The 56710-nt window shown below is 49.9% G+C and carries 58 protein-coding genes (2 of these 58 only partly in view); 39 read left to right on the top strand and 19 right to left on the bottom strand.

Features of this window, described 5'->3' with window-relative positions; all coding sequences use genetic code 11:
- The 6 genes from trpB to M1Q06_RS02590 form a co-directional block, all read left to right on the top strand.
- Window positions 1-740, top strand: the 3' portion of a protein-coding gene (gene trpB, locus M1Q06_RS02565; RefSeq protein WP_434401407.1) for a tryptophan synthase subunit beta. Its footprint begins 1069 nt before the window's first position; the window shows 740 of its 1809 coding nt (coding positions 1070-1809); its start codon lies off the left edge, out of view; the stop codon is at window positions 738-740.
- Window positions 737-1507: a tryptophan synthase subunit alpha gene (gene trpA / locus M1Q06_RS02570; protein WP_121300922.1), complete on the top strand. Its 771-nt coding sequence runs from the start codon at window positions 737-739 to the stop codon at window positions 1505-1507. Before trpB ends, trpA begins: the two co-directional genes overlap by 4 nt.
- 20 nt (window positions 1508-1527) lie before the next feature.
- Window positions 1528-2121: a DNA-3-methyladenine glycosylase gene (locus tag M1Q06_RS02575; protein WP_121300923.1), complete on the top strand. Its 594-nt coding sequence runs from the start codon at window positions 1528-1530 to the stop codon at window positions 2119-2121.
- Window positions 2122-2191: 70 nt separating this feature from the next.
- A complete protein-coding gene (locus M1Q06_RS02580) occupies window positions 2192-2710 on the top strand; it encodes a type 1 glutamine amidotransferase domain-containing protein (protein ID WP_121300924.1) in 519 nt (172 codons plus the stop codon).
- Window positions 2711-2845: 135 nt separating this feature from the next.
- The gene (locus tag M1Q06_RS02585; RefSeq protein ID WP_121300925.1) at window positions 2846-3175 is read left to right on the top strand and encodes an ArsR/SmtB family transcription factor; all 330 of its coding nucleotides are present in this window, start codon (window positions 2846-2848) and stop codon (window positions 3173-3175) included.
- Window positions 3176-3190: 15 nt separating this feature from the next.
- Entirely contained in the window at window positions 3191-4486 is a 1296-nt protein-coding gene (locus M1Q06_RS02590; protein WP_121300926.1) for an arsenic transporter, read from the top strand.
- A gap of 61 nt (window positions 4487-4547) precedes the next feature.
- Here M1Q06_RS02590 and M1Q06_RS02595 read toward each other — a convergent pair whose 3' ends face one another.
- Window positions 4548-5348: a GNAT family N-acetyltransferase gene (locus tag M1Q06_RS02595; RefSeq protein WP_434401411.1), complete on the bottom strand. Its 801-nt coding sequence runs from the start codon at window positions 5346-5348 to the stop codon at window positions 4548-4550.
- Window positions 5349-5575: 227 nt separating this feature from the next.
- Between M1Q06_RS02595 and M1Q06_RS02600 the strand changes: the two genes are divergently transcribed.
- The 4 genes from M1Q06_RS02600 to M1Q06_RS02615 all read left to right on the top strand — a co-directional run bounded on the left by M1Q06_RS02600 (window position 5576) and on the right by M1Q06_RS02615 (window position 9904).
- On the top strand, window positions 5576-6502 hold the full coding sequence (locus M1Q06_RS02600) for a manganese-dependent inorganic pyrophosphatase (protein ID WP_434401413.1): 927 nt from the start codon (window positions 5576-5578) through the stop codon (window positions 6500-6502).
- A 103-nt stretch (window positions 6503-6605) separates the two neighbouring features.
- On the top strand, window positions 6606-7316 hold the full coding sequence (locus M1Q06_RS02605) for a DsbA family oxidoreductase (RefSeq protein WP_121300929.1): 711 nt from the start codon (window positions 6606-6608) through the stop codon (window positions 7314-7316).
- A gap of 95 nt (window positions 7317-7411) precedes the next feature.
- Window positions 7412-8044 (top strand): FMN-dependent NADH-azoreductase, encoded by a 633-nt coding sequence (locus tag M1Q06_RS02610; protein WP_121300930.1) that lies wholly within the window; start codon window positions 7412-7414, stop codon window positions 8042-8044.
- Window positions 8045-8350: 306 nt separating this feature from the next.
- Window positions 8351-9904: an FAD-dependent oxidoreductase gene (locus M1Q06_RS02615; protein ID WP_434401415.1), complete on the top strand. Its 1554-nt coding sequence runs from the start codon at window positions 8351-8353 to the stop codon at window positions 9902-9904.
- A 388-nt stretch (window positions 9905-10292) separates the two neighbouring features.
- Here the strand turns inward: M1Q06_RS02615 and M1Q06_RS02620 are convergent, their stop codons facing one another.
- On the bottom strand, window positions 10293-10817 hold the full coding sequence (locus M1Q06_RS02620) for a YceI family protein (protein ID WP_121300932.1): 525 nt from the start codon (window positions 10815-10817) through the stop codon (window positions 10293-10295).
- Window positions 10818-11019: 202 nt separating this feature from the next.
- Here M1Q06_RS02620 and murB point away from each other — a divergent pair, with 202 nt between their 5' ends.
- The 5 genes from murB to M1Q06_RS02645 all read left to right on the top strand — a co-directional run bounded on the left by murB (window position 11020) and on the right by M1Q06_RS02645 (window position 16674).
- Window positions 11020-11937, top strand: coding sequence for a UDP-N-acetylmuramate dehydrogenase (murB, locus tag M1Q06_RS02625; protein WP_121300933.1), 918 nt, complete (start codon window positions 11020-11022; stop codon window positions 11935-11937).
- A 101-nt stretch (window positions 11938-12038) separates the two neighbouring features.
- Entirely contained in the window at window positions 12039-13514 is a 1476-nt protein-coding gene (locus M1Q06_RS02630; protein WP_121300997.1) for a potassium/proton antiporter, read from the top strand.
- Between the two features lie 87 nt (window positions 13515-13601).
- A complete protein-coding gene (locus tag M1Q06_RS02635) occupies window positions 13602-15956 on the top strand; it encodes a penicillin acylase family protein (RefSeq protein ID WP_434401417.1) in 2355 nt (784 codons plus the stop codon).
- Between the two features lie 32 nt (window positions 15957-15988).
- Complete coding sequence (locus M1Q06_RS02640; protein WP_112233026.1) at window positions 15989-16342, top strand: fluoride efflux transporter FluC; 354 nt, start codon at window positions 15989-15991, stop codon at window positions 16340-16342.
- The gene (locus M1Q06_RS02645; RefSeq protein ID WP_112233027.1) at window positions 16339-16674 is read left to right on the top strand and encodes a fluoride efflux transporter FluC; all 336 of its coding nucleotides are present in this window, start codon (window positions 16339-16341) and stop codon (window positions 16672-16674) included. The genes M1Q06_RS02640 and M1Q06_RS02645 overlap by 4 nt, the downstream gene beginning before the upstream one ends.
- A 391-nt stretch (window positions 16675-17065) precedes the next feature.
- Here the strand turns inward: M1Q06_RS02645 and M1Q06_RS02650 are convergent, their stop codons facing one another.
- Window positions 17066-18052 carry a P1 family peptidase gene (locus tag M1Q06_RS02650; protein ID WP_434402794.1) on the bottom strand — a complete coding sequence of 329 codons (987 nt, stop codon included), beginning with the start codon at window positions 18050-18052 and terminating at the stop codon, window positions 17066-17068.
- A gap of 96 nt (window positions 18053-18148) precedes the next feature.
- Window positions 18149-18568, bottom strand: a complete 420-nt coding sequence (locus M1Q06_RS02655; RefSeq protein WP_434401420.1) for a universal stress protein — start codon at window positions 18566-18568, stop codon at window positions 18149-18151.
- Between the two features lie 167 nt (window positions 18569-18735).
- Between M1Q06_RS02655 and M1Q06_RS02660 the strand changes: the two genes are divergently transcribed.
- The 3 genes from M1Q06_RS02660 to M1Q06_RS02670 are packed head-to-tail and all read left to right on the top strand — an operon-like array spanning window position 18736 to window position 22294.
- Complete coding sequence (locus tag M1Q06_RS02660; RefSeq protein WP_101189478.1) at window positions 18736-19107, top strand: ArsR/SmtB family transcription factor; 372 nt, start codon at window positions 18736-18738, stop codon at window positions 19105-19107.
- On the top strand, window positions 19064-21154 hold the full coding sequence (locus M1Q06_RS02665) for a heavy metal translocating P-type ATPase (RefSeq protein ID WP_434402796.1): 2091 nt from the start codon (window positions 19064-19066) through the stop codon (window positions 21152-21154). Before M1Q06_RS02660 ends, M1Q06_RS02665 begins: the two co-directional genes overlap by 44 nt.
- A 21-nt stretch (window positions 21155-21175) precedes the next feature.
- Window positions 21176-22294, top strand: coding sequence for a GNAT family N-acetyltransferase (locus M1Q06_RS02670; protein ID WP_434401422.1), 1119 nt, complete (start codon window positions 21176-21178; stop codon window positions 22292-22294).
- A 60-nt stretch (window positions 22295-22354) separates the two neighbouring features.
- On the opposite strand, the gene M1Q06_RS02675 is transcribed toward M1Q06_RS02670, so the two are convergent.
- The gene (locus M1Q06_RS02675) at window positions 22355-22510 is read right to left on the bottom strand and encodes a lmo0937 family membrane protein (RefSeq protein ID WP_121300999.1); all 156 of its coding nucleotides are present in this window, start codon (window positions 22508-22510) and stop codon (window positions 22355-22357) included.
- Window positions 22511-22739: 229 nt separating this feature from the next.
- Between M1Q06_RS02675 and mntR the strand changes: the two genes are divergently transcribed.
- The 6 genes from mntR to M1Q06_RS02705 all read left to right on the top strand — a co-directional run bounded on the left by mntR (window position 22740) and on the right by M1Q06_RS02705 (window position 27522).
- Window positions 22740-23162: a transcriptional regulator MntR gene (gene mntR / locus M1Q06_RS02680; protein WP_274624894.1), complete on the top strand. Its 423-nt coding sequence runs from the start codon at window positions 22740-22742 to the stop codon at window positions 23160-23162.
- Between the two features lie 24 nt (window positions 23163-23186).
- Window positions 23187-24047, top strand: coding sequence for a CvfB family protein (locus tag M1Q06_RS02685; RefSeq protein ID WP_121300942.1), 861 nt, complete (start codon window positions 23187-23189; stop codon window positions 24045-24047).
- A 54-nt stretch (window positions 24048-24101) separates the two neighbouring features.
- Window positions 24102-24989 carry a DUF1002 domain-containing protein gene (locus tag M1Q06_RS02690; protein ID WP_274624893.1) on the top strand — a complete coding sequence of 296 codons (888 nt, stop codon included), beginning with the start codon at window positions 24102-24104 and terminating at the stop codon, window positions 24987-24989.
- A gap of 210 nt (window positions 24990-25199) precedes the next feature.
- Complete coding sequence (locus tag M1Q06_RS02695) at window positions 25200-26168, top strand: ring-cleaving dioxygenase (RefSeq protein ID WP_434401425.1); 969 nt, start codon at window positions 25200-25202, stop codon at window positions 26166-26168.
- A 77-nt stretch (window positions 26169-26245) separates the two neighbouring features.
- A complete protein-coding gene (locus M1Q06_RS02700; protein WP_121300945.1) occupies window positions 26246-26527 on the top strand; it encodes a GNAT family N-acetyltransferase in 282 nt (93 codons plus the stop codon).
- A 446-nt stretch (window positions 26528-26973) separates the two neighbouring features.
- The gene (locus M1Q06_RS02705) at window positions 26974-27522 is read left to right on the top strand and encodes a DUF4064 domain-containing protein (RefSeq protein ID WP_434401427.1); all 549 of its coding nucleotides are present in this window, start codon (window positions 26974-26976) and stop codon (window positions 27520-27522) included.
- A 71-nt stretch (window positions 27523-27593) separates the two neighbouring features.
- Here M1Q06_RS02705 and M1Q06_RS02710 read toward each other — a convergent pair whose 3' ends face one another.
- On the bottom strand, window positions 27594-28085 hold the full coding sequence (locus M1Q06_RS02710) for a GNAT family N-acetyltransferase (RefSeq protein ID WP_101189486.1): 492 nt from the start codon (window positions 28083-28085) through the stop codon (window positions 27594-27596).
- A 94-nt stretch (window positions 28086-28179) separates the two neighbouring features.
- Between M1Q06_RS02710 and M1Q06_RS02715 the strand changes: the two genes are divergently transcribed.
- Both M1Q06_RS02715 and M1Q06_RS02720 read left to right on the top strand, forming a co-directional pair.
- Complete coding sequence (locus tag M1Q06_RS02715; protein ID WP_434401430.1) at window positions 28180-28638, top strand: GNAT family N-acetyltransferase; 459 nt, start codon at window positions 28180-28182, stop codon at window positions 28636-28638.
- Between the two features lie 67 nt (window positions 28639-28705).
- Entirely contained in the window at window positions 28706-29110 is a 405-nt protein-coding gene (locus M1Q06_RS02720; RefSeq protein ID WP_121300947.1) for a hypothetical protein, read from the top strand.
- Between the two features lie 58 nt (window positions 29111-29168).
- Here the strand turns inward: M1Q06_RS02720 and M1Q06_RS02725 are convergent, their stop codons facing one another.
- Complete coding sequence (locus M1Q06_RS02725; RefSeq protein WP_121300948.1) at window positions 29169-30293, bottom strand: MFS transporter; 1125 nt, start codon at window positions 30291-30293, stop codon at window positions 29169-29171.
- Window positions 30294-30476: 183 nt separating this feature from the next.
- On the opposite strand from M1Q06_RS02725, the gene M1Q06_RS02730 reads away from it, so the two are divergent.
- The 4 genes from M1Q06_RS02730 to M1Q06_RS02745 all read left to right on the top strand — a co-directional run bounded on the left by M1Q06_RS02730 (window position 30477) and on the right by M1Q06_RS02745 (window position 33697).
- Window positions 30477-31370: a diacylglycerol/lipid kinase family protein gene (locus tag M1Q06_RS02730; RefSeq protein ID WP_121300949.1), complete on the top strand. Its 894-nt coding sequence runs from the start codon at window positions 30477-30479 to the stop codon at window positions 31368-31370.
- Window positions 31371-31676: 306 nt separating this feature from the next.
- Complete coding sequence (locus M1Q06_RS02735; RefSeq protein ID WP_434401432.1) at window positions 31677-32462, top strand: AraC family transcriptional regulator; 786 nt, start codon at window positions 31677-31679, stop codon at window positions 32460-32462.
- A 143-nt stretch (window positions 32463-32605) separates the two neighbouring features.
- A complete protein-coding gene (yidC, locus tag M1Q06_RS02740; RefSeq protein WP_058381803.1) occupies window positions 32606-33403 on the top strand; it encodes a membrane protein insertase YidC in 798 nt (265 codons plus the stop codon).
- Between the two features lie 48 nt (window positions 33404-33451).
- Window positions 33452-33697 carry a hypothetical protein gene (locus tag M1Q06_RS02745; protein WP_274624886.1) on the top strand — a complete coding sequence of 82 codons (246 nt, stop codon included), beginning with the start codon at window positions 33452-33454 and terminating at the stop codon, window positions 33695-33697.
- 217 nt (window positions 33698-33914) lie between these two features.
- Here the strand turns inward: M1Q06_RS02745 and M1Q06_RS02750 are convergent, their stop codons facing one another.
- Window positions 33915-35066, bottom strand: a complete 1152-nt coding sequence (locus M1Q06_RS02750) for a 3-phenylpropionate MFS transporter (protein WP_434401435.1) — start codon at window positions 35064-35066, stop codon at window positions 33915-33917.
- Window positions 35067-35190: 124 nt separating this feature from the next.
- Between M1Q06_RS02750 and M1Q06_RS02755 the strand changes: the two genes are divergently transcribed.
- On the top strand, window positions 35191-36060 hold the full coding sequence (locus M1Q06_RS02755) for a M15 family metallopeptidase (RefSeq protein WP_434401437.1): 870 nt from the start codon (window positions 35191-35193) through the stop codon (window positions 36058-36060).
- 762 nt (window positions 36061-36822) lie between these two features.
- On the opposite strand, the gene cls is transcribed toward M1Q06_RS02755, so the two are convergent.
- From cls to M1Q06_RS02780, 5 genes are all read right to left on the bottom strand, one after another.
- The gene (gene cls / locus M1Q06_RS02760) at window positions 36823-38280 is read right to left on the bottom strand and encodes a cardiolipin synthase (protein ID WP_434401439.1); all 1458 of its coding nucleotides are present in this window, start codon (window positions 38278-38280) and stop codon (window positions 36823-36825) included.
- A 180-nt stretch (window positions 38281-38460) separates the two neighbouring features.
- Window positions 38461-39291 carry a squalene/phytoene synthase family protein gene (locus tag M1Q06_RS02765; RefSeq protein ID WP_101189495.1) on the bottom strand — a complete coding sequence of 277 codons (831 nt, stop codon included), beginning with the start codon at window positions 39289-39291 and terminating at the stop codon, window positions 38461-38463.
- A 167-nt stretch (window positions 39292-39458) separates the two neighbouring features.
- Window positions 39459-40178 carry an HAD-IIB family hydrolase gene (locus M1Q06_RS02770; RefSeq protein ID WP_434401441.1) on the bottom strand — a complete coding sequence of 240 codons (720 nt, stop codon included), beginning with the start codon at window positions 40176-40178 and terminating at the stop codon, window positions 39459-39461.
- Window positions 40123-41385 carry a glycosyltransferase gene (locus M1Q06_RS02775; RefSeq protein ID WP_434401443.1) on the bottom strand — a complete coding sequence of 421 codons (1263 nt, stop codon included), beginning with the start codon at window positions 41383-41385 and terminating at the stop codon, window positions 40123-40125. The genes M1Q06_RS02770 and M1Q06_RS02775 overlap by 56 nt, the downstream gene beginning before the upstream one ends.
- A gap of 157 nt (window positions 41386-41542) precedes the next feature.
- A complete protein-coding gene (locus M1Q06_RS02780) occupies window positions 41543-42394 on the bottom strand; it encodes an MBL fold metallo-hydrolase (protein WP_434401445.1) in 852 nt (283 codons plus the stop codon).
- A 152-nt stretch (window positions 42395-42546) separates the two neighbouring features.
- Here M1Q06_RS02780 and M1Q06_RS02785 point away from each other — a divergent pair, with 152 nt between their 5' ends.
- Window positions 42547-43668, top strand: a complete 1122-nt coding sequence (locus M1Q06_RS02785; protein ID WP_434401447.1) for an NAD(P)/FAD-dependent oxidoreductase — start codon at window positions 42547-42549, stop codon at window positions 43666-43668.
- A gap of 222 nt (window positions 43669-43890) precedes the next feature.
- Here the strand turns inward: M1Q06_RS02785 and M1Q06_RS02790 are convergent, their stop codons facing one another.
- Entirely contained in the window at window positions 43891-45120 is a 1230-nt protein-coding gene (locus tag M1Q06_RS02790) for a helix-turn-helix domain-containing protein (protein WP_434401448.1), read from the bottom strand.
- A gap of 227 nt (window positions 45121-45347) precedes the next feature.
- On the opposite strand from M1Q06_RS02790, the gene M1Q06_RS02795 reads away from it, so the two are divergent.
- From M1Q06_RS02795 to M1Q06_RS02805, 3 genes are all read left to right on the top strand, one after another.
- On the top strand, window positions 45348-46637 hold the full coding sequence (locus M1Q06_RS02795; RefSeq protein WP_434401450.1) for an MFS transporter: 1290 nt from the start codon (window positions 45348-45350) through the stop codon (window positions 46635-46637).
- 128 nt (window positions 46638-46765) lie between these two features.
- Window positions 46766-47620: an SDR family oxidoreductase gene (locus M1Q06_RS02800; protein ID WP_121300960.1), complete on the top strand. Its 855-nt coding sequence runs from the start codon at window positions 46766-46768 to the stop codon at window positions 47618-47620.
- Between the two features lie 88 nt (window positions 47621-47708).
- Entirely contained in the window at window positions 47709-48026 is a 318-nt protein-coding gene (locus tag M1Q06_RS02805; RefSeq protein WP_434401452.1) for a DUF5658 family protein, read from the top strand.
- 36 nt (window positions 48027-48062) lie between these two features.
- Here M1Q06_RS02805 and M1Q06_RS02810 read toward each other — a convergent pair whose 3' ends face one another.
- The 4 genes from M1Q06_RS02810 to M1Q06_RS02825 form a co-directional block, all read right to left on the bottom strand.
- Complete coding sequence (locus M1Q06_RS02810; RefSeq protein ID WP_434401454.1) at window positions 48063-49250, bottom strand: MFS transporter; 1188 nt, start codon at window positions 49248-49250, stop codon at window positions 48063-48065.
- A 139-nt stretch (window positions 49251-49389) separates the two neighbouring features.
- On the bottom strand, window positions 49390-51777 hold the full coding sequence (locus M1Q06_RS02815) for a heavy metal translocating P-type ATPase (protein ID WP_101189504.1): 2388 nt from the start codon (window positions 51775-51777) through the stop codon (window positions 49390-49392).
- Window positions 51778-51843: 66 nt separating this feature from the next.
- Window positions 51844-52065, bottom strand: coding sequence for a copper chaperone CopZ (copZ, locus tag M1Q06_RS02820; RefSeq protein ID WP_434401456.1), 222 nt, complete (start codon window positions 52063-52065; stop codon window positions 51844-51846).
- A gap of 46 nt (window positions 52066-52111) precedes the next feature.
- Window positions 52112-52432: a metal-sensitive transcriptional regulator gene (locus M1Q06_RS02825; protein WP_058381787.1), complete on the bottom strand. Its 321-nt coding sequence runs from the start codon at window positions 52430-52432 to the stop codon at window positions 52112-52114.
- A 285-nt stretch (window positions 52433-52717) separates the two neighbouring features.
- Here M1Q06_RS02825 and M1Q06_RS02830 point away from each other — a divergent pair, with 285 nt between their 5' ends.
- Window positions 52718-52861 (top strand): Lmo0850 family protein, encoded by a 144-nt coding sequence (locus M1Q06_RS02830; protein WP_180958518.1) that lies wholly within the window; start codon window positions 52718-52720, stop codon window positions 52859-52861.
- Between the two features lie 41 nt (window positions 52862-52902).
- Here the strand turns inward: M1Q06_RS02830 and M1Q06_RS02835 are convergent, their stop codons facing one another.
- On the bottom strand, window positions 52903-54087 hold the full coding sequence (locus M1Q06_RS02835; RefSeq protein WP_101189506.1) for an FtsW/RodA/SpoVE family cell cycle protein: 1185 nt from the start codon (window positions 54085-54087) through the stop codon (window positions 52903-52905).
- A gap of 157 nt (window positions 54088-54244) precedes the next feature.
- Here M1Q06_RS02835 and M1Q06_RS02840 point away from each other — a divergent pair, with 157 nt between their 5' ends.
- The 3 genes from M1Q06_RS02840 to M1Q06_RS02850 form a co-directional block, all read left to right on the top strand.
- The gene (locus tag M1Q06_RS02840) at window positions 54245-55015 is read left to right on the top strand and encodes a hypothetical protein (protein ID WP_101189507.1); all 771 of its coding nucleotides are present in this window, start codon (window positions 54245-54247) and stop codon (window positions 55013-55015) included.
- 124 nt (window positions 55016-55139) lie between these two features.
- On the top strand, window positions 55140-56210 hold the full coding sequence (locus tag M1Q06_RS02845) for a D-alanine--D-alanine ligase (RefSeq protein WP_101189508.1): 1071 nt from the start codon (window positions 55140-55142) through the stop codon (window positions 56208-56210).
- A gap of 13 nt (window positions 56211-56223) precedes the next feature.
- Window positions 56224-56710, top strand: the start of a protein-coding gene (locus M1Q06_RS02850; RefSeq protein WP_404336371.1) for a UDP-N-acetylmuramoyl-tripeptide--D-alanyl-D-alanine ligase. Its footprint extends 872 nt past the window's final position; only the first 487 of its 1359 coding nucleotides appear in the window; its start codon is at window positions 56224-56226; its stop codon lies off the right edge, out of view.

Raw genomic sequence — 56710 nt, forward strand, 5'->3', positions numbered from 1 at the left:
TGAAATTATTGGGTGCGCGCGTCGAAAGTGTCACGAAAGGCAGCGGGACGCTTAAGGATGCGGTGAATGAAGCGCTGCGCTATTGGGTCACCAATGTTGAAGACACTCATTATTTGATCGGATCGGCACTTGGGCCGCATCCATTCCCAACGATGGTGCGCGATTTCCAAAGCGTCATCGGCAAGGAAACGAAGCGCCAGATCCTTGAGAAAGAAGGGCGTTTGCCGGATGCAATCGTCGCATGTGTCGGAGGCGGTTCCAACGCCATCGGCATGTTCCACCCGTTCGTAGGTGATGAAAAAGTGCGTTTGATCGGTGCTGAAGCAGCAGGAGAAGGTGTCGATACTGAACGCCATGCGGCCACTTTGACAAAAGGATCGGAAGGCGTGCTCCACGGGGCGATGATGAAAATTTTGCAAGACGATGCAGGGCAAGTGCAGGAAGCGCATTCGATTTCCGCAGGCCTCGATTACCCAGGCATCGGCCCGGAACATGCGCATCTAGCGGATAATGGGCGGGTGACGTATGAAGCGATCACAGACGACGAAGCGCTTGCATCGGTCATTGAAATGTCGCGCTTAGAAGGCATCATTCCGGCTTTGGAATCTGCCCATGCAATAGCGGAAGCGAAAAAACAAGCGCAGTCGATGACGGCGGATGAGTTGCTCGTCATTTGCGTGTCTGGCAGAGGCGATAAGGATATGGCGACATACGCCGAAAAATTGGAGGGGCTGTCATGAAACGATTAGCAGAACTGAAACAAGCAGGACATAAAGCCTTCGTCGCTTACATCATGGCAGGTGATGGTGGAATTGAAAAACTCGGTGAGCAGATCCAGTATCTGCAAGAACGCGGGGTGACGGCGATTGAAGTCGGCATTCCGTTTTCGGATCCGGTTGCTGATGGCCCGACGATTGAAGCGGCGGGGAACCGTGCGCTTGCTGAAGGCATCACACTGGAAAAAGTGCTCGATGAGATGCAGCGCTTTGACTTCGAAGTGAAAGTGCCGCTTGTCATCATGACGTATTTGAATCCGGTCATTCGCTTCGGAGCGGAACGTTTTACCCAGGAAGCGAAAAAGGCGGGGGCATCGGGCATCATCATTCCGGACTTGCCGTTTGAGCATCGCCAATTGATCGAACCGTTCGCGAAACAGCAGGAACTTGTGCTCATCCAGCTCGTCACCTTGACGACCATTGACAGCCGCCTGGAAGAAATCCTCAAGCAGGCGGAAGGATTTGTCTACGCAGTGACGGTGACCGGCATTACGGGAAGCCGTGATGAGTTGGCTGAAGAAGTCGGCGCCTTTACGCGCAAAGTGCGGGAATTGAGTCCTGTGCCGGTTTATGCAGGATTCGGCATCTCGAAAGAAAGCCACGTCGATATGCTGCGTGACGATGTCGATGGCTTTATTGTCGGCAGCGCAATTGTTCAAGCATTCCACGAAGACCGTATTGAAGATCTCGAACCCTTGATTGATGCAGTGACGGCCCCTCATTCGGTATAATAGCGTCAGGAGGGATCGTTATGTTCGAACCGCTGGATACGAATTTTTTTGAAGCGCCGACACTCGATTTGTCGCGCGATTTATTAGGGAAGATACTGGTCCATGAACTGCCGGATGGAATTGTCGCCGGCAGGATCGTCGAGACCGAAGCATATATGGGGGCGGAAGACCGGGCTGCGCATAGCTTCGGCAACCGCCGCACCAAACGTACAGAAGTGATGTTCGGTAGGCCTGGTCTTGTGTATACATACCAGATGCATACGCACACGCTGGTGAATGTTGTCAGCGGGCCGGAAGAAACGCCGCGCGCCATCCTCATCCGTGCCATCGAGCCGGTCGAAGGCGTCGAGTTCATGGCGGAACGCAGAGGGCAGCATATGCCGATGAAGCAGTGGACAAGCGGCCCAGGCAAACTGACGAAGGCGATGGGCATCACGATGGATTATAATGGCCACCATTTTACGGACCGCCCGCTTTATATTGCAGGGGGCGATGCAGTGCATGCGGTATCTACGGGACCGCGTGTCGGCATCGGGAATTCGCAGGAAGCGGTCCATTATCCGTACCGTTTCTGGGAATCGGAAAATCCATTTGTCTCGAAGTTCCGTCCGTAATTCGGATGTTTAAGCTTTCCAATTCGTGGAATACTGAGAGGGAGCACATAAACAGAAGGAGTGAAGGAAAGTGGCAAAAATTGCGACGTTAATTACAGATATGTTCGAAGATGTGGAGTATACAGAACCAGCAAAAGCGTTTAACGAAGCTGGCCATGAACTGATCAATATCGAAAAGGAAGCTGGCAAGAAAGTGACCGGTAAACAAGGCGAAGCCGTTGTCACAATCGATAAAGGCATTGACGACGTCAACCCGGACGAATTCGATGCATTGCTATTGCCTGGCGGATTTTCGCCGGACCAATTGCGCGGGGATGATCGTTTCGTGACCTTTACGAAAGCATTCATGGATGCCAAAAAACCGGTCTTTGCGATCTGTCACGGGCCACAGCTATTGATTACGGCGAAAGCATTGGAAGGCCGCAAAGCGACAGGATTCAAATCGATCCAAGTCGATATGGAATATGCTGGCGCAACTGTAGTGGACGAAGAAGTGGCTGTCTGCCAAGATCAATTGGTCACAAGCCGCCAGCCGGACGATATTCCGGCATTCAACCGCGAGTCACTGAAATTGCTCGAAAACAAATAAGGAACTATCCAAACCGCTCCCTTTACCGGGGAGCGGTTTTTTCGTGTCAGAAATTGTTCGGAAATCGAAATGCCCTCTTGCATACATAAGTGATTGCTTATATAATAAACCCATTGCCAAAAAGAGGTGACTGAAATGGACTATAAACAAATGGAACAGAGCTTGAAAGCGGCAAGCGACGAAACCCGCATGCTGATTTTGAAATACTTATCGAAAGAGGCATTGTGCATCTGTGAATTCACGGAGCTGCTCGATATGTCGCAACCGGCCATCAGCCAGCATATGCGTAAACTCAAGCAGGCGGGATGGATCTGTGAAGAAAAGCGCGGGCGCTGGACGATCTGGTCGCTCAATGAAAAACATGAGCTTTTCGAGGTGCTGTCATCGCTTCTGGCGATGCTGCCGGAACCCGAACGCACAGTGGAATCGCTCATTGCGGAAGGCAAGAAAGTGAATTGCAATTAAGGAGTTGGAATTGAAATGGATGTTTGGTTAGCGATTATTATTTTTCTGGTGACATTGCTGTTTGTCATCTGGCAGCCGCGCGGCCTGTCGATCGGCTGGTCGGCGATTGCTGGGGCAGTTGTCGCCTTGATATTCGGCGTCGTTGATTTCGGCGACGTGTGGGACGTTACAGGGATTGTATGGAATGCGACATTGACTTTCGTCGCCTTGATCATCATTTCCTTGATTTTGGATGAGATCGGATTTTTCGAATGGGCTGCATTACATATGGCGCGCTTTGCCAAAGGCAGCGGCTTGCGCATGTTTTTCCTCGTTACGCTTCTTGGTGCGGTCGTAGCGGCGCTTTTCGCCAATGATGGCGCGGCGCTAATTCTGACACCGATAGTTTTGGCGATGGTAAGGGCCTTGAAATTCCGCGATACGATGATTTTGCCATTTATCATGGCATCCGGCTTTATCGCCGATACGGCGTCATTGCCGTTTGTCATCAGTAACTTGGTCAATATCGTCTCGGCTGATTTCTTCGGCATCGGCTTTACGGAATACGCACTGCATATGGTGGTTCCGAACTTATTCAGCATACTGGCGAGCATGCTTGTGCTGTACTTATTTTTTAAAAAAGACATTCCGGGCCGTTTTGATCCTGGCGTGTTGAAAAAACCGGATACTGCAATCAAAGATATCCGCATTTTCCGCCTGTCTTGGGTCGTTCTCGCGATCTTACTGATCGGCTACTTCATGAGCGAATCGCTTGAGATCCCGGTTTCATTGATCGCCGGTTCAATCGCGATCATCTTCTTGGCGATTGCGCGCAACAGCAAGCACGTCGAAACGATGACGGTGCTAAAAGGCGCACCATGGGCGATCGTTTTCTTCTCAATCGGCATGTACGTCGTTGTCTACGGGTTACGCAATGTCGGCTTGACTTCGGTTCTCGCCCAGGCGATTGAATGGACAGCAGGGCACGGCCTGTATGCGGCGACGATCGGCATGGGCTTTATCGCAGCGATCCTATCGTCCGGCATGAACAATATGCCGACCGTCATGATTAATGCGCTTGCCATTGCCGAAACGAACACGAACGGCGTCATGCGCGATGCCTTGATTTATGCCAATGTCATCGGGTCCGACCTCGGTCCGAAAATCACGCCGATCGGTTCGCTTGCGACACTTTTATGGCTTCATGTATTGAAGACGAAAGGCGTCGAAATTAGCTGGGGCTATTATTTCAAAGTCGGAATCATCCTCACCGTCCCGACTTTGTTCATCACCTTGACCGGGCTGTATCTATGGTTAACGGTTTTGAATTGATCGACACAACGAAAAATGCCCGCCATTCACTTTTGAATGGCGGGCATTTTTAAATTTTGGCTTAGTCCAAAAACTTGGCCAAGTAGATTTCGTCCTGTTCCTTGCCGTCGATGATGAGCGAACGGCGGCGTGTGCCTTCCGCTTCGAACCCGGTTTTTTCATATAGTTTGCGGGCGCGTTCGTTGGCTCCAAGGACCGTCAATTCCAAGCGGCTGATGCCTTTTTGTTTGGCCCACTCTTCAGCTTTTTCGAGGAGTGATTTGGCGATGCCCTTGCCTTGGGCTTCTTTTAGGAGGCCGAGGACCAGTGAGGCGCGGTGTGATGCCCGCTTCGCTTCATTGCCGATGACCATTAAATAGCCGACGTGTTGGCCGTTCAAGATGGCGATGATGATGGTGGAATGGCCGCTTTGCTTCCATTCGATGATTTGCTTGCGGACGCGCTGCGTGGAGAGGGAACGCTCATCCTTGCCGTAAAGCATGAAGTCGGATTCGGCCTCCACGGCTTTTTGGAGCAATGCCAACGACCGGGCATCCCCGTGTTCAGCGGTGCGGATCAACAAAATATCTTTGTCTTCGGCATCCGTGTCAGCTACTGTGTTCTTGGCATCCGCCTTTTCGAAGACGACATAGCGGTCGGGTTCGACTTCCGTCACGCGGTAGCCAGCGTCCATCCAAGCGTGAAAATGTTTTGCAGGGGGCTTCGACTTTTTCCACCAACTTTTGTTTAAGTAAGCGGCATTCGGCAAATTCTGGCCCATGATCTGCTCGATTTCCGAAAAGGTCAAACGGATGCTGGAATTTGTTGCAGCCTGAAAATAATGAGATAAGGGAATGTATTTCTTTTCCAATAATATAGTCACTGGCACCTCTTCCTTCCAAAAACATAGGATTAGTTAGTCATATAATACCATTCAGGTATGCTAAAGTACACACTAAACTTTAAAAATACTGATAATTCTAAAATCATTTCCGTATTTAGTTGGTGTAATACTGGATAACACTAGGTTTTCGGTAGCAGATTTTTTCTGGAGAGGAGATTTGTGATAGAATAATCTCAGAAACTACACAAGCCAGGAGGCCATTATTCATGTCAAAAGTTTTTGTATTAGGTCACAAAAATCCGGACACTGACTCAATCTGTTCGGCAATTGCATATACCCATCTGAAGAAAGAGCTTGGGATGGATGCTGAAGCCATTCGTCTCGGTGAAGCAAACAACGAGACGCTCTTTGCACTCGAACATTTCAAAGCACAAAATCCCCGTCTGGTGAAGCGTGCTTCAGATGAAGTGAAGCAAGTCATCCTGGTCGACCATAACGAGCGTCAGCAAAGCATCGACGATATCGATGAAGTCCAAGTAATCGAAGTCATTGACCACCACCGGATCGCTAATTTCGAAACAACCGATCCGCTTTATTTCCGTGCTGAGCCTGTCGGATGTACAGCGACGATTCTTTTGAAGCTCTATAAAGAGCATGCTGTCGAAGTGCCGGCTGACATCGCCGGGTTGATGCTATCGGCGATCATTTCGGATTCCTTGCTGTTCAAATCCCCGACCTGCACCGACCAGGACATTCAAGCGGCGAGGGAACTGGTGGAGATCGCCGGTGTCGATTCGCAAGAGTACGGCCTTGCCTTGCTGAAAGCCGGCGCCGATTTAAGCAATAAAACGCTGGAAGATTTGATCTCACTCGACTCCAAGGAATTTGAAGCAGGCGACCACCGCTTTGAAGTGGCGCAAGTCAACGCTATCGATGTAGCGGAAGTACTGGAGCGCCAGGCGGAATTGGAAGTGCTGATCAGCAATACAGTCGCGGCCAAAGGCTTGGATCTTTTTGTCTTCGCCGTCACGGATATCCTGAACAATAACTCGGAAGCAATCGTCCTTGGACGCCGCTCAGACATCATCGAATCTGCCTTCGAGTCAAGCGTCGTCAACAACCGTGTGATATTGCCGGGCGTCGTCTCAAGAAAGAAACAAATCGTTCCGGTCATTACCGAAGCTTTAAGCTGATTCCCTATGGGGAGTCAGTTTTTTTGTGCTGGGAATTATCTTCAAGCAAAAAAATTGTGGCGTATCTATGTCATTGCTATAGTAAGGGGCGAGGTGAGTAGTTATGAAAATTGAAGTTTGGTCAGATTACGTTTGCCCATTCTGTTATATAGGAAAGCGCACATTGGAACAAGCACTCGTACGCTCAGGCTACGATAGCCAAGCGGAGATTACCTTTAAAGCATACGAATTGGACCCGCAAGCTCCAGTGGATTCCAATAGATTTGCTTATGAACACTTGGCTGAAAAGATGGGGCAAAGCCTCGAACGGGCAAAGGAAATGACAGCGGGCGTGGCACAACAAGCAAAAGCGTTCGATCTGCATTACGACGTGGAGAACATGCCTCACGCCAATACATTTTCTGCACACCGACTCGTCAAATGGGCCGCCACACAAGGCGAAGAACATCAATTGACCGAACTGTTGATGCACCATTACTTCGAAAAAGCGCATAATATCAGCAATTCCGAGACCTTACTGTCGATTGCTGAAAAAGCAGGCCTTAACCGCGAACAGGCAGCGGAAGTTCTCGATTCGGATCAATTTCAGGGCGAAGTCGAACAAGACATCCAAGAAGCCGGACAGATCGGTGTACAAGGTGTTCCGTTTTTCGTCGTTAACCGAAAGTATGCGATTTCCGGCGCACAGCCGCTGGAAGCGTTCATTGAGGCATTGGAACAAATCGGTGAAGAGGAAGGCCTGCGCCCGGCATTAAAGCCTATCGGAAAAGCGAAAACAAGCTTTTGCACAGGAGATTCCTGCGACGGCGAATGAGCTGAGCAAGCGATTTGACTTTGTATCTCGAATTACTTATAATTAAAAAGTCTCGAATTAAAGAATAATATTAATAGTATAAAGGAGTTTTACAAGTGGAAAATATTTTAGTCGTAAAAGCCAATAACCGTCCGGCTTCTGAGGGCGTTTCAAGTAAAATGCACGAAGTATTCATGGAGAACTTGAAGACTGATGCAGAGGTCAACACGTTTGACGTATTCGCAGAAGACATGCCGTATTTCGGCCAGGATTTCTTCGACGCTATGCAAAAATCAGCTCAAGCGGAAGAATTGACTGACTTGGAGCAGCGCATCTTGACAGCAGCCAACAAGGCGATGGACGCATTCATGGATGCTGATGTAGTCGTGTTCGCATTCCCGTTGTGGAATAAAACAATTCCTGCGGCTTTGCAAACATTCATCGACTATGTCTACCGTGCAGGCATGACCTTCAAGTACACAGAAGAAGGCCCAGTCGGCCTAGTTCCAGAGAAAAAAGTCATCATCTTGAACGCACGCGGCGGCGTCTACTCGACACCAGAAATGGCGCCTAGCGAAATGAGCGTCAACTACATCCGTGCCATCATGAACTTCTTCGGCATCACGGATATCGAAGAAGTCATTATCGAAGGCCACAATATGTACCCTGACCGCGCTGAGCAAATCATCGCAGACGGCATGGAACGCGTGAAAGAAACAGCAGGATCACTTTCTAAAGTAAATGCATAATGTATGAAAAAGACAGGAACGCTTCGGCGTTTCCGTCTTTTTTTGTTTAAATTTGTTCACGCGAAGCTTTTCAATCAAATGGATCAATTCAGCTTTTCTTTTATCAATTTATTTGCTCGACTTTCGCTGTGCTCAAGCCTCGCAAACGAATGTCCGAGGCGTGCCTCGCAAGTTTGCTCCCACATCTGCGAGGCAGATGCGTCGCAAATAAATGAACTCAGCTGCCCTTCGTTCATTTATTGGTTAATGATTTCCACATAGGGGTAGACAGTCAATAAGCAAAACATTCAATAAAGGAGGGGCAGCATGTCTCAAAATGAACAACAAAGCCGTATTCCCGAATCGAACGAGTCTTTTTGGAGAGCGTACAAGGAATTGCCGGATTACCCGGCATTTACCGGCAACAAGTCTACGGAAGTTGCAGTAGTAGGGGCTGGAATCGCGGGCGTCATCACAGCATATTTGTTGGCAAAAGAAGGTAAGAAAGTGACATTGCTTGATGCCGGCAAATTGATCGATGGAGTCACAGGCTATACCACCGCGAAGATTTCGGCTCAGCACGGCCTGTATTACGCGCCGCTGATCAAGCTCGTTGGGGAAAAACAAGCGCAGCTTTATTACGAAGCCAATATGGAAGGCTTGAAGTTTATCGAAGGAACGGCAAAAGAACTGAATATCGATTGCGATTTCTCGCATCGCGATGCGTTCATCTATTCGACGAAAGATTCCACGGTGAAGTTATTGGAGAAAGAAGCGGAAGCGTACCAGCAGCTGGGTATTGACGGGGGGCTGGCGCGCGAAGAGTCAGAGCTGCCGTTCCCTGTGACAGAAGCGCTCGTCATGCGTAACCAGGCTCAATTCCATCCGGTGAAATTCTTGACCGGTCTCGTAAAAGAAATGGAGAAAATGGGTGTAGAAATCCACGAACAAAGCCGCGCCATGAAAATCCTGAGCAAAAAAGACCCGGTCATCCAGACGGAAAACCTATCGCATTTATCGTGCGATAAAGTAGTCGTTGCGACGCATTATCCGTTCAACGATTTCGACGGCATGTATTTCTCCAGGCTGTCAGTCAACCGCTCCTATGCCATTGCCGTCCGGACCAAAGGCAAGATTCCAGAAAGCATGTACATCAGCGCCGACAGCCCATCACGCTCCATCCGGTTTACGCCGGGAGAGGACGGGGAGAAACTCTTGCTGCTCGGCGGAGACGGCCATGCAACGGGCCAAAGCTCCGTCGACACGATGGAACATTACGAGAATCTGGCGAAGTTCGGTGAGGATTATTTTGCTGCAGAAGACATTCCGTATCGCTGGTCGTCGCAGGATATGACGACTTTGGATAAAATCCCGTACGTCGGCACGATCACGGCCGGCTATGAAAATATTCTCGTCGCCACCGGATTCCATAAATGGGGCATGGCGAACGGCGCCATTGCCGGCCGGATTCTGACCGACCAAATCGTCGGGCGTGAAAACCCATACGCTGCGTTATTCGATCCGACGCGGCCGAAAGTGAAAACAGCCGATGCGGCGAGCTTCTTGAAAGACAATGCCTCGGTGGCAAAAGAACTGGTCAGCGGCAAACTGAAAAAAGCCTCCAAGACCATCGACGACCTTGAAAAAGGACAGGGCGGTCTTGTCAAAGTGGACGGCAAAAAAGCGGGCGGTTACCGAGATGAATATGGCCAAGTGCATCTCGTCAAACCGACCTGTACGCATATGGGCTGTGATGTGGCGTGGAACGATGCAGAAACATCATGGGATTGCCCGTGTCACGGTTCCCGCTTCTCGCATACCGGGGAAGTATTGGAAGGACCTGCCGTGAAACCGCTGAAGAAATTAGAAGGCGGCATCTAAAACGTAGAAAAATAAGAAGCAGCGTAGGCTGCTTCTTATTTCAGAGTATCGAAGAAGTCTGTTAGACAGTTATTAAATTAAAAGCTGACCATCTTTTTGACATTCAAAAATCAATGACCTATTTAAGTATTTGGAGAAGTGTTTGCTCGACTCCTGTGGGACTAGCGGGTTTGAGAGACCCCGCAGGCAATGAATGAGCGAAGCTTCGCTAAGCACATTCATTTGCGATGCTCGAATGTAGTGAGAGTTGAGCAACGTTTTTAGTGACGAGGAGGCTCGATTCCCGCCCCACGGAAAGCGAGCAATAAGCTTCGGAAAATACGACTACTTAACTTTCTCTACAACATAAAAAAAGAAGCAGCGACGGCTGCTTCTTTTTTATGCTTACTTATGCTGGGTTCGCTTGGATTTCCAAGTTCAATTTGATGTCTTCGCCGACAAGCACGCCGCCTGTTTCAAGCGCCTGGTTCCATGTCAAACCGAAATCTTTGCGATTGATCTTGCCATTGACGTTGTAAGCGACGACTTCAACGCCCCAAGGGTTAGTGGCTTTGCCGCCATATTCCGCTTCGAATTTCGCTGGGCGCGTAACGCCTTTGATCGTCAAATCGCCTGCGAGTTCGTATTCGTCCTCGTCTTTTTTGCGGATGTCTGTTGCATTAAAAGTGATATACGGATGCTGTTCAGCATCGAAGAAGTCTGCTGAACGCAAGTGATTGTCGCGGTCTTCGTTATTGGTATCGATGCTTGTTACGTCGATTTTGAAATCGATCAAAGCGTTTTCCAAGTTGCTTTCATCTGCTTCTACCTGTGCTTCATATGAAGCGAAAGAGCCTTTCACTTTTGAGATCATCATGTGTTTCACGGAAAATCCGATTTCTGAATGCGCTTGGTCTACTGTCCATTTTTTCATGAGTAATTCCTCCAATTTCGTATGTGTTAGCCTTACTATAAACAATTAATATCTCGAAGTCAATAGGTTTTAATTAAAATAGTTTTAATTAGAGATAAAATTTATCTGGACTTTAGTCCTTAACAAGGCAATATCGCTTGTCAAAACATGATGAAAAATGGATACTATTAAGAGCGAAAAGTTTAGAAGGGATTTGCTTGGAATGATGAAAGAAACTTGGTTGGCGGATCTGCGCCGTTTTGTGGCAGAAGATCACGTCAAAATGGACGAGCCTCTGCATTTGCATACATTGACGAAAATGGGCGGGCCGGCCGATATATTTGTAGCACCGACAACTGAAGATGAAGTAGCTTATACAGTGAAATACGCATATGACAATGATATTCCGCTTTTGATGCTTGGGAACGGCTCTAATATGGTCGTCCGCGATGGCGGCGTCCGTGGAATCGTTCTGACGTTCAAGAAATTGGACGGCATCATGATCAACGGAACAACTGTAATTGCCCAAGGCGGCGCAGACATTAAGAAAGTATCCCGCGCAGCAGCAGACCGCCAGCTGACAGGTTTGGAATTCGCTTGCGGCATCCCCGGTTCGATCGGCGGAGCCATGGCAATGAATGCCGGCGCATACGGCGGCGAGATCCAAGACGTCATCGTCCAGGCGACAGTCTTGACGAAAGAAGGGGAAAAGCTGGTCTTGACGAAAGACGAACTCGAACTCGGCTACCGCAAAAGCATCATCACGAAAAAAGGCTTTTACGTCCTGTCTTCCGAGTTCGGCCTCGAAATCGGGGAGCAGCGGGTCATTGACGCCAAAATGTCTGATTTGACGTTCCAGCGGGAAAGCAAGCAGCCGCTTGAATTCCCTTCTGCAGGAAGTGTCTTCAAGCGGCCGCCGGGCAATTTCGCCGGCAAACTGATCCAGGAAAGCGGATTGCAGGGAAGAGGTTTCGGCGGTGCGGAAGTTTCGACAAAGCATGCCGGATTTATCGTCAATAAAAACAACGCGACGGCCAACGATTACATCCAAACCATTGAAATGGTGAAGAAAGCGGTGTTCGAGAAATTCGGCATCGATTTGGAGCTTGAAGTGAAAATCGTCGGCGAAGATATGGCTTGATTTCAACGGGCGGCACTCCTTATACGGAGTGCCGCTTTTTTAATTGGTGCCATTATTATGGTATAATGAATTCAAAGTAATTTACGGAGTAGGTGGTCAATATACAGAGCTTTAGTGTAGACGGTATAATCTTGATCGGCGGGATCTTCCTGCTGGCTGGCGTTTTGATGACGAAAGTATCAGCTCGCGCCGGCGTTCCCTCGCTCGTTTTGTTTATGTTCCTCGGCATGGTGCTAGGCAGTGATGTTTCAGGCCTCATCTATTTCTCCAACGCAGAAATTGCCCAGATGGTCGGAATTGTCGCCCTCATTATTATCCTCTTCGAAGGTGGTTTGCAAACCCAATGGAAGCATATCCGTCCGGTTCTTGGCGGTTCAATCGTCCTGGCGACGCTTGGGGTTTTGATCACGACAGGCATTGTAGCTGTCGCAGCGTATTATGTTTTTGATTTGACTTGGCTGCAGGCCTTGCTGCTTGGTTCTATCGTCGGTTCGACGGATGCCGCAGCGGTATTCTCGGTTCTCGCAGGCCAAAACATCAAATCCAAAATCTCCTCAACGCTCGAAGCGGAGTCAGGAACGAACGACCCGATGGCAATGTTTTTGACCATCGCGTTTGTTCAATTGATTATGATCCCCGATTCATCGGTCTGGACAATGCTCGGCAGTTTCCTTCTTCAAATGGGACTCGGCTTGGTTCTGGGCTTGGCGCTTGGATTGTTCGCGTCATGGACCATCAACCGGATTCGGCTTGATGCATCCGGGCTTTATGCAGTGCTTGCCGCAGGTTTTGCGATTTTCATCTATAGCTTTACAGCCGTCCTTGGAGGCAGCGGCCTGCTAGCGGTTTACTTGGCAGCGCTTGTGATCGGTACGCGCGATTTGACACATAGCTATTCGATCGTCTCCTTCCATGAAGGTTTCGCTTGGCTTATGCAGATTGTGATGTTCGTCATTCTCGGCCTTCTCGTCTTTCCAAGCCAATTGGCTGATTGGGAACTCATCTGGAAAGGGCTTGTGCTATCGTTCGTGCTGATTTTCGTAGCACGCCCAATTGCTGTTTTCATCAGCACGGCGTTCTTCGATTATGATCTAAAAGAAAAGCTGTTCATGTCCTGGGCGGGACTGCGCGGGGCGGTTCCGATCGTCCTGGCAACGTTCCCGATGCTCGCGGGCATGGAAAACAGCATCCTGTTTTTCAATATCGTTTCGTTCATCGTGCTGACGTCAGCGTTGCTGCAAGGCTCGACCATCCCGTTTTTTGCCGAGAAACTCGGGTTGAACGGGCGCCCGGTTCCAAAGCGCATCCACTCCTTGGAACTGGTGTCGATGGATCGTGCCAATGCAGAAATGCTTGAAGTCGAACTGTCGGAGAAATCGCCTTTTGCCGGCCAGTTGGTGCAGACGATCGGCCTGCCGAATCAGACCTTGATCAGCGCCATCATCCGTTCGGGCAAGCTCGTCATGCCGACCGGAACGACGCGCCTCAGAAAAGGGGATGTGCTGTATGTCCTCACTGAAAAGAAACAAGTGCCGAAAGTGAAATTGGTGCTTGGAGAAGAAGATTTCGTCAACTGAGCTTGCCGCTGCGGCAGGCTTTTTTTAATGCTGAGGAAGGATTTTCCACGACGCCGGTCGAATGAGAATCAAAAAGGGGGATTTTTCATGAAGGGGAAGAAATGGGTAAAATGGCTATTGATCGCATTCGGGTCGCTGATCGCATTGGCAGCCGTTGCAGGAATTTTTGCAAACGCTTACGTATCGAAGTCGAAACCGGTCATTGAAGGGGAAGTGGCTGTAGGAGTGCTGGAACAGCAAGTGACCGTCGTGCGGGATGATATCGGCGTGCCGCATATCCAAGCACAAAGCGATGCGGACCTGTACCGGGCGCAAGGCTATGTGCAGGCGCAGGACCGTTTGTTCCAAATGGATTTATCGAGGCGGCAAGCAAGCGGCCGCTTGGCTGAAGTGATCGGGGAGGCAGCGGTCGATACCGATAAATATTTCCGCACCTTCAGTTTGCGCCGTGCCGGGGAAGCGTCTTGGTCCGGCTACGGGGCAGAAGCGAAACAAGTGCTCGAATGGTATGCGGAAGGTGTCAATGCGTATATCGAAGAAGCGAAAGAAGACGGGCGCCTTAGCTATGAATTCGCGCTGCTCGGCTATGAGCCTGAACCGTGGACGCCTGTCGACTCCTTGGCGATCGGCAAATTCATGGCTTATGATCTCGGCGGCCATTGGAATTCGCTCGCTGTCCGGCATTGGGCATTGAATGAATTCCCAGAAGATAAAGCGCGTGAACTGTTCATCCGCTATCCGGAAGAAGCGCCTGCCATTTTGGCGGCCAATAAAAAGCAGCCAGTGTCGGTCGCAGGTGCGTTCGATCCGTCGGTCATTCCGCCAGAGTTCAACGGTAGCAATAACTGGGTCGTTTCAGGCGATAAGACAGAAAGCGGGCTGCCGCTACTGGCAGACGATCCGCATCTCGGGCTCAGCACGCCATCCATTTGGTACCAGATGCATTTGGAGTCGCCTGAACAAAATGTCAGCGGCGTCATCTTCGCTGGCATTCCGGGAATCATTCTCGGGCATAACGAACAGATCGCGTGGGGCGTGACGAATGTCGGGCCGGATGTGCAGGATCTGTATATCGAAACGCCAAACCCTGACGATCCGACACAGTTCCGTTATGAAGGCCAGTGGGAGCAGGCGGAAGTGCTGGAAGAACCGATCCAAGTAAAAGACGGGGAGACAGTCGATTTCGAAGTGCTCGTCACCCGCCATGGCCCGGTCGTATCGCCGGTCTTATATGAAGAAGAAGAGCCATCCGCCGTCTTTTCCATGCAGTGGACCGCGCTTGAGCCGACGCTTGAGTTGCAGGCCGTGCTGAATTTCAATAAAGCGGAGAACTGGGAACAATTCGAAACAGCTTTGGAAGATTTCCAGGCGCCTGCACAGAATTTTGTATTCGCATCGACTGACGGCACCATTGCATACAAAGCGAACGGGCGTATTCCAATCCGCAAGCAAGGCGACGGGCAATTGCCGGTGCCGGGTGATTCTGCTGAATATGGTTGGGACGGCTATGTGCCGTTCGATGAATTGCCGCGTTCGGTCAATCCGGAATCCGGCTTTATCGCGACCGCCAATAACCAAGTCATAGATGATAGCTACCCGTACCATATTACGGATTTCTGGGCGCAGCCTTATCGCTATGAGCGCATTGCAGAAGTGCTCGAAGGGAACGATAAACTGACTGCGGAAGACATGATGGTCTTGCAGATGGACCAGAAAAATCTGTACGCTGCAGAATTTCTCGAAGGGATGATGGCGGAAGTCGAAAAACTGACGGATGAACACGAAGAATTATTCGATATGCTGCGGGAATGGGACCAGGTCGACAGTGCAGGCCAGGCAGCACCTTTCGTCTTCCATACGTGGATGCGCCAATTGCCGGATACCTTATTCGAAGAACAATTTCCTGAGGATGTCTACGATATGCTGTCAGGCAAAAACCATATCACTGACGCTATGTTGCGCCAGGCTTTTGAAGGAGACGAGGGCGCATGGGTGCGTGAATATGGCGGCACTGGAAAATGGCTCGCTGATTCGCTCGATTTTGCTCTCGATGATATCGAAACAGCGCAAGGCAGCGATCCGCAAGATTGGGAATGGGGCGAATACCATCAGTTGACTTTCCCGCATCCTGTTGCGGGGGCTTCACCGATTCTCGAGCAGTTCTTGAATCCGGACAAAGTGCCAGTGGGCGGCTCGAATATTACCGTGCAGGCAGCGGCCTTCAATGATGATGGCGATGTCAACCACGGGGCCTCTTGGCGTTTTGTGGCCGACCTTGCCGATTTGTCGAAAGCCTATCACATTGTCGGGCCAGGGCTGAGCGGCCATGTAAAATCCGACTTTTTCCATAACCAAGTCGACAAATGGGCGCAAGGCGAGTTTCATGAAACCCGCATCGAAGGCGATGTGGAAGGAGCTGAATTAACGCTCATTCCTGAATAAGGTATACTGGAGAAAAACGTTCGGGGGATTTTATGAAAAACATATTGGCTGTAGGGTTTGGCGGCATGGCCGGATCGCTTCTCCGCACGGCTGTGTTTCAATTCGCCGGGGCGGGTCTGGGCTTGTGGCTTGCGAACATTGTCGGAAGTTTCATCATCGGCATCGCGGCAGCCCGATTGGTGAATCGTTCGGCGGGAACGCGGCTGTTCGTCTCGACCGGGCTGATTGGTTCGTTCACGAGTTTTTCGGCCTTTTCGGCGGATTGGTTCCGCTTGCTTGAATCGTCCTTATTAACAGGCATCATGTATGCCCTTGGCATGACGGCCGCATCAATTGTTGCAGCGGCTTTGGGGCTGCTGGCGGGGCGCAAGGGGGCGGTCGAATGATCAGCATCGCGATATTCGGCTTTCTTGGTGCCGTGGCCCGTTATCTCTGCTATATGGCGGTGGAGAATCGTGCGCGCCAGCCGAAACTTGCGACTTGGTTCGTCAACAGTCTCGGGTCGCTCATCATCGGCGCATGTCTCGGGGCAGGTGTGCCGGCGACCTTCGGAATCTTCGCGTTTCTCGGAGCCTTCACGACCTTTTCGACAATGGCGCTCGATAGCGTCAAGGATTTTGAAGACGGTCATTGGAAGCAAGGCATCTTTTATATTTCCGCGACGCTTGTTTCCGGCTTGCTGCTGTTTGCTGCCGGTTATTCAATTGCTTCTATGTAAAAAAAAACGTTCCGCTGAAGAAGCGGAACAGTTTTTCTGCGCGTTGAAGAAGTCTATTAATTAGTTATGAATTAAAATGACATCATCTTTTCAACATTCAAAATCAATGATCTATCTAAGTATTTGGAGAAGCGTTCGCTCGTAACCCCGGCTGCTCAATAATGCTGCGCATTACTTTCGCAAAGATAAGGTCTCCCGTAGGTCGACCTTATCTTTCCTGTGGATCAGCGAGACGACCGAGACCCCGCAAGGCGCACAGCGACTGAGGAGGCTTGGGCGCGAGCCCACGGAAAGCGAGCGGTAAGCTTCGGAAAATACGACTTCTTCACTTTCACGACACACAAAAAAACCGTTCCACTGAAGAAGCGGAACGGTTTTTTTGTGTGTTTTTTTATTCGAACAAGCCTTTTTCGACGACGCGTCCCATGCGCCCAGAAGTGGTTTCGGCATGGAATAGTGATTGATAGACCGCTTCTTCCGTTGATTCGATCACGCCTTGGAACAGCCCCGCCATCACTTCGTGGTCATCGCGCAATAGCCGTAAATCGGTAAAAGGCGATTGCTGCTGGTGGGGAATTGTATAGGCGGTGGAGAAGGCGATGATGATGTCCCCTGAGCCGTTATGTACATGCGTGCCGGTGCGGCCAAGCCCGATCGCCGCACGTTTGGCGAGCCGCTTCAGCTGGCGGCTATCAAGCGGTGCATCGGTGGCGATGACGATGATGACGGATCCGTCTGGCCGCTGTTCCGGAGTATTTTCCGGCAGCCAATTGGCGATGGCAATTTCTTCTTTGCGCCCGAAATTGGTCAAAACGAATGCGCCGGCCGTGAACTGTTCATCCCCGTAATCCACAGTGCGTGAAGAAGAGCCGATGCCCCCTTTGACGCCATAGCAAATCATCCCTTTGCCAGCTCCGACAGCCCCTTGTGCAAAGTCAGCGGAAGCTGTGCGAATCGCCTCGGCGGCATGAAGAGGTTCGACCGCCATCCGCCGCATCGAATTTAAATAGCTGTCATTGCATTCGCCGACAAGCAAATTCAATGAGCTGGTCGAATCGCCGATCGCTGGATTTTCAGCAAGCATATAGTCCATCGTCCCTTGCAGCACCGCTGCCACGCTGAAAGTATTGGTCAGCATGATCGGGGATTCGAGCACGCCAAGTTCATCGACCTGGATGAGCCCCGCGGTTTTGCCGAAGCCATTTAACACGAACGATGCAGCAGGCGTTTTTTGTTCGAACCAATTGCCGCCGTGAGGCAAGATCGCGGTGACGCCGGTGCAGACCGATTCTTCTTCATTAATTTTTTCGTCGAGTGTGACATGGCCGACGGTGACGCCCGGCACATCGGTAATGGAATTGCGTTTTCCTTTATGCATCATGATCCCCATTTCTGTTTTCCTACATGATAGGCTACGGATTCCGATGTTGTTCAACAATGTGGAATCGAACAGCTCCACAGAATGTAGTTTTCTTTACTTGATGACCAGGACCGGCACTTTGACACGCTTGGCCACTTTATGGCTGACGCTGCCGAGCACAAATTCCTGAACAGGATTCAAGCCACGGCTGCCGATGATGACGATATCGTATGGATGTTCGTTCGCATGGGAGACGATGGCTGGCCCAGGTGCACCGTGGACAATAACGCTTTTCACACGGACGCCTGCCTGGTGGAAGATATCTTCGAAGGGCTCAAGATAATCGCGAGCGGCTTCGGCTATTTGCTCACTTGTGAGCCCTCGATTGCTTTCTTTTTCGGATTTTCCGTAATCGACGGCACAAATAATTGTTACTTGTGCCTGAGGCGTGCCTTCAACGAGTTGAATCGCATGTTGTGCGGCGCGTTTTGAGTGCTCAGATCCATCAATGGCGACCAATACGTGTTGGTACATAATTCGTCTCTCCTGTTCTATGGTGTCGTTGTTTTCATTAGTATAGCATTTCCTGAATTGCGAGCGGGTGGCCGCATTTTTCATTCAAATGAGCATTTGACTGTTGGGCTGGATAGCCTTATACTGAAATCAATCAAATGAAGGTTTGAATGAAGGGTGTGAACAGGATGAAAGATATGTGCGAGATTACAAAAGTCCATCCCGAAGCGGTCGATCGGGTGCAGCAGCATATGGTCGAGCTCGATGGCGTTGCGGCTTTATTCAAAGCGCTGGCGGATGAAACGCGCTTGAAGATCGCTTATGCGCTGACGATCGAGCCTGAAATGTGCGTCTGCGACATCGCTGCAGTGATCGGTTCATCGACAGCGACAGCATCCCATCATCTGCGGTATTTGCGCGAGCGGGATTTGGCGAAATCCGAACGCAAAGGCAAGCAGATTTATTATTCCTTATCGGATGACCATGTGCGCCAGCTTGTGACCATCGCGAATGAACATGCGAAAGAAGGTGTTTCAGTTGAGCAAAACTTATCGTCTTGAAAACCTATCGTGTACAAGTTGTGCGGCGAAATTTGAACAGAACATCCGTAATCTGCCGGAAGCGAAAAATGTAGAGCTGAACTTCGGGGCTTCCAAACTGCGTGTCGATGGCAATGTGTCGATCGAAGAATTGGAAAAAGCAGGGGCATTCGACCATATCCGCGTCTATCCGGAAAAACAACGCGTTCCGCATATACCGTTTTATAAACGGCGCCAGACGGTCGAAACGGCCATTTCGTTCGTCTTTCTCATCGTCGGCATCATCGCTTCATTCCAGCTTGGGGAGACACATCCATGGTCGATCGGCTTGTTTGGCGCATCGATGTTGATTGGCGGCTATCGAATGTTTTCCACGGGAGTGAAAAACCTCAGCCGCCTGGAGTTCGATATGAAAACATTGATGACCATCGCGATCATTGGCGCAGTTATCATCGGCGAGTGGCGGGAAGGCGCAGTTGTCGTATTCTTATTCGCCATCAGTGAAGCGCTGGAATCGTTCTCGATGAACAAAGCGCGCCAATCGATCCGATCGCTTATGGACTTGGCCCCGTCACGGGCGTTGATCCAGCGCGACGGCGAATTGATTGAACTTGAAACGGAAGACATCCGCATCGGCGACGTATTAATCGTCAAGCCCGGTCAAAAAATCGCAATGGACGGCACGGTGCTGCGCGGTGAATCGGCTGTCAACCAGGCGGCGATCACCGGCGAATCGATTCCTGCGACAAAACAGCCGGGGGATGAAGTGTTTGCCGGAACGATGAACGAAGAAGGCGCATTGGAAGTAACCGTCACCAAACGTGTGGAAGATACGACCATCGCGAAAATCATTCATTTAGTGGAAGAAGCGCAGGCGGAAAAAGCGCCTTCGCAGCAATTTGTCGACCGCTTCGCGAAATACTATACACCGGCAATTATCGCTGTCGCCTTTCTAGTCGCGCTCGTTCCGGGATTTGTCACGGGTAATTGGGAGCTGTGGGTGTATCAAGGCCTGGCTGTGCTCGTTGTCGGCTGCCCATGTGCGCTCGTCGTATCGACGCCTGTCGCGATTGTCACGGCGATCGGCAATGCGGCAAGGCAGGGAGTGCTCATCAAAGGCGGCATCCATTTAGAAGAAACAGGACGCCTACAGGCTGTCGCATTCGACAAAACCGGCACCTTGACCAAGGGCTATCCGGAAATGACCGATGTGTTGCCGGAAGAAGGCTATACGCGTGAGGAAGTGGTCAAGCTCGCGGCGTCAGTTGAAGCCTTGTCACAGCATCCGCTCGCCCGTGCCATCACGAAACAAGCGCCCGAATTATACCCATCCGAACGCTTTCAATCCTTGACCGGTAAAGGCGTGCATGCAGAAATCGGCGGTACGCGCATCCGTGTCGGCAGCTTGAAATGGGCAGAGGAGCACGGCTTCCATGCCCCGGCAGCTGCCTATCGCCTGCAGGAAAGCGGAAAATCTGCGATGGCGGTATTTTCCGGCAAGCATCTATTCGGGGTGATCGGCGTTGCGGATGCCATTCGGGAAGAAAGCCCGGCCATCATCGAGCGCTTGAAGGAAATCGGCATCAGTCGCACGATCATGCTGACGGGGGATCACCCTGCAACAGCAAAAGCGATTGCTGCGGAAATCGGCGTGACGGATATTCGCGCCGGCTTGATGCCTGAAGATAAATTAGCGGCCGTTAAAGAGCTGCAGGCGAAGTATGGCCGCGTGGCAATGGTCGGCGACGGAATTAACGACGCGCCGGCGCTCGCGGCGTCCGATATTGGCATTGCCATGGGCGGGGCCGGAACGGACGCAGCGCTGGAGACGGCAGATATCGCCTTGATGGCGGATGATTTGGAGAAACTTCCATATACCATTCGACTAAGCAGAAAAACTTTGCGTATAATAAAGGAAAATATCATCTTTGCACTGGCACTGAAAATCTTGGCTCTGCTATTGATCATTCCAGGCTGGCTCACGTTATGGATCGCAATCTTTGCGGATATGGGAGCTACGCTATTGGTTATCTTGAATGCATTGCGCTTGGTGAAAGTCCAGAAGTAAGAGGCGTTTGGAGGTTGCGATTTGAAGTTAACAGAATGGACCATGGAAGAGCACGAGAAATTGATCGAGTTTATGACGACCAACTCATGGCCTTATCATGGCCATGAGCACCCGGTGCGCGCTTTGATTGAAAAGACGATCGTAGAAGGCGGCTATAAATCGGATCAGGTCAAGACCTTTTGGATCGAAAACGACGAAGGCGAACAAGTGGGCTTGGTGAAAATCTTCGACCTACAGGATGAGATTCCGTTATTCGATTTGCGGATCGCCGATTCGTACCGGGGGCAAGGCTATGGCCCGAAAGCGTTGCGCATGATCGCTGATTTCGTCTTTTCCTTGCCGGAGAAGAAAATCCGCCTAGAAGGCCATACGCGCCACGATAATTTTGCGATGCGTAAAGCGTTCGAACGAACCGGTTTCGTGAAGGAAGCGCATTTGCGTCAAGCGTGGTTTTCGCCGAAACAAAACCGCTACCATGATGCGGTAACTTACGGGATGACCCGCGAAGACTGGGAAGCAGGTGTGACGACGCCTGTCATGTGGGATGATGCGGTCAAAGCGCCAGCAGAACCCCCTTTCAATCCGTTGTTGCTGGAATTTCCGGAAACATTCGAATCAGAGCGTTTATTGATCCGTGCACCGAAAAGGGAAGATGCCGTGCTTAGTTTTGAAGCAGTGCGCCACTCATTGGAAGCGCTGCGCCCGTGGATGCCATTTGCGCAACACGAGCCGAATCTCGCGGAAATGACGGCGAATTTAATTCAAGCGGAAACTGATTTCACGTTGCGCAAAGACCTGCGGCTGCATTTCTTCGATAAGAACAACGGGCAGTTCATCGGTTCGAGCGGATTGCACCGCATTGACTGGGAAGTGCGCAAATTCGAAATCGGCTATTGGGTGGACAGCCGCTTTGAAGGAAAAGGCTATGTAACGGAAGCGGTAGAGCGCATCACGCGTTTTGCGTTCGAAGAGTTGCAAGCGAACCGCGTCGAAATCCGCTGCGACCCGGACAATGTCCGGAGCCGTGCAGTAGCGGAGCGTCTTGGCTTTGAACTCGAAGGCATTTTGCGTAAGGACAGCCTGTCGAGACATGACGGAAAAATCCGCGATACATGCGTCTATGCGAAAGTGAGAGCATGAAAAAACCCCGTGAAGGCAGATTGCTCTGCTTTCACGGGGTTTTTAGGGTCCGGTGTTTATCTAAACACCTTTCCTGCCTGTCACTAAGTTAACGATCAAGACGATTGCCGCGATGATCAAAAGAATGTGAATAAGTCCGCCTGCTACGTCTAATAAGAATCCGATCACCCATACCGCAAGAATTACTACCAAAATAATCCAAAGAATACGTCCCATGTTCTCCACCTGCCTTTCAGTTATATCTATCTTTTGTGTTATATGTATCATTACCCTGAGCGAAAATACGCTAAACCTTTCGTTATGCCCTCAATACCATTTTTGTGAATGTTGGAAAATTGCCTTTATTCGGCGCTTTGAAAACGCGCGTGCGAAGCGCCCGTGCTCAGTTGTTCACAGGGCAGCAGTATAGTAAACTGAACATAGCGACGCGAGGGAGGAACGGAATTTGCCTACTCCAAGTATGGAAGACCATATTGAAATCATTTATTCATTAATAGAGCAAAAAGGGTACGCACGCGTCTCGGATATTGCCGAGGCGCTATCGGTGCTGCCATCATCGGTAACGAAGATGGTGCAAAAACTCGATAAGGATGGCTATTTGATCTACGAACGCTACCGAGGGCTGATGCTGACGCCTAAGGGGCAGAAACTCGGCAAGCGCTTGCTGCAGCGCCATGATTTGCTTGAGCAATTTTTGCGGCTGATCGGTGTGGATGAAGATAAAATCTACGGCGACGTTGAAGGAATCGAGCACCATTTGAGCTGGAATTCCATCGACCGTATCGCTGACCTGGTCCAGTTGCTTGAAGAAGATAAGGGCATAGCGGAAAAATTGAAGAAATTAAGCAATGAGCAAAAAAATAACTAACCCAAATAGAAGGAGGTATGCAGCATGGCTTTGCATCCAGGATTGAAAGCATTATTGCACATAAAAGACCGTTCCACTTCCCAGTGGATCTTAACGGATGGTTCCGGGGATGAAGTGACAATGAACGCATCGGAAATTGAAGAAGGACAAGAGGTAGGCGAGGAGATTGAAGTCTTCTTGTACCGCAACCGCCAAGGCGGCATTTCCGCCACGCCGATGATCCCGCATATTTTGCCGAGTGAATATGGCTGGGCTAAAGTATTGAAGGTTTCACCGCGAGAAGGCGCAGTGGTCGATATCGGAACGACACGCGAAGTTTACGTCCTGCCTGCTGATTTACCGCCGGTGCAGGAACTATGGCCAGCTCAAGGCGACCATATTTTCATGACGCTTCGCACAGACCGCTACGGTGATCTATACGGACGCTTGGCGACAGAAGAAAAGGTGCTTGAACTTTGTGAGCGTGCGCCTGCTGAAGTCTATAACAAAGATTTGAAAGCACGCGCTTACCGCCTGTTGCCAGTCGGCTCATTCATGCTGTCGGTGCCGGAAAACTACCGTGTCTTTGTCCATGAAACAGAGCGCGAAGCAGAACCGCGCCTCGGCGAAGAAAAAACGGTGCGTGTCATCGATGTCAAAGACGACGGCACGCTCAACGGGTCTCTTTTGCCGCGCAAACAGGAACGCCTGTCGGATGATGCAGAAGAAATCCTGCGCTATTTGGAAAATGCAGGCGGCCAAATGCCGTTTACGGACAAATCGTCGCCTGATGAAATCATGGAAATGTTCGGCATGAGCAAAGCAGCATTCAAGCGTGCGCTCGGCCGTCTTTACAAAGAACGCCGCATCGTGCAAGAAGACGGCTGGACAAAATTGCTCGGTTAAGGAACCTTTCTGCCTCAAATGCGTACTAATATTTGAAGAAAGGGGCAAAAAAAGATGAAAAAAACAATGACACTTGCCGCTTTGGCGCTTGCCTTCGTGTTGGCTTTTGCCGGTGCAGCATCCGCGAATGTCGGGATAAATGAGAAATTCGGCTTGCCGATCGTCGTCTACGGAGGCGATTTGTCTGCAGATGAAAAGGCGCAAGTCGCTGAAAGCCTGGACGTTGCAGGAGAAGCTGAAGTAGAAGAAATTGAAGTAACCGGGCAGGACCTGGTCAAATACATTACAGACGGTGACGCGCGTGCGCGTATGTATTCCTCTGCCAAGATTACACGCACTGACGAAGGTGAAGGCCTGGTCATCGAAATCGCCACGCCCGACAATATCACCCAAGTGACGACAGAAATGTACGCCAATGCCATGCTGACGGCAGGCATTGAAAACGCCACCGTGGAAGTGGCTGCGCCGAAAGCGGTAACGGGGCATTCTGCGCTTGTCGGGATCTACAAAGCCTATGAAGTGAACGGAGAACAGCTCGACCCTGAGCGGACGGATGTCGCCAACGATGAATTATCCGTCGCCACGGAATTATCCGAAGGTGGCGTTGACCAGGAAAAAGTCAGCGAATTGCTGACGGAAATCAAAAAGCAGATTGCTGAGCAGAATCCGGCAACACGTGAAGACGTGGAGCAGATTGTCGAAGAGCAATTGAGCCGCCTTCAGATCGAATTAAGCCCTGAAGACCGCCAATTGCTGGTCGATTTGATGGACCGCATCCGCCAGCTCGATATCGATTTCTCGAAATGGTCGACTGAACTGGAAGATTTGAGCAAGACGATTGAAGACAAAATCGGCACAATCGTCAACGACGAAGGGTTCTGGGAAAGCGTTAAACAGTTTTTCCGCGATCTGGCCAATACCGTTCGCGGTTGGTTCAACTGAGCCATCTTTGCTCAATGATGAAGTTTTAAATAAAAGTATAGAAAACAATGCTGTCCTGGGAAATCATGAAAATGGTTTCCAGGACAGTTTTTTTTTTGCGTTTCATCAACTTGAGCGCAAAGCAGAAACAGCAGTCTTGCAGAAAAACCGCAAGGAATGATAAACTAAAAGTAACAATCTCGAATTCGAGATAAAGAAAGGGTGCTTTTCATGCAAGTTGCAGGCATTCACCATGTTTCAGCCATTACAGCCAACGCAGATAAAAACCATGACTTCTTCACGCGCATTCTTGGGATGCGCCTCGTCAAAAAAAGCGTCAATCAGGACAACCCATCTTCCTACCATTTATTTTATGCCGACGCAGTAGGGACGCCGGGAACCGATATGACTTATTTTGATATTCCGATGGCAGGCAGGACCTACCCGGGTGTTACTTCCATCAGCAATACAGGGTTCCGCCTCCCATCAAGCGAAGCACTTGATTATTGGTTGGAACGTTTCAGTGAGTTTGGCGTCCCGCACAGCGAAAAAACACAGCGCTTCGGCCGGGATACCGTAGAATTTCAGGACTTTGAAGGATCTCGCCTGATGCTTGTCGTCGACAATGGAGAAGGCATTCCATTCGGCGAGCCTTGGACACAAGCGAGTGTTCCGGAAGAGTTCGCGATTCGTGGGCTCGGGCCTGTCAGGCTGACAGTGCGGAAAGCGGAACGCACAGCCAAGGTGTTGACGGATATTCTCGGCTTTTCAAAAGCCGGTGCTTATGCGCCCGAAGTGGAAAGGCAGCCTGAAATAATCGTTTTCACGACAGGAGAAGGCGGCCCTGGCGGCGAAATACATTTAGAGGAACGCTCAGATCTCCCGCCAGAACGTCCCGGCCGGGGAAGCGTCCATCATGTAGCGTTCCGCGTGAAAACTTACGAAGAGTATAATGAATGGAACGCATATTTGCGCGCCAATGGCTTCCAAACTTCGGGTGAAGTGGATCGCTATTATTTCAAAGCGATTTATTTCAGGGAGCCGAACGGGATCCTGTTTGAGTTATCGACAGATGAGCCCGGCTTTGCGACTGATGAAAACGCAGACGAACTTGGCGAAGGCTTGGCCTTGCCGCCATTCCTTGAGCCAAGGCGCAAGGAAATCGAAGACTCTCTTCGCCCGTTGAAAATCAACCGCTAACTGGCGGGGAAGCTTTAGCGGCATGAAGTTTCGATTCACCTGCAGAGATAAAGTGGACATAAGGAGGAATTGGACCGATGGAATTGAAATTTACAGAACTCGGGCAAGATGAATTTGCATTTCGTGAGACAGAAGGCGATACAGTGAAAGCGGAAATCACCTGGACACAGCTGGCTGATTTGATGGTCATGGAATATACCTATGTCGAAGAAAGCCTGCGCAATCAAGGGCTTGCCAAGAAACTGGTCGACCATGCAGCAGCCTATGCGCGTGAAAATCAGTTCAAGATGCAACCGGTCTGTTCGTATGTAGCGGAAGCGTTCGAGCGTTCTGATGAATACAACGATGTCAAAGCCTGATCCAGCTAACCGCATATAGCAAGACGCAAAAAAAGCAATCCGTCTCCTTTTGGGATGGATTGCTTTTCTATGTATTGATGAATGTTTGACTCATAAGCTCACTCCTTCTTACAGGCTTGTCATGAAGAACACGATGGCTGTAAGGATGGATGCGCCGCCTACTCCGTACATGAAATCTGCTTGGTTAAAAATTAGTTTATTTTCCATTTTTTAGAACCCCTTTTATAATTTGTCTTTTTGTTGCTGATAGTAATAAAATACCCAGCTTAATAAAACTTAAACAAGTTTTATTAATTTTTTGGCGGGAATTAAAGTAATGCGAAACTTAAACGGCATGAAAGCGTATGTATGAGGGTAGAAACATAATAAGGAAAGCGGAGAGGCTGCGCGCAATGTGGAATATCCACTGCAGCAGAGTATCCGAAACAGAAATAGGAGGTTTTTTTATGAATCAGGCACCAGAGAATTACGGGTCCATCAAAAGGACAGGGGAAAAAGCTCTTGGCATCATCGGCATCGTTTTCAATGTAATCGGCATTATTTTGTCAATCATCCTCATCACCAGTTTGGTTGGGTTCGAAAACAGCGATATGCACCGCCAGATGGAAGAGGACTTGCGCAATGACCCCATGATGACAAGCCCGCAGGAAGCGCAAATGGCAGTCGATACATTCAATGCATTTATTGCAGGATTCGATGTCGTGGGTTGGGTGTTGGTCATCTTATTGGCAATCAGTACCGTCTTCGCCATTTTGGCTATGACAAAATTGAAATCATTCGATAAGGCAAGCACGGCCGGCATTTTCTTCATCCTTGCCGGAATCTTCGCCGGGATCTTGTCACTGACGTCCATCCTCTTCTACATCGCTGCGATTATGTGCTTCGTGCGCAAGCCGCCGCTCCGTGAAGATGAATTGATGGGCCGCAGCAATGAACCGGCCACAAGAAGTGATGCGGTAACACGTGAAGACGACACGCCATACCGCCCGTTATAAGAAAGGCCAAATCGATCCAAGCAGAAAAAACCCCTCGAAGCGAATTCGAGGGGTTTTTGTTTGGCTCTTGGTTATTGCGCTTGGCCAGAAAGATCGAAAACATATTTAGCTGTCTGAAGGGGGTGACCTTCAAACAATTCCTCGAACTCTTCAAGCAAGAGGAAGCCGTTCGCTTCGTAGAAGTTGCGGCCTTTTTGGTTTTCGCTTTCAACGTAGACGAATAATTGCTGCCCGCCTTTTAAGCGCGACAAGCCGTCCGACAGCAGCTTCTTACCGAAGCCTGAACGCTGGTGCTCGGGCTTCATGTACATGGCGATCAATTCGGCGTCGCCGTCTTCATCGACTTTCGTGAAGTTCGCAAAGCCCACAGCCTGCCCGTCTTGTTCGGCAAGCAGGAGGATCGTCCGTTCCATGCGCATTTCGAGCATCGGGGTTGAATAAGATTGCTCCAAAAACTTCTGTTGTATGGGAGATGGAATGATCCCTTCGTACGTATCATTCCAGCTGATGTGAGCGATTTCCCGTACAGATTCGATATCTGCCGGTGTACCTGTGCGAATCATGCGATCACCTCTGGAATTATTTTTGCTATCATATCAAACTCTAGCCTGAATAGCCATTGATGTGGAATAATGAAATCACAGGAGGCGATTGATTATGGCGTGGAAAAGTTATCAATTTGACGACTTCACAGCACAAGCATTATACAATATATTGAAGCTTCGTGTCGAAGTATTTGTTGTAGAACAGAATTGCCCGTATCCGGAATTGGACGGCTTGGATGAAGTCTCGACCCATATCGTGTATGAAGAAGACGGCAAGGTGCTTGCCTATGCCCGGCTGGTACCGGCAGGGAAAAAATACGATGCGCCATCGATCGGCCGCGTCATCGTCCGGAAAGAGGCGCGTGGCCGCGGGCTGGCAAAAGAACTCCTCGAGCGCTCGATCCGCTATATTGACGAACAATGGAAAGAACCCGAGATCCAATTGCAAGGGCAAGAGTATTTGAAAGATTTTTATGGCTCATTCGGTTTTGAAGCGATTTCGGAAGTTTACGATGAGGATGGCATCCCGCATATCGATATGAAACGATCTGCGGCCGAAACAGCTGAATGATTCATGATTAGCTTTAGGCGATTAGGGTAAACAAGGAATAACAAGAAAAGTAAAAGGAGTGCTGCAAATGGCTAGGAAAAAAGGTGGCGGCAGAGGCCTGCTTTTGGCAGGGCTAGCAGCCGGTGCATACGCATATTTCAAAAAACCGGAAAACCGCGAGAAAGCAACTGTTGCATTTAATGACGTGAAAGCGAAGGTGAACGAGTATATGGAATCCCAAAACTTGGACCAGAACAAAAATCAGCAAGACCAAAAGACTGAAGGCTTGGACAAGACCGACCTGCAGGAAAACAAGATGACGGCAGAAGGCGGCACACAAGCAACTGTCCAGTACTACAATGAAAAAGAACAGAAAGAAAAGAAGGAAGCTAACGACGATGTGAAGCTTTCGTCAAACGATGATAGCGAAGAAAAATCAGAGAATACCGATTCGGTTTCAGCCGAGCCGCGTTTGAATACCGATAAACTGTAAACTTTAAAAGACCGCCCTGGCACCTGTGCCGAGGCGGTCTTTTTCATGGCCAAGAAAATCAGCGTTTGAGCGTCAGCCAATTGGCCAAAGCGATCAACAGCAATAGCGAGCCGCTGAACAGGAAACCGCCGTCTGCAGTGAGTGCCAAAGCCCCGGTGACTCCAGAGCCTGCGACTACGCCGATGGAGAAGAAGGCGTAAAAATATCCGTAAGCACGCCCTCTTGATGCGGGTTCTGTGGCATCGATCAATAAGGAATTGATCGAAGGGAACAACAGCGCGAAACCGAATCCATACGTACACATTGCCGCATATAATAGCGGTTCTGTTGAGATATTGGCGAGTGCGAACAACGAAGTGCCCATGACCGCAAAGCCAATGATTAACGTGATGATCGGGCGCACGGCATCGAACAGCCGGTTGATCGGCAATAGGAAGACCAGGATGGCCGCTAAACCGAATGCACTCAGCAATAAGCCGCTCAATTGAGTGGGAAGCCCGAGCGCTTCCACTTTCAGCGGCAGCATATAAGCGAGCACGCCTTGGGAGAACATCAGGAAGAATGCGCCTGAAAACGATCGCCAAAGCCCCGCGTTCCATTGGAAAGCTGGACGTTTGGCAGGTGAACGATCCGTTTGCTTGTTCACTTGATGCGTCCGCAACAGGAAGAACGCAGCAATCGCGAGCAAGCCGATTAAGGTGCCCGTGACGGCCATGGTCTCTGGGACGCTGCCGCGGCTTGTATAAATCGCTCCGTAAGCGGGGCCGATGATTGCCGCAAGCCCGACGAAGGCGCCGGAAATCGCTGCATTTTTACCGCGGCGGCTATGGTCGGTGCGGTTCGCTAAATAAGTGAACGCGGCCGGTACCGTCAACCCGGCCGCTAAGCCATGTAAAAAACGGATGGCGAGGAGGCTGTAAGGGCCGTCCGCCAAACCGTAGATGAACAGCGCCGCACTTGTCGAAGCAAGCCCCGTCAGCAAGATGGCAAAAGGCCCTTTGCGGTCGGAGAAGATACCTGAGATGATATTGCCGAATGTGTTCGACAATGAGTACATCCCGACAGCAAGCCCTGCCAAAAACGGTCCCGCACCGAGTGATACGGCAAACGGACTGATGATCGGCAATTGGGCAAACAAATCGAAAAATGCGAAGAAGATGATAAGATAGATGAAAAAGCGCAAGGTGGTCCCCAACTTCCTTTAAGATATGATGATGTATAGCACTTCCAACTTTTGCGGCGCATTTTCACCAGGGCCGGAGCAGGCGCCTGATTGAAATGAAATAAATGCGGCAAGGTGGATTACATTCCGCGATGTTTAGGGTATTGAAATACATGACCTTATTATAGCACCGGAGGGGAAAAGATGAAAAAAGCGATGTTCATATGGAATCCTTCCTCAGGGAAGGAAAAAGCGGCAGATTATAAAGATTTTGCGGAAAAGACATTAATCGAGATGGGCTATGAAGCCGATACGCGTGAAACGACAGGCCCGGGAGATGCCACGCTCTTTGCTGAAGAAGCCTGCGAAAAGCACTATGACCTCGTTGTGGCGATGGGCGGGGACGGGACGATCAACGAAGCGGTGTCGGGTTTGGCGGAAAAAGAACATGAACCGCTTTTCGGGTTGGTTCCACTCGGTACAGTCAATGACTTCGCCCGTGCGCTCGGCATTTCATTGGATCCGGAAGAAGCGATAGAAGGTTTGAAAACGGGACGTGAAAAACGCGTGGATATCGGAAAAGTGGGGGATCAATACTTCATGAATATCCTGGCAATCGGTGAAATTGCCGAATCCACCTACGAAGTGGAGCCTGAACAAAAGACCAAGCTCGGGGCTTTTGCTTATTTCGTCGAAGGAGTCAAAGCAGTCACTTCCGATGAAGTTACGACATTCGTTATCGAACATGACCACGGCACCTGGGAAGGGGAGGCGAAGCTCGTCCTGGTGGCATTGACCAATTCGGTGGGCGGGTTTGAAAAGCTGGCGCCGGAAGCATTGACCGACGACGGCCTGCTCCATTTGTATATTGTCGAAAATGCTGCGCTTCCGGCGTTTGTCCGCATGGCGACGGCTTTGGTGCGTGGCAAATTCGAAGAAGACCCGTCGGTGGAAGCCATCCATACGAAGCGGGTCTCGATCCGTACGAGCGAACCTTTGTCGTGTAATATCGACGGCGATGAAGGCAGCACCACGCCATTTGATATTGAAATCATGCCGCGCCACATACGGGCGGTCGTTCCTGGGGAAACTGACTAAAAATGTCCCTGGGCACATTCAAGTCGGATATAAATGCAGCACAGAACAGGCCGTGTATCATCGACGGCCTGTTTTGAATTTTTTGTAAAAACATTGGAAATTGGAACTTTTTCGTCGCTGAAACGTACAGTTAAGTGTATAATTGGTTTTAACTGTTACCGATGTCATATGTTTGAAAAATAAATTAGCTCAATTTACTTAAAAACTTGTAAATTTATCTGTAAAACGCTATTATTATTATTTATTCAAGTAGTTCATTAAATGAATAAGTTCGTTAAATTTTTTACATAGAAAGCCGGGGAGAAGATGAATATACTCGAAACACCATCCATTCAGGAAACTATTTCCAGAATCTTTATGAACGAAACGGAAAACGTCGCGCAACTGGAGGGGCTCGAACGTTTTTTTGAAGTAGAGACTCAATTGATGCACGAAATCCACAACCTGGAGAAAGACCGTGCCAAAGAAACATTGCGTGAATTGATTGATATGCTCGCCCTTCATGCAGGAAAAGACATCATCCGTACCGTCCGCAATTATTACATCATTTTATCGTCCGTCATGGCACGTAAATTGTATGAAATGCGCGTACCGCCGAAAAAAGCGTTCGCTTTCAATGCAGCTTGCGTCGAGTTGGTCGATAAGCATATGAATGATTCGGAATTCATGTACGTGGCCGATGAATTGATCGAGTTTTTCACATCAATCATCTCGGAACGCAAACAGCCGTCATTCGGCCACCAAACCGTCAACAAAGTAGTCATTTTCATCAACGACGAAGTGGAGCGCGACTTGTCAGTAGAGGAAATCGCCAAACACTTCAATATTTCGACCAGCCACCTGTCGCGCATTTTCCGCGAACATGCAGGGATTACATTGGTGGAATACTTGAACGTTCGGCGCGTGGAAGAATCGCAATATTATTTGCGCCATTCCAATAAAGGGATTTCGGATATCTCCAAGCAGTTCCATTTCTGCAACCAGAGCTATTTCACGCGGATCTTCAAAAAATATACCTCGGTGACGCCGAAGCAATTCCGCGACAGCCAGCATATTCCTTATTTCCGCTATACCTTGCCGAATGCCAAGTAAAGGAGAAGCAATTCTCCTTTTTTCTTATGCCTAATTTTTGTCACAAGAAATGAAAAAAGCAGCCAGTCCCGGGACAGTGCATTGAATTTTTGCGTCCATATCGTTATACTTCTTAGTAGTCCAAAAAGGTGAAGGTGACAAACGTGAAAAAGAAACTTACATTACTGCTCATGCTTGCGGCAACGATCGCTTTCTTGAGCGGCTGTTCAGCAGTTGAAAACAAAGAAGGATTTTTCTACACGATTTTTGTAGCGCCATTTGATTTCTCGCTCGATTATTTAGGGAACCTCTTCGGGGGCAGCTACGGCATGGCGATCGTGGTCATCACGATCATCATCCGCCTCGTCTTGATGCCGTTCATGCTGCGCACATATAAACGCCAGCAAGGCATGAAAGTGAAGATGGATAAGATGCGTCCAGAAATGGAAGACATCCAGAAGCGCTTGAAAGAAACGAAGGATAAAGAAGAGCAAATGAAGCTCCAGCAGGAAATGATGGGGCTGTATAAGAAACATGACGTCAATCCGCTCAATATGGGCTGTTTGCCGGTCGTCATCCAGATGCCGATCATCATGGGCTTGTATTTCGCGATTCTCTATTCGCCGGATGTGCGATCGCATGAATTCCTCTGGTTCAACCTCGGTTCGCCGGATATTGCCATGACCCTGATTGCGGGTGCGGTGTACTTCTTCCAGGCGAAAGTGTCGCTATGGACCATGCCGGAACAGCAGCAGAAACAGATGAAATTTTTCATCTACCTGTCTCCGATCATGATCATGTTCATCTCGTTCACATCGATGGCTGCGCTGCCAGTCTACTGGGCAGTCGGCGGGATCTTGTTGATCATCCAGACATTCATCGGCCGGAAATTCTATTCGGAACATCCGGAAAAAGCGTTGGAAGCTGTTGAAGAAACTGAAACAGCCGACAAGAACAAATAACCAAAAAAGCCGGCGCAACTGCCGGCTTTTTTTTTAGGAGAGATCATTATGAATCCAAAGGTTTTACAAGGCGTGTTGATTTTATTACTCAGCATATTGGCGATCGGCTTCCTGTTCATGGGCAGCATGGAAATCGCCGTATTGTTTATGACGCTCTTGTTCGTCTTGACGAACACGTTCCGCTATAGACAAATGAAAGAGCGCGGCATGGACCGCGAAGCGAAATGGATGAAAGGGATGGCAATCATTTTCGTCGTTTTGTTCTTCGTTGTTCTTGGCACGATCTTCATCTAATGAAAAAACAGCACAGGCTAATTAGCCTGTGCTGTTTCTGTATGATGGTGTTTATCTTTTTTGCGTTCTTCCAGAAGAAAGTCCAACTGACTCATGAGGGTCAGCAGGTCATGCTTTGATATCTCTTTCAAAATTCCCAGCTCCCTTAACAGTTATGCCAAATTATTCGCAGCAATTGCGGCCGTTAAGGGGGTCAGAAAATTATTTCTAAATATTTTTAATAAGCGAAGCGTTTGCGTGTCAACAACACCAGCACCACTGCTGGGAACGAAGACGCCGCCATCCCGAGGAATGAATAGCCCGGGGCGATTTCGTATAGATAGCCGCCCGCGAAAGTCAAAAGTGCGACACTCAAGCTCATGCCGAGTGCGGCATACATGCCTTGCGCCGCAGGGATATTGACAGGATCGAGCTTTTTGAAGATATAGCGGATAAAGGCGAAATGCGCGACGCCGAAAGACAAAGCGTGAAGCGTCTGCGCCAAAATGAACACCCAGACCGACGGGAACAGAAAAATCAAGATCCAGCGAACGGTCGAGCCGATCCCCGCCAGCAAGAACATTGAGGACACCGACCATTTCTCGAATAATGTATCAGCTTTGACGAAAAAGACGATTTCAAAAATCACCGCCACATTCAAAATTAGGCCGATGTAAAAGCTATTGACGCCGATATCTTGAAGATAGATAAAGCCGTAATTATAATACGACGCATGCGCTCCCTGCAGCAGGATGGAAACCAATAGGACTGTCAAAAACCCTTTTGATTTCAGCAACTCCGCCGTGGCGCTCGGCCCTTTCTTCGTTCTAGGTGCGGGCCGCGATTGCAGCGGGACCGGAGAAGCAAGCGATTGAGTGACCGCCATGAACAGCAAGCCCAAAAGCATGATCCATAAAATCGCATTTTCCTGCCAGATGGCGGTCGCTGCCCCGACGATCAATAAAGCGATCGTATAGCCAAGCGAGCCATAAGAGCGGCTTTTTCCGTAATGGATGCGGTCGGTCTGCATCAATACGGTCGCGCCGCTTTCCATCGCAGGCAATAGATTCGGATAGATAAAGCTGAACGCAAATGTGATGATGAACAGCAAGGTATAGGAATTGGCCGGGATATAGAACGCCATTACCACAAACGAAGCGATGGCGAGAATCTGCATCAAGCGCCCAAGCGAGAAAAGCCGCGTCAGGAGCGGGAAGAAAAATAAAGTCGACAATGACCGCGCGACCATGCCGGTCCCCATGATGACGCTGGCTGCCGAAACGCTCATCCCTTTTTCATTTGTCAGCCAGCCAGTCCAGTAAGGCAGAAAGACGCCCCATGTAAAGAAAAACGCAAAAAAGTTCAATGATAGCCATTTTTGATTGTGCATGAATAAATCTCCACTCTTTTCCAGAAGTCTGATTAAAGTATACCGAAATATTTTCGCGCCAGGGGAATTTCCGGAAAGAAAATGATAGAATGGAAAAGGAATTGACAGGAAAGTTGGCCAGCCCATGAAACCGACAAACAAGAAAAACGACTTCGACAAGAAATTTTATATAAAATGGATGGTGATCGCAATGACAGCAATCTGGGCAGCAATTGCCGCAGTCTGGCTCTCTATGCATAATTGGGATACAGAAGAAAGCATGAAAGCATTGGCACAGGCCTTTACCGAACAACCGGCAGAAACCGAGCAGCAAGCTCCGGCAGAACAGGAGGAACCGGCAGTGAAAGAAGAACAAGCAGCGACAGAAGAAACCGAACAGCCTGAAACACAACCGGAAGAGCAGCCGCAAGAAGAAACGCCTGCACCTGCTCCGAAAGACGCCACTGTCTATCCGGAGATCGACCAATTGCCATCAGAACCTACAATCGTGAACGGCATCCTGCTGGCGAATAAACAGCACCCGCTGCCTGAAACGTATGCACCTGGCGAAAACGCGGAGGCCCGCGCAGCATTTGACTCGATGGCACAAGCAGCTGCCAAAGATGGCTTGCAATTGGTCGCATTCAGCACATACCGCGAATTTGCACGCCAAAAACAATTGTACGAAGGCTATGTCGCCAAAGATGGCCAAGCAGCAGCCGACCGCTACAGCGCACGCCCTGGCTACTCCGAACACCAGACCGGCCTCGCTTTTGATATCGGCGAAGCCGGCCAGGAACAGCACTGGGCATCTTCTTCCTTCGGTGACACGGCAGGAGGCAAATGGGTAAAAGAAAACGCCCATAATTACGGCTTCATCCTGCGCTACCCGCAAGGAAAAGAACAGATCACGGGCTATATGCACGAATCTTGGCATTTCCGCTATGTTGGAAAAGAAGCAGCCACCGCGATCTATAACCAGAACATCACCTTGGAAGAATATTTGGGAATTTGAGTGACAAGCAAATAAATGAAACCGGCCGTTTTCCTGAAAAGGAAGAGCGGCCGGTTTTTTGTTGGATATTATTTGTGAGGAAGTGTCACTGTTAGTTGTCTTCATCCGCTAGTATCGACACTTAGCTGGACTTGATACTGAAATGTATCGTTCGTTGTTACGCGCATCTCTGAGTAGCCGCCTCCCGCTTTGGGCATGCCTCCCGCAATAAGCCAAGAAGGGCACTTGTCTTATGGCTCCGGCTCGCCCGTGTGCGCGGTTCGGCTTTAAGATTTCATTGGATATTGAGTGCAAAGACGTGTCACTGTTAGTTGTTTTCATCGGCTGGTGGGGACGCTTAGCTGGACTTGATAATTGCAGAGAATTTCCACGTGTTATTCAATTTGAATTTACGAAGATGGTTAAAGTTTTTCACACTTACTTCAATGTGTGATGAATTTCATTTCCTCTCTAAAACTAGAGATGAAGCGGAAGGGAGGCGACGCCTGGGGGACTGCGCGGGCTGGCGAGACAAATGTGCTGCATCCTTTGCAGCACATTGGCTCAACACCCGCCCCATCCCTCGGGCAGCTGAAAGCGCGACGTCCTGTCGCATCAGCTGCATGACTCGCATCCTGCGAGCCCCAAGCGTCCTCCCTGGAGCGTAATCTCCACCTCCATACATTTTCTCTATCATTTTCCGATGAAAAGAATCCACCATATATGCAATTCACCAAACGAAAAAACGCCCCTTCCAAATGGAAAGGGCGTTCACTGGTTTGATTACAGAATCGGTGCCAATAGGCGGGCGATGGATTCCTTCGATTTGATCATGCGGGTTCTCGCCATGTACATCTCATACGTCAGCTCTGACGACAATTCCGTATCTTGCCTGAACATATCCGCGAGCTCCATCGACACCTTCTCGTCATAGATAAAGGCATTCACTTCGAAATTCAACTTAAAGCTGCGGACATCGATATTCGCTGTACCGACCGTCGACGCTTCGTCGTCAATGACAATCATTTTCGTATGCAGGAAGCCGTTATCGTAGATGAACACCCGCGCGCCAGCCCGCAGCATCTGTCCGGCATAGGAATACGTCGCCCAGTAGACGAATGGATGGTCCGGTTTGTTCGGGATCATGATACGCACATCGATTCCGGACAGCGCCGCGATCCGCAGTGCATCATAGAAGCTCGCATCCGGAATGAAATACGGCGTTTGGATATAAATGTACTCGCGCGCCAAATGGATCAGCTTTAAATAGCCGTCCTTGATCTGTTCCCATTCCTCGTCCGGGCCGCTGGAGACAATCTGCATCGAAGTCGAGCCCTCTTCGGGTTGTGGAGGGAAGTACGCTTCATCATACACGATGTCACGCCGCGCGGAAGCCTGGTTCCAGTCGAGGATAAAGCGCGTCTGGAGCGGGTAAAGCGCATTTCCTTCCAAGCGGAGATGCGTATCGCGCCAATAGCCGAAGCGGCGATTGAGCCCGAGATATTCCTCCCCGACGTTAAAACCGCCGATATAGCCGACCTTTCCGTCAATGACGACAATTTTGCGGTGGTTGCGGTAGTTCAGCCGCGGATTGATGATCGGCATGATGGAAGGAAAGAAGGTTTCCACTTCGCCGCCGGCTGCTGAAAATTCCTTGAAATGGCGCTTGCTTAAACTGCGGGAGCCCATATCATCGTATAGCAGGCGTACTTTCACGCCTTCTTTCGCCTTGGCGAGCAAAGCTTCCATGATGCGATTGCCGAGCTGGTCCAGCCGGAAGATATAATATTGGATGTGAATATGGTCCTGTGCCTGTTCGATATCGCGAATGAGGGCATCGAATTTTTCCCGGCCATCGTTGAAGATTTTTACATGATTGTTTTGAGTCAACAACGCACCGTTATTGCGCAAATGGAGGTAAATCAAATTGCTGTAATCTTTCGTGCTGACATCTTGAAAAGGGAAAGTGCCGTCGTGGATTTCATTCATTTGATGGGCAATCAAGCTTTCGATTCCAATCCGCTTTCGGCCTTCTTCCCATTTGAAAAGCTTTTTTTGCCTCAGCTTGCGGCCGAGCAACAGGTAGATGAAGAAGCCGGCAATTGGGATAAAGAATAGCACCAATAGCCATGCCCAAGTGGAGGAAGCATCCCGGCGTTCCAAAAACACCAGCGCTGCTGCAAGGAAAATATTCAAGATGAAAATTGCAGCAGTCAACACACTGATAATGGTGACGGTCATGGCCATTCTCCTTTGTGGATAATTGTTTATTGCCTCTAGTATAGACTAGTTGTGTAATTGAAAGAAAGAAAGTGTTAGGTGGATGTTATTTCCTTATTATAAATTTTATTGTCATTAGCTGGCTCCCTGCTTCATTGACTACAAAAAAACTGCACTCTGCGGATGCGAGTGCAGTTTTATTTAGCTGAGGCGTTCTTCTTCTTTTAATTGTTCGACAATGCCTTCGACTTCCTGACGGCTCATTTTTTCCTTGCCGGACTTGAGAGCTTTTAAGGTGCTGTGGGCCAGGGCGAGCGGCACTTTGCAGAACATGAGGATGCGTTTATTTTTGATGGATTTTACATATTGGTCAGCTTGCGACAGATTTTCGCGTGCGTAGCTGAACATATCGTCGCGCGTCCAGCCGTCCGGGACGAACGTGACGCCGCGTTCGTAATCTTCATCGTAATTGCGCAGCATGTTGACGGCCTGCAAACCACGGCCGAAACCGATGGCGAGTTCTGTATCGGTTTCAGTGCCGTCATGCCATCTCCAAAGATCGGAAAGCATGACGCCGACGAGCCCAGCGACATAATAGGTGTAATCGTCCAGGTCTTCGCGCGTATGGATGACCCAGTCTTTTTCGACCCATTTGGCCATGCCGCCAGCCATGATGGCTGTCGATTCAAGAACTTTTCCGCGGATTTCGGGCGGGCATACTTCGACCCAGTCCGGAAGCCGCATCGTCACGGATGGCAAATAGTCCGCGTATGGGGCGACGAGTGCCGCGTATTCCGTTTCGTCGATATCCGTTTCGAGCATATGTTGGATGGAGCGCAGAAGAGACGCTTTCACTTCAGCTGGAAGCTCGGGATGATCTTCAATTTCATCGATTGCACGCATGCACAAATAGGCGGAGCCGACGGTTTTTTTCAGGACAGGATCCAAGAAGCTGATCGGAATGAAAAAGGTCCGGCTTGTTTGTTTCAGCATCGCGAGTGATTCTTTTTGCAGATTGGCGACTTTGCTCATCTTCAGTCCTCCTTTATGTGGATTTTAAACGTGCTTATGTATGGGCGAGGCCCACTTGATTCGTAAAATGTCTTCCTACTAAATATAAACGAAATGGCTGAAAAAACAAATGATTACCCATAGCGCCACAAGAAAACCCTTTGGAAGAAACAAGTTCTCCAAAGGGTTCAGTCTACATGAAAATGGTTCCACGCTTCATAAATTCCGCCGGCGCAATGGCGATTCGCGCGGAAAATGAGCGGATGTTCTTCATGGGTTTTGAGTTCCGGCTGGGCGTTTCCGACGATGACGGAAGGGAAGCCGAGCGTCAGCATTTCCAAGTCATTTCCGGAATCACCCGCGACCAGCAGTTTAGCATCGGAAATTTCATGGCGTTCCAATAAATAGCGGAGCGCCTGGCCTTTTCCGCTATTTGGAGGCAGGATATCCAAATCCTTGCCGCCGCTGAAGATCAGCTTATGGGGCACTTGTTCTGCTTCGAGCAGATTGCGGAATTGTTCGACCGCTTGTGCATCCGTGACATGGTAGGAGCGCCGGCTTGTCACAGGCAAATCCTGCGGGGCCAAGCCGTCGATTGTCTTCGCTAGCGCTTCGACTTGCTCGGGAGCCCAATCGTCCATCAAATGGGCTTCCCAGTGTTCGTCTTTCAAAAAACCGGTCCCCATATAGATTTCGGTCCCGACGTCGGTGACGAGCGCTTTGGGAATCGGGAGCCCTTCATCTGCAATCAGCTGGCGTGCCGAAGCGAGATGGCGGCCGGTGATATAGATCAAGCCGACTTCGTAAGGCTGCTGCTCATAAAAATCCAGCAACTCCTTCAGTCCGGCTCTATCACCGACTAAGGTTCCGTCCAGGTCGGTCGCCAGCAAGTGCGTTACTCCGTTCACGGATCATCACCTCATACAATGTATTTATTTTTTTCGAAATGCTTTCCCAATTGAAATCTTTGCGGGCGATGCGCACCGCTTGGCGGCTCAGGCGCTCAACCAGCAACGAGTTGACGGATAGCACTTCCATGGCAATCGCCAGGTCGATTTCGTTCTGTGCTTGAACGAGCAAGCCGCTGACGCCATCTTCTACGACATTTTTCAAACCGCCGACTTTCGAGGCGATGACGGGACTGCCGCAAGCTTGTGCTTCGGCTGCGACCATGCCGAATGATTCGTAGAAACTCGGAACGATGGTAGCGGTAGCTGAGTTGAACAGCAAGGCCAACTGCTCCTGATCTTTAGGCCCGACAAAGCGGACATGCTGTTCGATGCCTTTCACTGCTTGGCGCAGTTCCGGGTCTTTCGGCAAACCTGTTTTCGAATCGATCGCATCGGGTTCGCCGCCGGCAATCACTAATTCAGGCGTATAGCGGTCTCCGCTTTTTTCTGCAAGAAGCTTGAAGGCTTTCAATAAAGTGAAAATGCCTTTGGTCGCTTCGAGACGGCCTGCAAAGACGAAGAGAGGGTCTTCGTAGCCGAATTTTTTCCGGATATGATGACGGCTGCCGCGGACGCGGAACGCCTCGTCGACTCCGATGGGGATTACTGAGATGGGAGAAGCGGCAGGGACGTTTTCTTTGATCACTTGTTTTTCTGTATTGGTTGTCGCCAGGATGCGGTCGCTGTGGGCGAGTACGGTTTCTTCCGCTTTTTCGCGGCGGGCATCATGGGTGCCGGTTGCTTCTTCTTTAGCCCAGCCGAGCGAATGGGAAGTATGGATGTAAGGCAAGCCGAACTCTTCTTTGAGTTTCTTGCCGATCAATCCTGACAGCCAATAATGGGTGTGGACGATATCATAATTTGAAAGCGGCAATAAGCGCTTCATTTCTTCATAAAAAGCCGGAAGCATAGAGTACATTTCATTTTTTGAAACGAATCCTTTATAGCCTGCTTCGACACGGATCACTCGGCAGTGTTCGCCGAAATGTTCAATTTGTGGGGCATTTTCATCGCACCAATGGGTGACGACATCAATTTGCCACCCTCTATTTTCAAGAGCGAGTGCCAGTTGCTTGACGTAATTGTTTTGGCCGCCTGCTTGTTTCCCGCCGAGCTTTGCCAAAGGATCGCCATGGTCTGATACAAAAAGCACTTGTTTAGTCATTGTCGTTCATCTCCGTTCGTTAGTTCCTCCCTGAAAAAGGCGGGAGTGCATATTATATATACCCATATTCAGGAAATGCTAAACGTGATTTCTGAAAAGTTTCAAAACTTTTATGGGCAATAAAAAAGAACGCTTATGTAAGCGCTCTTTTAATTTTTCATTTCGTATGGACAAACTTTCCATAAGATGGAACAGCAATCTCAGGGAAATGATCCGCCAGTTCGACCAGCCCTTTAGCCAAAACAGAACCTTTCATCGGTTTGCCGTGCCCGGTGGCAGCGAAAGAAGGTTTCAAGTCGACCAGTTTGGACACTGATTCCCAGGCGGCGCGCCAATCGGTCGTTAAATAAACCGGCGGGCCATGCACTTCTTTTTTCTGGCGCATCACTTTATAAAGTGAATCCTGCTTGACCGTGACAAACGCATCCCCTGCGATCAATACGCGGCCGACATCCTTGAAGAACGAGACATGGCCTTTTGTATGGCCGGGTGTGTGGAGCCAGCGCCAATTCGGTAAATCGGGAATGCTCCCGTCTGCCGGAAGCTCGACCAAATGCTCGGAAATATCGATGGCTTTTACTGGGAAGGTCTTGGACATTTTCGCGACCATTCCGCCTTCTACAGTGGAATCGGGCTCTGGATAATCTTCTTTTCCGGTCAAGTACGGGAATTCCTCAGGATGTGCGTAGACAGGGACCGGGTGCTTTTCAAGAATATCGATGAGTGCGCCGACATGGTCGAAATGGCCATGCGTCAGCAAGATTGACTGCAATTGCTGATCCGGGCCGAAACGTTTCTCGGCTTCCTTTAATATCTTTTCGGCGGAATGCGGCATGCCAGCGTCCACCAATACCCAGCGCGGGCTGATAGAGGGGTTTCCGATCAAGAAGACATTGGAGATTTTCGTCGTATAGCAATACGTATCCGGAGCGATTTCGATGCCCGAGCCGCTGCGGATCGATGTCATCGGCATGATTGCCTCAGTTTCAGTGCTGCGTTCCATAAACATTGATTCCTCCTTAAGATTCGTCCATTGGATTTTCTTCATATGATTGCTTTACCCGAAATGAAGATTTCCAATCCAGCCCAGCACAATTTGAGTCTCCTGGTGCAATTCGTTAGAATGGAAAGAAGATTGTCAAGGAAGCAAGGTGCAGAAAAATGAAATCGATCATCATCATTGGCTCCGGCATCGTCGGGGCAAGCGCGGCATATTACGCAGCAAAAGCAGGGAACAGCGTCACATTGATCGACCGGGCGGACCGCGGCCAGGCGACAGGCGCGGCAGCAGGCATCGTCTGCCCATGGATCTCTCAAAGGCGCAACCAGGCCTGGTACCATCTCGCTTCGAACGGCGCCGCTTATTACCCGGTGCTCATCAAGGAACTTGAAGCGCTCGGGGAGAAAGAGACCGGATATAAACAAGTGGGCATCGTCAGCATTCACGAAGAATCGAAACTCGACAAAATGGAACAAAAAGCGCGCGAACGCCAAGCGGGATCACCTGAGATGGGCGAACTCGAACGATTGACCCCGGAAGAAACAAAAGCCCGGTTCCCGTATGCCGGCGACCGTTACGGCTCTTTGTATGTCAGTGGGGCGGCGCGTGTCGACGGCAGCGCTATCCGTGATGCACTGATCCGTTCCGCCAAGCGGTTAGGCGCCAAGTTCATCCAAGGTGACGCCAAGCTGCTGATCGAAGCAGGGCAGGCGACTGGCGTGGAAGTGAACGGGGAGAGCTTGGCTGCTGACCGGATCATCTCTGCCGGTGGTGCGTGGGCAGCGGAGCTGTTCAAACCGCTCGAGCTTCACTTGAAAGTCGTTCCGCAAAAAGCGCAGATTTTGCATTTGCAATCTGCCGACACGGGAACAGGCGAATGGCCGGTTGCGATGGTGCCGTTCGGGCAATACATCGTGCCGTTTGAGGACGGGCGCATCGTTGCCGGTGCGACACACGAGAACAATACAGGTTTCGACGACAAACTGACCGCCGGCGGCATTTTTCATATCTTGGAGAAGACCTTGGACGTCGCACCAGGGCTTGCTGCAGCTGAGTTTACGGGAGCCGCGACCGGGTTTCGCCCGGCGACACTGAGCGCCTTGCCGTTCATCGGGCAAGTGCCGGGGCAAGCGCAGCTTTTCGCGGCCAACGCACTCGGCGCATCAGGGCTTACGGCGGGACCGTATCTCGGCATGCAGCTCGCGAAACTTACCACTGGCGAAACAACCGACCTCGACATTGGTTTATATGATATTAAAGAAGCTTTCGAAGAAATTAAATAGGAAAAGGCAGGAGACCCGGGTCTCCTGCCTTTTCTGCATTCAAGCATCAAAGCCGTGTCTCAATATTTGAAGAAGCGTTTGCTCAGTAAAGCTTGTGCTTAATATTGTAAAGCATTACATCGCACAAAAAATTGCTCAGTAATGCTCTGCATTACCTCGCAAAGATAAGCTCTCACGTAGTTCGAGCTTATCTTTCCTGCCGTTTTATGTGGACGTTGATTATTAGTCTGCCTTGCCAAAGATTTTCCGGTGCGTCTCCAAGATAAACTGTTTATACGGCAGATCCGGCATCGGTTCGATCAATTCTTTTGCTTTTTGGGCATAGATTTTCGCTTGCTCATGCTCGTCTAATTGTTCATAGATCAAGGCCATATAGGCTTCTTTCTCATAGTGCATCGATAAATCATACGGGTGGTGGATGAAACTGTTCATGCGGTGTTGCTTGAAGCAGTCTAGCGCTTCCTCAATCCGATCCATGCCGAAAAGTGCCTTGCCTTTTTCGAGGAAATAAAAATCCTCTTCATCCAGCAGATTGCGTGTTTCCTCGAGCAGCTGGTCTGCCTTTTCGTATTCATGAGTGAAAGAGTTCAAGTAGTGGATTTCGATGGCATTGGCGTAGGCGTTGATTTCCGGATCATCCGAAAATTCCGCGAAAAGTTTAAGTTTCCCCACATAATAATCTTTGCGTTCCAAATCTCCTGCGAGCAAAGCTTCAAAACCGGCAAGCCTGTAAAGCGCATTGATCTGGTAGAAAATCTGATGTTTCCTGGAATATTCAATCGCCTCTTCCATCAAACGGCGGGCATTCTTTTGATCGCCTGTCGCGGAGTACAGGATAGACTCATAATAATCGAAGTCCAGTTTTTTCAGCGGATCCAAAACGCCGCTTTGTTCTTCGATGGTTTTCCGCGAAGCCTGTAACGATGCCAAAGCTTCTGTGTACTGGTGTTCAGTGAATTTCATCAGCGCTCGGAACATATGAAGATCAGCGACAGAATTAATCAAATGCAGTTGTTCATAAATCGCTTCCGCCCGGTCGAACGCTGGTTTCCAATCGTAACGTTTCGTTTGATAGCAGCAGCGGCTGTAGATTTCAAGCAGCCGCGCCGATTCGTAGCGGAACGGCAATTTCTCTACGTAAGGATGAATGCGTTCTGCAATTTCCTCAAAGCCCGACATCACCTCGTCGCTTGTGCCCGAAACGTTCCGGCGCTTTTCTTCAATTTCATCGAGCAAAGCGCGAAGCTCCGCGGTTGGCATCTCCTGGAGCAATTCATTGCGCTCGATCCCAAGCCGCTCCGCGATATAGGAAAGGCTCTCCATCGACGGATTCGCTTTGTTGTTCTCGATCAAACTGAGCATGCCCTTCGACAGTTGATCTCCGGCAAGTGCTTGCAAAGTCAGGCCTTGCTGTTTTCGTATCTGTTTAATCCGTTCCCCCAATGATGCCATAAACTCACCTGCTTTTTTAGTATATTTAGTGGCGCCATGCTTTCATGCATGCGCCGATTCTTTTGAAAATGTGATTTTCACTTTCATTGTAAACCAGCTGGATGCCACGCGCCGGAATGGAATTAAAAATATAGTTTAATTATATTAAACTTTTTCTTGTAATGCGAATAAAAGCATGATATATTTTGTTTAATTAAATTAAACTTATTGAAAAGGGAGCGAGTAACATGAACGAAGCGGGTAAAATCAAACAGGCTACGTACCATCTGTATACGTTCACCATCAGTAAACTGATTTCCACATTCGGCAGTTCGGTTTACGCATTCGGCATCAGCCTCTACGTCCTGGCTTTGACCGGTTCCGCCGCCAGTTTCGCCATCAATTTGATCTGCAGCATTCTGCCCCGGACCTTGTTTGCGCCGTTTGCCGGTTATGTCGCGGATAATTACCCGAAAAAAGCCGTGGTGCTGCTGTCTCAGGCAGCGAGCGTCTTATCCGTCGGCGGGCTATTGCTCTACAGTATGTCGAACGGCTTGTCGCTGGCAGCGATTTACACGGCGACCGCATTGATTTCCGTCAGTTCCATGTTCACAAGCGTCGCCTTTTCATCTTCCATTGCCAATTTGATCGACCCGGACCGTATCCAAAAAGCGATGGGCTATAACCAATCGGCTCTTGCCATCGCCACGATCGGCGGGCCGGTCATCGGCGGCATGCTGTTCGGCTTTGTGTCGATGAACGTTTTCCTACTGATCCAAGTGATCGCCTATGCACTTGCTGCGGTACTCGAAGCGACGATGAACTTCCGGCTCTATACAAGACGCGCCGAAACAGAGTCTGCGGAAGACAAGCAAGGCGTTTGGCAAGGCATGAAAGAAGGCGCAGTCTATCTACGGAAAAACCGCGTCATTACCGTCATTGTCACAACGGCTGTCGGATTGAATTTCTTCTTCTCCGCCTTGATGATTGGCTTGCCGTTCATCGCCGTCCAGCAATTAAAAGTACAAGCCACGCATTTCGGTTTCATCGAAGCGATGATTGCGCTCGGCATGCTGCTGGCATCGATTTATTTCTCGGTGCGCAAAGAAGTCAAATTCCCGCTGCAATTTTCCAAGCGTGCCATCATCGTCATGTCGCTGTTGCTTGCGGCGGTCTCCTTGCCGCTTATTGCCGGATTGTCCTATTGGGGCAATGTCATTTACTTGCTCGTCTTGATGCTGGCGTTCGGCATCTCCAATGTCTTCGTCAACACGCCAATCGGGGTCATGATGCAAAAAGACGTCGACGAAGAATACCGCGGCCGCGTCTTCGGAATCCTGGAATCGATGGCGATGGCCATGATGCCGCTTGGCTATTTGCTGTTTGGCTTGCTCTATGACTTGGTGCCGGCGCAATATGTGTTATGGGCTTGCAGCCTATGCCTCTTAATCTTGACGGTTTACAGCATGCGCCCGGCCATCATCCGCGAAGCTTATCCCGAGCTTGCGGAAAAGCCATTTGATAAAGTTTTGTCCTGAATCTGCAACAGCCGCCTTATTTCCAGTAGACGGCTGTTTTTTTGCGTCCTGGAAGTTCCATGTTTTAGGAGAACGCGGAAAGGGAAAAGCGGAGGAGATATAAAACTCGAGAAAGGTGGAGATGCACGATGAAAGACAAAGTGGAAAAAGTGCCGGCGCAGCATCAGGAGCGCCAGCCTGGATTTGAGAATGAAATGAAACCGCACCCGGATTTCCAAGGAAATCTGGCGGGCGCCTCGCAGCGTTTGCCTGGCAAAGCAGCACTCATAACCGGCGGCGACAGCGGAATCGGCCGCGCCATTGCCGTCGCTTTTGCAAAAGAAGGGGCAGATGTAGCAATTTCCTATTTGGATGAACACGAAGATGCCGAGGAAACGAAACAGCTTGTCGAAAAAGAGGGACGCAAATGCCTGCTCATCGCTGGAGACATCGGCGACGAAGCATTTTGCAAACAAGTCATTTCTCAAGTGATCGAGAAATTCGGGAAACTCGATGTGCTGGTCAACAACGCCGCAGAGCAACATGTACAGGAGTCGCTAAAGGACATCACAGCAGAGCAACTAGAGAAAACATTCCGTACCAATGTCTTCAGCATGTTCCACCTGACAAAAGCGGCACTGGACCATTTAAAACCTGGTGCATCGATCATCAATACGACGTCGATTACAGCATTCCGCGGCGAGCCAAGCTTAATTGATTATTCGTCTACAAAAGGTGCAATCCTGGCATTCACCCGCGCCTTGTCCGGATCGCTCGCAAAAGAAGGCATCCGGGTTAACGGAGTCGCACCCGGCCCGATCTGGACACCGCTCATCCCGGCTTCTTTCCCAGCGGAAGAGGTCGAAGGATTCGGAAGCGGCACGCCGCTCGGGCGGCCAGGGCAACCCGATGAACTGGCCCCGGGATATGTCTATTTGGCTTCAGACGACTCATCGTACGTGACGGGCCAAGTACTTCATATAAATGGAGGCACTCCATATTAAGCGTTTTTAGGCATTCAATCAGTCGAACTGATCGAATGCCTTTTTTATCCATAATAAAATTAATTTACAGGGAGGAGAGGTGCGTGACATGTCCGAGCAATTGAGAACGCCGCTAAAGAAACCGATCTGGACATTGGCCGTGTTGAATTTAGCGGATGGTTTTTTGACTTATTGGGGGCTGCTTGCGGGAGCGATCGAAGAAGCGAATCCTTTGCTCAGCGGCTTGCCGCCGCTTGCGATCTTTTCGGTTAAGCTGTTGTTGTCCGCCTGCCTTGCCGCGTTCCTCTTCACCCGGCTCGTGCGGCTCGAGTCCCGAATCTGGCGCTATTTCCTTCTGGCAGCCAATTTTGTGTATGTTGGCATATTGTCGCTTCACATCATCTGGATCGTTTTATTGTATCTATAAAAAAATCCCCGGACAGCTGGGCTGTCTGGGGATTTTCTATGCCGGGGTCTGGCCGGCTTCTGATTCCGTATAGCGCAATGATTTTTTCGAAGCTTTGAAAAGGACAATCAGCGCAATGCTGAAGATGGCAAGCGCGCCGGAAAGGTAATAGATCGCGCCCGATTGCATCGTCAATAGCCAAGTGAAAAACAAGGGCCCGATGATGCGCCCGATATTATCCATCGAGTAAGTCATGCCGGCCGCTGTGCCGTATTTGCCGCCCGCTTCTTTCGAAGTGAGCGAGACGAGCACGGTGCGCGCGAGGGCGTTGCCGGCAGTGAAGATGCTGAGTGCGACACCTGCAAACACCAAGCTGGTTGTAAACGGCAATAGCACCAAGCCTAGCGCGGTGACGATCTGTGCGCCGATGATCCATTGCGTCTCGGTGCCGTTTTTTACACGGCGGACAACGCCGCCTTGAATCGCGGCATCCACAAAGCCAGAGGCCATGAACAAATAGCCGAGCTGGAGCGGGGTAATTTGGATTTGGTCAATCTGGAACAATTGGAATGTCGACTCCAAGCCCGCGAGCAGGAACGTCACCATGAAAGAGAACAGGAACAAATAACGGATACGGTAATGCCAAAGCGTGCTGGCGCCTTTTGGCAACAGCTTGCGTTTGACTGCTTCGCCTTTGCGGACCGGTTCTTTCAAGACGATGCTTGCATAAACCATCAACAATAGCACAAGGGCAGCTGAGGCGGTGAATGGCAAGGATAAGGAGACCGCGCCGAGCAAGCCGCCGATCGCCGGCCCGAATATAAAGCCGAGCCCGATCGACATGCCGAGAAGGCCCATGTACTTATTGCGCTCTTCATCAGTCGTGATATCCGCAACATATCCCGTGACGGCTGTATAAAGCGCACCCGAGAACAAGCCGCCGATAACGCGAGACATGTAAAGCAGGATAAGATTATCGAGAAACAGCGAGAACAGGAAAAAACTGAGCGCGAATCCGGCAAGCCCGACCAAGATCAGCTTTTTGCGGCCGGTGCGGTCGGATAATCTGCCCCATAACGGCGCGGTGAAAAAGGACGAGAGGGCATATATCGTAATTAATCCTCCGACGTGGATGTCCGCATAACCTTGCTGGACGATCACTTCAGGGAGTATCGGAATGATTAGGCCGAAGCCAAGATAGACGAAAAACTGGACGGACATGAGCAATAAAATGGTTTTCTTCATAAAGGAATTCCTGCTTTCTGCAAAGACTGGTGTTTTCATTTTACTCTTGTTTGCCACTCAGAACAACGGCAGCCGAAAAAAGATGGACAACGAAAAAGCTCCCGCTTGCCTGATGGCAGCCGGGAGCTTTGGGAATCGTTTACTTATTCAATTTTACGCGCTGCAAACGCAATGCGTTCATGACAACGGAAACGGAACTGAACGCCATCGCGGCGCCTGCGAGCCAAGGCGCGAGGAATCCGGCAGCGGCGATCGGAATGCCGACCGAGTTATAGGCGAGCGCCCAAAACAGGTTCTGTTTGATGTTGCGGACGGTCAGGCGGCTCATGCGGACGGCATCCGCAACGCGCATCAAATCGCCTTGCATCAAGGTGATGTCGGCCGCTTCCATGGCGATGGCAGTGCCAGTGCCCATGGCCATGCCGATATCGGCGGTCGCAAGTGCCGGTGCATCGTTCAAGCCGTCTCCAGCCATCGCGACTTTGCGACCTTGTTCTTGCAGTTTCGCAACATGTCCCGCTTTTTCAGCCGGCAGGACACCGGCGACGACTTCATCGATGCCGACTTGTCTGGCGATGGCATCGGCGGTGCGCTGCTGGTCACCGGTCAGCATGACGACGCGCAGCCCCATGCGTTTCATTTCTTCGACGGCGGCTTTTGCAGAATCCTTGATCGTATCTGCGACAGCGATAAGGCCCGCGTATTTTCCGTCGATGGCAATGAACATCGCAGTCTTGCCGTCTTGTTCCAATCGTTCGGCCGCTTGTTCGTCCACTGTAATGCCATCGAGCAAGCGGCGGTTGCCGACCCAAACATCCTGGCCATCTACATTCGCTTTGATGCCGTGTCCAGGAACTGCTTCGAATCTGCTGACACCAAGCCCTGCAGCCCCGAAGTCTGCAATTGCCTGTGCAACGGGGTGCTCGGATTCGCTTTCTGCGCTGGCAACAAGCCGTTTGACTTGTTCGGCATCGACATCCGGCACTGGGATAAAGTCGGTAACAACCGGTTTGCCGTTGGTGATGGTCCCGGTCTTATCGAGCACGATCGTGTCGATATGTTTCGTCGTTTCCAAGGATTCCGCCGTTTTGAACAATACGCCTTGTTCAGCGGCGCGTCCAGAACCGGCCATGATCGACGTCGGTGTCGCAAGCCCCAGCGCACACGGGCAGGCGATGACGAGAACGGCGATCGTGCTGGTCAATGCTGACCCGAAATCTCCAGGGGCGACGAGGAAGTACCAGATCAAGAAGGTCACGATCGCAATGCCGACGACAATCGGAACGAAAATGCCGGAAATTTGGTCGGCGAGCCGTTGAATCGGCGCTTTCGATCCTTGCGCCTGTTCAACGACACGGATGATATTTGATAGTACGGTATCTTTGCCGATCTTATCGGCGCGCACTTTCAACGAACCATTGGCGTTGACGGTTGCGGCGTATACGGCGTCGCCAGCCGACTTATCGACCGGCAGGCTTTCACCTGTCAGCATCGATTCGTCAACGGCGGAACTGCCGGAGACAACCGCTGCATCGACAGGGATCGAAGCGCCTGGTTTGATCAACAGGATATCGCCTTCTTTGACGTCTGCGATCGCAACACTGACGAATTCTTCGCCGCGTTCGACGAGCGCATGCTGCGGCTGCAGCTTCATCAGTTTCTTGATGGCGTCGGACGATCGGCCTTTCGCACGCGCTTCAAATACTTTGCCGAGAACGATCAAGGTGATCAAGACGGCGCTCGTTTCGAAATACAAGCCCATATTGTGGCCCATGCCTAGGTTGGCGAGGACCAGATAGACGCTGTAGAAATAGGCGGCCGAGGTACCGAGTGCGACCAATACATCCATATTGGCGCTTTTGTTTTTCAATGCGAAATAGGCGCCTTTATAGAAGGTCGCGCCGACCCAGAATTGCACCGGTGTCGCGAGCGCCCATTGCACGAACGGATTCATCAGGAATTCCGGGACGTACATCCAAGACGTGAACGTGAAATGGCTGAACATCGTCCATAGGAGCGGCAACGAGAAAGCGGCAGATATCCAGAATAGGCGGGTCTTTTTCTTGATTTCCTGTTCCTTGTAATCGGTCGCTTCCTGTTGGTCCTGCTCAAGCACGGCGTCATAGCCGAGCGATTGGATTTTTTGAACGAAAGCCTCAGGCGTTAAGGTTCCCGGGCTGTAGACAACGTGGCCGCTTTCTAGTGCCAAGTTAATCGTCGCGTGTTCAACGCCGTCCATTCGATTCAGCGCCTTTTCAATGCGCGCCGAACAGTTCGCGCATGTCATGCCTTGGATCGAAAAGTCGACTTCTTCTTGCTGGATGCCATAGCCGAGCTGTTCGACTTTTTGATGCAGATCGCTCAGTTTGGATTGTTCATCATCGTAATTGACCGATGCTTTTTCGGTTGCAAAATTGACCGTCGCCGACGATACGCCGGGAAGTTTCTGCAAGCCTTTCTCGACCCGGTTTGCACATGCGGCACAGGTCATTCCGGTGATCGGCAATTCCGTTTGCTTAGTAGCCATGTATAATCCCACCTTCATACCTTATAGGGGTATATTGTTTTGAAAAAAATAACTGCGTTTCCGCAGTTATTCGCTTAATGCCGCTACATCATAGCCTTGATCTTCAATAGCCGAGGCGATTTGTGCGACATCGACATTCGCGCTGTCATATGTGACATCCACTGCGCCTTGCTCAAGTGAAACGTCGACTTTTTCGACGCCGGGAAGTGCGCCGACGCTGTCTTCTACGGATTTGACACAATGTTGGCAACTCATGCCGCTTACTTGCAAATGAACTTGTTCTTTCATGAAAAATTCCTCCTTGTTGTAAGGTAAGCGAATCGCTTCCTTTATATTATTTCCTCATCAGCTTTTGAAAAGTGACGAGCAGTTCATCCAGGATCTCTTCGTCGCCTGAAGCGAGGCGGTCTTTGACACAGCCTTTTAAATGCCCGTCGAGCAGCACTTTCGTCACGCTGTTCAATGCGGACTGGGTAGCTGCCAATTGCGTGATGATGTCATCGCAATAGACATCCCGGTCCACCATGCCTTTGATGCCGCGCACTTGCCCTTCGATGCGATTCAGCCGATTCGTCAAATCACGTTTGACCGAAGGAGGATGGTGGCTTTTTCTGCAGGCATCTGGGGATGGCATTTCTTCGATTGCTTCACTCATTCAAAACCCCTCCAATTATTCGGATAGCGAATCGTTCACCGGCTTGATCCAATCGATAAGTGAACAGTTTCGATTACACCCCGAGTATACCTTAAGGGGGTATGAGCTTCAAGAGATTAACTCAAGCTTTGCATTTGTCATCAAATTGATACGTTTGAAACTCTGAAATGATGGTATTATATACGTAGATAAAGAAAAGTCAACTATTTCGAACGGAACAGTCACATCAGCGAGATCTGCACACGTCCAAATAGCAACAACTACTCCCCGAAGAGGTGATTATGGATGATTAAAAATGGAGAGATCCGCAACATTGTATCAAACCTTGCAAAACTTGGCGTCCAAGCGAAGATAACAAAATCCCGTGTAGAGCTGAGCAAAACCCTATCATTGCCTCAGCCGCCGCAAGCCTCATCGCATTCTTCATAAGAAAACTCCGACGCCCAATGCGCCGGAGTTTTTTATTTTGCTTATGAATTTTGGCTTGAGCGGTCGAACATATAGTTCTTGTGATGGAACCGCATGCTGAATACGACGCCGAGCGCCAGCATATTACCAATTAAGGAACTGCCACCGTAGCTGATGAAAGGAAGAGGAATTCCGGTGATCGGCAGCAATTGAATTGTCATGCCAATATTCTGGAAGACGTGGAACGTAATCATCGCGATGATACCGGCGCACACATAGGTGCTGAAAGTATCTTTGAACTGGATCGTGATTTTCGTCAAATGATAAATGAGCATGAAGAACAAAATAATGACGGCGCTTGCCCCGATAAAGCCGAAATCTTCAGAGATAACGGTAAAGATGAAATCGGTGTGGTTCTCCGGCACATACACTTGGCGGCCTTGATAACCTTTTCCGAATACTTCTCCCGAACCGATCGCATTCAAGGCAGCGATCAAGTTATAGCCGCCCGATTCCGCGTAGGAGTAAGGATCAAGCCAGGTGTAGATCCGTTCGAACATATACGGCTTCAAACCGAAGCGTCCCAGCAATTCCTGCATATTAAGCGTCATCCACAATAAAGTGACGCCGATGAGCGCAACGCCGCCAAAGCTTGGCAAGATGATTTTCCATGAGATTCCGGAGACGACCACAATAGCCAATGTAATGGCGATAAATACGAGCGCCGTTCCAAGGTCGGGTTGCAACAAAATAAAGCCGAGCGGTACAGCGAGCATCGCCGCAATTTTACCGAGCAATAATAAATCGGTTTTGATGGTGCTCAGCAAATGATGTTCATGATGCGAAGAAATCATTTTTGCGAGCGCTAAAATGTAGAAGGTTTTCATGAACTCGGCTGGCTGGATATTGACGAATGGCGTGTGGAACCAAGCTTTTGCGCCATTGATCGGCTGTGCGATCTGGCCTTGCCCGTCCGGTGCGATCATCAAGGCGAATAAGAGCAAAATGCCCGCTCCGTATAAATAATACGCCATTTTCTTGTATTGATCGGTATCGAAGTACATCAATACCGCGATCATCCCTGCCGACACGATATAGAATAGCGCCTGGCGCGGGACGAAATTGGTCAAGTACTGCCCCGAAGTCTGGGCAGAAGAGATCGCGACCAAGCTGACGATGAAAAACAGGAACAATATAAAGGTGAGCGACCAATCGAAACGATCGGAAAAGCTCTTGTTAGTTTGCATATCAATTCACCCATACTTTTCTTAATCTATAACGCCCATCATTATACAGCATATGCCAAACTTGTGCGCATGCAAAAAGTAATGACGATTTGAAAACAGGAATGTTTCCTAACGGGCGCCTAAGCCGTATAATGGGATAGGAAATGGAGTGGGGCACATGGAGAAAAAGCCGTTGAAGACGGATTTTTACATACAGCATTTATATATCTATGTGAGCGAAGCGGACCGGATGGCGCTTTTTAGCGGTTTTGGCTTCGGGCATTTTCTCGAAGCGGTCGACATGCCGGAGAATCTTTTGCTTTTGAAGCATCCGTATGAGGAAGCTTCTTTTAATATGCACACCCATCTGGACTTCGCAACAAGAGAAGAATACAGTCAATTGAAAAGGGCCCGCTCTAACCGGAAAAGTGAGTTCTGCTGGGTGGATTTTCGAAGTGAAAAGCAATTGAATTCACTGACTGCGCAGGAGCAGGCGGAACTTCTCTACTTAGGGCATAAAAAAGAACCGGTGAAAAGCCCATTCTTCACGACGCTGCAAAACGAGTATGTATATTTGGCGGGCGAGGAAAAGGAATGGACCAAGATCTATTTCCGGCGCATGGAAAAACTCGGTGCATTGATCGCTAATCATTTTACGCAAATCATCCGCAAAGAAACGAACGGCCAACATTTTTTCCGCCGCCGGATGAAGGACTTGATACCGGAGTTGCCGAAAGAGCAATTCCATAAATTGCGCATGGACATGGGCGAAGGGGTGCTGCTGTCGCTGGCTGACCCTGAAAAAACGAAAAATACGATTGAACTCCACGTCCGGACCGTCGGCGAGATCGATTTCATGGATGAGTTCTGGGAAGATCTCGGGGAAACGATCGGCAAGCCGCTATCGGGACGGATTGTCTACGACCGAAAACAAAAAGGCTGGAAATGATACCTGGTAAGACGTGGGTATCATTTTTTGTTCGGGCGATTTTACAGCCGCTGACAAAAAGATTTTTCGGCTGACAACGTTCGTGATAAACTAAGCAATATGCAAAACGAAATGAGGGTCACTAATGAAAAAACGAATTGGGCTTTTATATGGCGGCAAATCCGCTGAACACGAAGTATCGTTGACAACAGCCAGCGCATTCTCTAAAGCGCTTGATTTTGATAAATACGAAGTTTACCCGATCTACATCACACAAGAAGGCGAATGGCGAAAAGGTACTCCTTTAGCTGGGCCTGTTTCTTCTATAGAAGAGCTTCAAATCGAAGGGGAAGCGGAACGTAAAAATGATATCTCCAGTTTCCTTCCAACTGGCAAAGAGCCGGCGCTCGACGTCATCATCCCGCTGCTCCACGGGCCGAACGGAGAAGACGGCACTGTACAAGGCTTGCTTGAAGTAATGAATTTGCCGTATGTCGGAAACGGCGTTCTTGCTTCATCCGCTGGCATGGACAAAGTGGTCATGAAGCAATTGTTCGAACAAGCCGGTCTGCACCAGACGCCTTACGTCTATTTCCTGCGCCGCGATTGGAAAAACAGCCAGGACCAGTGGTTGGATAAGGTCGAGCAGGAGTTAACGTGGCCAGTATTCGTCAAACCGGCAAACCTCGGTTCAAGTGTCGGCATCAGCAAAGCCGAATCGCGCGAAGAACTGATTGCCGCGGTGGAGGAAGCACTAAAATTCGACCGGAAAATCGTCATCGAACAAGGCGTTGTCGGCCGTGAAATCGAAGTCGGCGTGCTCGGGAACGATGAGCCGGAATGCTCGGTGGCAGGCGAAATCAAACCGTTGAAAGCTTTCTATGACTATCAGGCAAAATACAAAGACGGCAACACGGCGATGATCATCCCTGCAGAACTGCCGGAAGCGGTTTATGCAGAACTTGTCGATTCCGCCAAAAAAGCTTTCAAGATCCTCGACTGTACGGGACTCGTGCGCGCAGACTTTTTCGTGACAGATGCACATGAAATCATCATCAACGAAGTCAATACCTTGCCGGGCTTTACGCCGTATAGCATGTTCCCATTGTTGTGGCAGCATACCGGCCTTGAGTATCCAGACTTAATCGAGAAACTTATCGCGCTTGCTATTGAACGTTTTGAAGAAAAACAATTATTGCAATTTAAAATGGATTGAGTGGGGAGAACCTATGGAAAAAACGATTGAACAGATAGCCGATTGGCTGGACATCAAGACGAATTTAAAAGGGATTGAAGTGACTGGCGTGTCGATCAATACGCGGACGCTGAAGCCGGGCGATTTGTTCATTCCGTTCCGCGGCGAAAATGCCAATGGGCATAAATATGTCCGCTATGCGATCGAAGCGGGGGCTGCCGCTGCATTATGGCAGAGCGACGAACCGGAGCCGCCGTCCGATTTGCCTTTATTGATCGTTGACGATTGCGAAAAGGCATTGCAGGAAATGGCGCGCGCTTACCGCAATGAATTGAAGGCGACCGTGATCGGCATTACCGGATCCAACGGCAAAACCTCGACGAAAGATCTGGTCGCGAGCGTCTTGAAGCCATACTATAAAGTCCAGAAAACGCAAGGCAATTTTAATAATGAACTCGGGCTGCCACTGACGATCCTGTCGTTGGATGAAGACACCAAATACGTGGTCCTCGAAATGGGCA

The organism is Planococcus sp. 11815 (assembly GCF_051096385.1).
GTDB lineage: Bacteria > Bacillota > Bacilli > Bacillales_A > Planococcaceae > Planococcus > Planococcus citreus.

Coding starts and splice junctions, on each gene's coding strand:
- M1Q06_RS02590 (WP_121300926.1), top strand. CDS start 3,191: ATGGATGTTTGGTTAGCGATTATTATTTTTCTGGTGACATTGCTGTTT.
- M1Q06_RS02780 (WP_434401445.1), bottom strand. CDS start 42,394: ATGTTTATGGAACGCAGCACTGAAACTGAGGCAATCATGCCGATGACA.
- cls (WP_434401439.1), bottom strand. CDS start 38,280: ATGACCGTCACCATTATCAGTGTGTTGACTGCTGCAATTTTCATCTTG.
- M1Q06_RS02585 (WP_121300925.1), top strand. CDS start 2,846: ATGGACTATAAACAAATGGAACAGAGCTTGAAAGCGGCAAGCGACGAA.
- M1Q06_RS02685 (WP_121300942.1), top strand. CDS start 23,187: ATGGCTTTGCATCCAGGATTGAAAGCATTATTGCACATAAAAGACCGT.
- M1Q06_RS02805 (WP_434401452.1), top strand. CDS start 47,709: ATGTCCGAGCAATTGAGAACGCCGCTAAAGAAACCGATCTGGACATTG.
- M1Q06_RS02775 (WP_434401443.1), bottom strand. CDS start 41,385: ATGACTAAACAAGTGCTTTTTGTATCAGACCATGGCGATCCTTTGGCA.
- M1Q06_RS02830 (WP_180958518.1), top strand. CDS start 52,718: ATGATTAAAAATGGAGAGATCCGCAACATTGTATCAAACCTTGCAAAA.
- M1Q06_RS02790 (WP_434401448.1), bottom strand. CDS start 45,120: ATGGCATCATTGGGGGAACGGATTAAACAGATACGAAAACAGCAAGGC.
- M1Q06_RS02815 (WP_101189504.1), bottom strand. CDS start 51,777: ATGGCTACTAAGCAAACGGAATTGCCGATCACCGGAATGACCTGTGCC.
- M1Q06_RS02575 (WP_121300923.1), top strand. CDS start 1,528: ATGTTCGAACCGCTGGATACGAATTTTTTTGAAGCGCCGACACTCGAT.
- M1Q06_RS02730 (WP_121300949.1), top strand. CDS start 30,477: ATGAAAAAAGCGATGTTCATATGGAATCCTTCCTCAGGGAAGGAAAAA.
- M1Q06_RS02785 (WP_434401447.1), top strand. CDS start 42,547: ATGAAATCGATCATCATCATTGGCTCCGGCATCGTCGGGGCAAGCGCG.
- M1Q06_RS02620 (WP_121300932.1), bottom strand. CDS start 10,817: ATGAAAAAATGGACAGTAGACCAAGCGCATTCAGAAATCGGATTTTCC.
- M1Q06_RS02840 (WP_101189507.1), top strand. CDS start 54,245: ATGGAGAAAAAGCCGTTGAAGACGGATTTTTACATACAGCATTTATAT.
- trpA (WP_121300922.1), top strand. CDS start 737: ATGAAACGATTAGCAGAACTGAAACAAGCAGGACATAAAGCCTTCGTC.
- M1Q06_RS02660 (WP_101189478.1), top strand. CDS start 18,736: ATGAAAGATATGTGCGAGATTACAAAAGTCCATCCCGAAGCGGTCGAT.
- M1Q06_RS02690 (WP_274624893.1), top strand. CDS start 24,102: ATGAAAAAAACAATGACACTTGCCGCTTTGGCGCTTGCCTTCGTGTTG.
- M1Q06_RS02715 (WP_434401430.1), top strand. CDS start 28,180: ATGGCGTGGAAAAGTTATCAATTTGACGACTTCACAGCACAAGCATTA.
- M1Q06_RS02675 (WP_121300999.1), bottom strand. CDS start 22,510: ATGGGACGTATTCTTTGGATTATTTTGGTAGTAATTCTTGCGGTATGG.
- M1Q06_RS02755 (WP_434401437.1), top strand. CDS start 35,191: ATGAAACCGACAAACAAGAAAAACGACTTCGACAAGAAATTTTATATA.
- M1Q06_RS02615 (WP_434401415.1), top strand. CDS start 8,351: ATGTCTCAAAATGAACAACAAAGCCGTATTCCCGAATCGAACGAGTCT.
- M1Q06_RS02655 (WP_434401420.1), bottom strand. CDS start 18,568: ATGTACCAACACGTATTGGTCGCCATTGATGGATCTGAGCACTCAAAA.
- M1Q06_RS02710 (WP_101189486.1), bottom strand. CDS start 28,085: ATGATTCGCACAGGTACACCGGCAGATATCGAATCTGTACGGGAAATC.
- M1Q06_RS02810 (WP_434401454.1), bottom strand. CDS start 49,250: ATGAAGAAAACCATTTTATTGCTCATGTCCGTCCAGTTTTTCGTCTAT.
- M1Q06_RS02800 (WP_121300960.1), top strand. CDS start 46,766: ATGAAAGACAAAGTGGAAAAAGTGCCGGCGCAGCATCAGGAGCGCCAG.
- M1Q06_RS02825 (WP_058381787.1), bottom strand. CDS start 52,432: ATGAGTGAAGCAATCGAAGAAATGCCATCCCCAGATGCCTGCAGAAAA.
- M1Q06_RS02635 (WP_434401417.1), top strand. CDS start 13,602: ATGAAGGGGAAGAAATGGGTAAAATGGCTATTGATCGCATTCGGGTCG.
- copZ (WP_434401456.1), bottom strand. CDS start 52,065: ATGAAAGAACAAGTTCATTTGCAAGTAAGCGGCATGAGTTGCCAACAT.
- M1Q06_RS02735 (WP_434401432.1), top strand. CDS start 31,677: ATGAATATACTCGAAACACCATCCATTCAGGAAACTATTTCCAGAATC.
- M1Q06_RS02835 (WP_101189506.1), bottom strand. CDS start 54,087: ATGCAAACTAACAAGAGCTTTTCCGATCGTTTCGATTGGTCGCTCACC.
- M1Q06_RS02700 (WP_121300945.1), top strand. CDS start 26,246: ATGGAATTGAAATTTACAGAACTCGGGCAAGATGAATTTGCATTTCGT.
- M1Q06_RS02765 (WP_101189495.1), bottom strand. CDS start 39,291: ATGAGCAAAGTCGCCAATCTGCAAAAAGAATCACTCGCGATGCTGAAA.
- M1Q06_RS02845 (WP_101189508.1), top strand. CDS start 55,140: ATGAAAAAACGAATTGGGCTTTTATATGGCGGCAAATCCGCTGAACAC.
- M1Q06_RS02745 (WP_274624886.1), top strand. CDS start 33,452: ATGAATCCAAAGGTTTTACAAGGCGTGTTGATTTTATTACTCAGCATA.
- M1Q06_RS02640 (WP_112233026.1), top strand. CDS start 15,989: ATGAAAAACATATTGGCTGTAGGGTTTGGCGGCATGGCCGGATCGCTT.
- M1Q06_RS02705 (WP_434401427.1), top strand. CDS start 26,974: ATGAATCAGGCACCAGAGAATTACGGGTCCATCAAAAGGACAGGGGAA.
- M1Q06_RS02750 (WP_434401435.1), bottom strand. CDS start 35,066: ATGCACAATCAAAAATGGCTATCATTGAACTTTTTTGCGTTTTTCTTT.
- murB (WP_121300933.1), top strand. CDS start 11,020: ATGATGAAAGAAACTTGGTTGGCGGATCTGCGCCGTTTTGTGGCAGAA.
- M1Q06_RS02600 (WP_434401413.1), top strand. CDS start 5,576: ATGTCAAAAGTTTTTGTATTAGGTCACAAAAATCCGGACACTGACTCA.
- M1Q06_RS02605 (WP_121300929.1), top strand. CDS start 6,606: ATGAAAATTGAAGTTTGGTCAGATTACGTTTGCCCATTCTGTTATATA.
- M1Q06_RS02650 (WP_434402794.1), bottom strand. CDS start 18,052: ATGCATAAAGGAAAACGCAATTCCATTACCGATGTGCCGGGCGTCACC.
- M1Q06_RS02795 (WP_434401450.1), top strand. CDS start 45,348: ATGAACGAAGCGGGTAAAATCAAACAGGCTACGTACCATCTGTATACG.
- M1Q06_RS02645 (WP_112233027.1), top strand. CDS start 16,339: ATGATCAGCATCGCGATATTCGGCTTTCTTGGTGCCGTGGCCCGTTAT.
- M1Q06_RS02665 (WP_434402796.1), top strand. CDS start 19,064: ATGCGAAAGAAGGTGTTTCAGTTGAGCAAAACTTATCGTCTTGAAAAC.
- M1Q06_RS02695 (WP_434401425.1), top strand. CDS start 25,200: ATGCAAGTTGCAGGCATTCACCATGTTTCAGCCATTACAGCCAACGCA.
- M1Q06_RS02720 (WP_121300947.1), top strand. CDS start 28,706: ATGGCTAGGAAAAAAGGTGGCGGCAGAGGCCTGCTTTTGGCAGGGCTA.